Source organism: Hydrogenophaga sp. (assembly GCF_018780385.1).
Classification (GTDB): domain Bacteria; phylum Pseudomonadota; class Gammaproteobacteria; order Burkholderiales; family Burkholderiaceae_C; genus Hydrogenophaga.
The window spans coordinates 55,172-111,485 of the sequence record NZ_JADMJO010000016.1; the positions used below are offsets into that span (position 1 = coordinate 55,172).

A 56,314-nucleotide genomic window follows, 5' to 3' on the forward strand; every position below is an offset into this window, starting at 1 on the left:
TGGTCGAGCTGAACAGGCGCACGTCCTTGCGCACCTTGGCCAGCATCTCGCCGGCGGGCTTGTAGTCGGCCGGGTCGTTGGAGTAGGCGTCCTTGCCGATGTAGTGCAGCGCCACCGGGATGATCTCGGTGGGCGAGTCCAGGTAGGCGATGCCGCAGGACTTGAGCTTGCTCGTGTACTCGGGCTTGAACACCAGGTCCCAGGCGTTCTCGGGCATGGGCATGCCGCCCAGCGCCTTCTCGACCTTGGTCTTGTTGATGCCCACGGTGGTGAAGCCCCAGGCCCAGGGAATCAGGTGCTTGTTCTCGGGATCGGCCTTGACCAGCGTGGCCATGATGGCCGGGTCCATGTTGGCCAGGTTCGGGATCTGGTCCTTCTTCAGCGGCTGCAGCAGACCGCCTTCGATCTGACCCTTGGCGAACACGGTGCCGGGCACCACGATGTCGTAACCGGTGTTGCCCGCCACCAGCTTGGCGTGCAGGGCTTCGTTGGTCTCGAAGGTGTCGTAGTTGACCTTGATGCCGGTTTCCTTCTCGAAGTTGGCAATCATGCCTTCGGGGATGTAGTCCGGCCAGTTGTAGATGTTGAGGACTTTTTCGTCGTCCAGCACCGGGCCGGCGGGCACGGGCGGAGCGGCTGGAGCGGCGGCAACCGGCGCGGGCGCTGCCGGTGCTGCGACCGGCTCTTCTTTCTTGCCACAAGACGCCAGCAGGATCGCCGACATTGCAATGACCAATACGTGTTTCTTCATGGTGGTGCTCGCTCCTGAGAGGGGTTGATCAACGACAAACTGAATCTGAATGGAAGAGAAAGGGTCAGGGAAAAGCTAGCAATTTCCAGACCCGCTGCCCGCCCAACAGCACCTCCGCGGTGCGTTTCGGCCTGCTGCAGAGGGCATTCTATTCACGCATGCTGGCCAGCGGCACGCAACTGGGCCAGGGTGGCGTCCAGACAGGTGCGGATCAACGCCATCATCTCGTCGATCTGCGCGCGCGTCATGACCAGCGGCGGCGCGATGATCATGCGGTCGCCCACGGCGCGCATGATCAGCCCGTTCTTGAAGCAGTGGGCACGGCACATCATGCCCACGCCCAGGTCCGGGTCGAAGGTGGCGCGTGTGGCCTTGTCCTTCACCAGCACCAGCCCGGCCACAAAGCCACAGGTCTCGGCCACGCCCACCAGCGGGTGGTCGTTGAGTTCGGCGAAACGCTCGGCGAGGTAGGGGCCGGTGTCGTCGCGCACCCGGCCCACCAGGTTCTCGCGCTCCATCAGTTCGATGTTGGCCAGCGCGACTGCACAGGCCACCGGGTGGCCGCTGTAGGTGTAGCCGTGGTTGAACTCGCCGCCCTGCTCGATCAACACCTTGGCCACGCGGTCACCCACCATCACACCGCCCAGCGGGATGTAGCCGCTGGTCACGCCCTTGGCGAAGGTGATGAGGTCGGGCCGGATGCCGAACTTCTCGTAGGCGAACCAGTGGCCCAGGCGGCCAAAGGCGCAGATCACTTCGTCGCTGATGAGCAGAATGCCGTGCTTGTCCACGATGCGCTGGATCTCGGGCCAGTAGGTGGCCGGCGGGATGATCACGCCACCGGCGCCCTGCACCGGCTCGGCGATGAAGGCCGCCACCTTGTCGGCGCCGAGTTCGAGGATCTTCTCCTCCAGCCAACCGGCGGCCCGGATGCCGAACGCATCCTGGCTCTCGCCCGGCAGCGCGTTCTCGAAGAAGTAGGGCTGGCCGATGTGGGTGATGTTGGGAATGGGCAGATCGCCCTGCGCGTGCATGCCGCTCATGCCGCCCAGCGAGGCGCCGGCCATGGTGGAGCCGTGGTACGCGTTCATGCGGCTGATGATCACCTTGCGCTGGGGCTGGCCCAGCAGATCCCAGTAGCGGCGCACCATGCGCACGTTGGTGTCGTTGCTCTCCGAGCCGCTGCTGCAGAAGAACACGTGCTCGAAGCTGCGCCCGCCGACCTTGGGCGCGAGGGCCGCCAGCTTGGTGGCCAGCTGCACCGCCGGCACGTTGGTGGTCTGGAAGAAGCTGTTGTAGAACGGCAGTGTCATCATCTGCTGGTAGGCGGCGTCGGCCAACTCCTTGCGGCCATAGCCCGCGTTGACGCACCACAGCCCGCTCATGCCGTCGAGGATCTTGTGGCCCTCGGAATCCCACACGTAGATGTTGTCGGCGCGCGTGATCACACGCGAACCGCGCGTGGCCAGGTCACCGTGGTCGGTGAACGGGTGGATGTAGTGGGCGCTGTCGAGCGCCTGGATGGCTTTCGTGTCCTGCTGTTCGGCGCGGCGAACCAGGGCGGGCGGGGCGATGAGGGTCGAGGTGTTCATGGTCGGTCCTTGCGAGGCTTCATCAGACGTGCAGGAGAAGGTGTTCACGTTCCCACGGCGAAATCACCTTCATGAACTCGTCGAACTCCAGCTCCTTGATCTCGGTGTAGATGGTGATGAATTCCTTGCCCAGCACATCGTGCAGGTCGGTCTCGCGGCGCAGCCAGTCCAGCGCTTCGCCCAGGCTGCGCGGCAGCGCATAGGGCGAGAGGTAGGCGTCGCCCTTCATCTCGGGCTTGGGCTTGATCTTGTTCTTCAGGCCCAGGTAGCCGCAGGCCAGCGTCATCGCCATCGCCACATAGGGGTTGGCGTCGGCACCGATCACGCGGTTCTCCACGCGGCGCGCCTCGGGGCTGGAGATTGGCGAGCGGATGCCCACCGTGCGGTTGTCGTGGCCCCACTCGATGTTGATGGGTGCCGCGGTGTGGCGCGAGAGGCGGCGGTAGCTGTTCACGTACGGCGCCACCAGCACCATGGCGGCCGGGATGTAGCGCTGCAGGCCGCCGATGTAGTGGTAGAACGATTCGGAGGGCGTGCCGTCCTCGTTGCTGAAGATGTTCTTGCCGGTGGCCTTGCTCAGGATGCTCTGGTGCACATGCATCGCCGAGCCCGGCTCGCCGGCGATCGGCTTGGCCATGAAGGTGGCGTACATGTCGTGGCGCAGCGCGGACTCGCGCACCGTGCGCTTGAAGAAGAACACCTCGTCGGCCAGGCCCAGCGGGTGGGCGTGGAAGAAGTTGATCTCCATCTGCCCCGCGCCGGCCTCGTGGATCAGCGTGTCCACGTTGAGCTTCATCTTGTCGCAGTAGTCGTAGATCTCTTCGAACAGCGGGTCGAACTCGTTGACCGCGTCGATGCTGTACGACTGGCGCGAGGTCTCGGCGCGGCCGCTGCGCCCGATCGGCGGTTTCAGCAGTGTGTTCGGGTCGGTGTTGCGCGCGGTCAGGTAGAACTCCAGCTCGGGCGCGACCACCGGGTCCAGGCCCTCGGCGTCGAACAGCTCACAAACGTGGCGCAGCACGCTGCGCGGCGCAAAAGGCACGAGCTTGCCGTCGTGGTCGAAGCAGTCGTGGATCACCTGCGCGGTGGGATCGGTGGCCCAGGGCACGATGCGCGCGGTGGTCGGGTCGGGGCGCAACTGCATGTCGCGGTCGGTCGGTTCGATCACGTCGTAGTACGGCCCGCTGGCCGGAAACTCGCCCGTCACGCCCATCGCCACGATCGCCTGCGGCAAACGCATGCCGCGGTCCTCGGTGAATTTTTCGCGCGGCAGGATCTTGCCGCGCGCCACACCGGTCAGATCGGGCACCAGGCACTCGACCTCGGTCACACGGTTCTGGTTGAGCCAGTTCTCCAGATCGTTGAAGGTCATCTTTGGGGGGGCTGTCATGTGCCATCTCCGTTGTGGTTGTGTGAGGTGATGCCTGCGGTCTCCGAAGGCACCAAGGGTCCGGCTCCGCCGGCCCGAGATGCCGTCCACCCTCCCAGCGCCGAAGGCGCGCCAGAGAGGGGGGAAGCCGCGCAGCGGCGCAGGGGGGTGTTCATGTCATGTGCGTGCGAGGTCGGCCGCCTGCAGGCGCAGGCTGTGGCGCGAGCGGCAGGCGCGGCCAAAGGCCTCGAAGATGGCGGCGTAGAACGGCGTTTCCCAGCAGCGCCATTCGGGGTGGAACTGCACCGCGTAGGCAAAGGTGCGCGCGCCGCGCACGCCAAAGGCCTCCACCACACCGTCGGGCGCATGGGCCAGCGCCTCCAGGCTGTCGGCCAGCCGGTTGATACCCTGGCCGTGCAGCGAGTTCACCTCGGTCTCGGGGCCGCCGGCCCATTCTTCGAACACGCTGCCCGGTGCGAAGCGCACGCTGTGGCGCGGTGCGTACTGTTCGTCGGGCGGTGCGCCCTTGGGCTCGCGGTGGTCCATCAGGCCGGGCACCTCATGCACCCGCTGGTGCAGCGTGCCGCCCAGGGCGACGTTGATCTCCTGGAAACCGCGGCAGATGCCCAGCAGCGGCACGCCTTCAAACACGCAGGCCTTCACCAGCGCGAGCGTGAGCAGGTCGCGGTCGGCGTCCAGCGGCAGGCTGGGGTCGGCCACGTCCTCGGCGAAATGGGAAGGGTGCACGTTGGAGGGCGAACCGGTCAGCATCACGCCGTCCACCAGCGACAGCAGGTCGCTGATCTGGTCGGTGTCGGCCAGCGGAAACATCACCGGCTGGGCCTGTGCCCCCACCTTCACCGCCCGGGCGTATTTGTCGCCCAGCAGCAAAAAGGGCATCTGATGACCGTGGTCACCCATCAGGCGGTGGTCGGCGGGCAGCCAGACCATGCACGGCGGCTTGTTCATGTTCACTCCAGGCAATGGGGCCCATTGTGGGCACCAAATTGGATCACAATCAGAGCCAGTTGAGCCCACTCCGTAGAGCCACTTCGCCCCAAACCACATGCTGTCTGAATTTCTGCTGGCTGAAATGAACCGCCTGGGCACGCAGGACGCGCTGCCCTTGCACCGCCAGCTCTACGAGGCGCTGCGCCGCGCCATGCTCGACGGCAAGCTCGGCGCGGGCGAGCGCCTGCCCTCCAGCCGCGACCTGGCCGAAGACCTCCAGCTCTCGCGCAACACCGTGGTGGCCGCGATCAACCAGCTCAGCGTCGAGGGGTACCTGGCCAGCCGCGTGGGCAGCGGCACCTACGTCAACGACAACGTGCCGCGCGCCGCGCCCAGCCGGGGTGCGCGCAACGGCGGCCAGCCCGCCACGCTGCAGGCCGGGCGGCTGTCCACGCGTGGCATTGCGCTGTCCAGCACCTTTTGCGCCACCGAACTCGAGGTGCAGCCCTTCACCCCCGGCATGGTCGACTTCAGTGCCTTTCCCATCGCGCTGTGGCAACGGCTGCAAAACAAACACTGGCGCATGACCTACCCGGACATGCTCGACTACAACACCTCGGGCGGCTACGCGCCGCTGCGCCGCGCGGTGGCCGACTACCTGCGCGTGTTCCGCAGCGTGCACCTGGAGGCCGACCAGGTCGTGATCACCAGCGGCACGCAGCAGTCGCTCGAACTCTGCGCGCGCCTGCTGGCCGACCACGGCGACACCGTGTGGGTGGAAGACCCGGCCTACTGGGGCGCGGTCAAGGCCTTCATGGCCACGGGTCTGGCCATCCACCCGGTGCCGGTGGATGAGCAGGGCATCAGTCCGAGCGCTGGCGACAGCACCCACCCGCCGCGGCTGATCTACGTGACGCCCTCGCACCAGTACCCCACCGGCGCGGTGATGACGCTGCCCCGGCGCCACCAGCTGCTGGCCACGGCGCGCGCGCACGACGCCTGGGTGCTGGAAGACGACTACGACAGCGAGTACCGCTTCAGCGGCCCGCCCATCTCCAGCCTGGAAGGCCTGGACACCGACGGCCGCGTGCTCTACATGGGCACCTTCTCCAAGGTGCTCTACCCCGGCCTGAAGCTGGGCTACCTGGTGGTGCCCAAACCGCTGGTGGCGGCCTTCAAACAAGCCCACTACGACCTCAACCGACCCGGCCAGATGCCGGTGCAGGCCGCGCTGGCCGAGTTCATCGAGATGGGCCATTTCGCCAGCGCCTTGCGCCGCGCGCGGCAGAACTACGCCGAGCGGCGCCAGTGCCTGCTCGAAGCCCTCAAGCCGGTGCTCACCCCTGGCGGCCCGTACATCAGTGGCGCCGAACAAGGCCTGCACCTGTGCCTGCGCCTGCCCGGCGACATCGACGACAGGGCCCTGGCCCAGCGTGTGGCCCAGCAAGGCATGACGGTGCGCCCGCTCTCGGCCTACTGCCTGCAACGCAAGGACCTCAAGGGCCTGGTGATCGGCTACGGCTACGCGCCGCTGGCCGACATTGCGCGCTGTGGGCCGGTGCTCGCCGGCATGGTTGAACAGGCACTGAGGTAGGCCGCAACGCAGCCCGCTGTGCGGGCTTACAGGCGGACGGAAATCACGCTTCCGGTATCTGTCGGGTAAAGACCTCGCAAACCCGGGGTTTTGCACCACACAGTGGTGCGGCAACGCACAGACCACCCACTGGCCAGCCCCCAATCTCGGCGTCACCCCCACAGGAGACGTTGACATGAAACACTTTTTCGGCCTTTTGCTCACCAGCACCACCCTGGCATTCAGCACGCAAGTCGCTGCCCAGGCCACCCTCTACGCCAACGACAACTTCGCTGGACAGTCGCTGCGCATGACCTCCGCGGTCCCCAGCCTGCACCGACACAAGTTCAACGACCGCGCCTCGTCCATCGTGGTGGTCGGCAACCGCTGGGAAGTCTGTGAAGACGACGGCTTCCGGGGTCGATGCACCGTGCTGCGCCCGGGCCGCTACGACGCGCTCTCCGACATCGGCCTGGAAGACGGCATTTCCTCGGCGCGGATGATCGCCGCCAACGTGCGGATCAACGACGACCGATACGCCCCGCTGCCTGGCGCCACGCAGGCCCCCGTGCAACTCACGTTCTTCGAACGAGACGGCTTCCAGGGTCGCTCCTACAGCACCACCGGACAGATCCCCAACCTGCGCCGCACCGGCTTCAACGAACGGGCCTCCTCGGCTGTGGTCACGGGCGAGCGCTGGGAAGTCTGTGAAGAAAACCGGTACCAAGGTCAATGCATGATCCTGCGGCCCGGCCGTTATCCGTCGCTGGAGGCCATGGGTCTGAACGACGACATCAGCTCGGTGCGGGCACTGCCGCGCAGTGCCCGTGTGGCCGACAACCGCTATGCGCCTCTGCCGGTGGTGTCACAGATCATGTTCTACGAGCGTGAAGGCTTTGCCGGCCGCACGTTCACCACCGAAACTCCACTGGCCAACCTGCAACGCGCCGGCTTCAACGACCGCGCGGCCTCGGTCGTGGTGGCGGGTGAGCGCTGGGAAGTGTGCGCCGACGCGCGCTTCCGTGGCCAATGTGTGGTGCTGCGCCCCGGGCGCTACGCCTCGCTGGCGTCCATGGGTTTGAACGACCGCATTGTGTCGGTGCGGGAAGCCGAGGGCACCACGCGCGCCAGTGACGAGCGCAACTCGCCCGCCCCGATGCCGGTCTACGACAGCCGCCGCCGCGACAACGAACGCCTGTATGAAGCCGACATCACGTCATCCCGCGCCGTGCTGGCCACCTCGGGCCAGCGCTGCTGGGTCGAGAGCACGCAGGTGCCGGCCGAGCGCAGTGGTGCCAACATCCCGGGCGCCGTGGTGGGCGCCCTGCTCGGCGGCATTCTGGGCCACCAGGTCGGCAATGGCACGGGCAAGGACATCGCCACCGTGGGCGGCGCGGTCGCCGGTGGGGCCATCGGCGCACAGGTCGGCCGCGACGGCAAGCCCACCAGCCAGGACGTGCAACGCTGCGAAAACGTGCCCGGTGGCGCACAACCCGCTTACTGGGATGTGACCTACAACTTCCGTGGTGTCGAGCACCGCATCCAGACGGCTTCTGCGCCCGGCAGCCGCATCACGGTCAACGAACAGGGCGAACCGCGCCAGTGATCGTTGGCGCTGTGGGCCTGTTCAGCAGCTCAGAGCGCGTCGCGCAAACGGTGCCAGAGCATGCCCAGCGCCAGGCTGGGCGTGCGCAGCAGCGGCCCGCCGGGAAACCGGTGGTGCTGCAGCCGCGCGAACACATCGAAGCGCCCGGCCTGCCCGGCCACCGCCTCGGCCACCAGCTGGCCCGCGAGGCCCGTGAGCGCCACCCCGTGGCCGCTGAACCCCTGCAGGTAATAGACGTTGTCACCCAGCCGCCCGAAGTCGGGTGCGCGGTTCATGCTGATGTCCACAAACCCACCCCACACGAAGTCGATCGGCACCTGCGCCAGCGCCGGGAACACCTCGCCCATGCGCCGTGCCATCAAGGCCGGCAGGTTCGCCGGCGTGCGTGTGGTGTAGCTCACGCGCCCCCCGAACAACATCCGGTGGTCGGCGCTGAAGCGGAAATAGTCGAGCACGAAGTTGTTGTCGCACACCGCCGCGTTGCGCGGGATCAGGCGCGCGCAGAGGTTGGGGTCCAGTGGCGCCGTGCCCACGATGTAGGTGCCCACCGGCATGATGCGCGGCGCGATCTCGGGCGCCACCGCCGGGCCGTATTCCGCCAGCATGCAGTTGCCCGCCAGCACGCCAAAGCGCGCGGTCACCTGGCCTTGTGCCGTGCGCGCCACCACCGTGGCGCCGCGCTGCAGGCCGGTCACGGGTGAGTGCTCGAAGATGCGCACACCCGCGGCCTGCGCGGCGCGCGCCAGGCCGAGCGCGTACTTCAGCGGGTGCAGGTGGCCCGAGCGCTGCTCGCGCGCGGCGGCCACATAACGCGGGCTGTTGATCAGGCGCGGCAGGTCGGCGCCTTCGGCCCAGTCGACGTTGATGCCGCGCCGCTGCAGACCTTCCATCTCCTCGTGAAGGGCGCGCTGCTTGCGAGCGGAGTCGGCCACGTACACATACCCGTTGACCCGATCACAGTCGATGGCGTGTTGCTCGATGCGCGCATCGATGAGGTCGATCGCCTCCAGCGACATGTCCCAAGCGCGCTGCGCAGCAACCGAACCGAGCTGGTCTTCAAACGGTTCCTGACCGCTGGCAAAACCCACGATGGCCTGACCGCCGTTGCGTCCGCTGGCGCCACTGCCGATGTGGTCGGCCTCCAGCACCACCACCGAGAGGCCGCGCTGCGCGAGTTCGAGCGCGGCACTCAGCCCGCTGAAACCCGCGCCCACCACCACCACGTCCACGTTCAGGGATTCGACCAGCGCCGGGCACGCCGGCGGGCGCTCCACGCTGGCTTCGTAATAACTCTTCTGGTTGAGCTGGGTGTCGGAGCGCACCAGCGAGGCCATGCTCAAACCCACCCCTGTTTCGCGACTTGCCCACTCAGGTAGGTCCACACGAAGGTCGCGGCCGCGTTGCTGGTGAGTTCGGCGTGGTCGTAGGCCGGGGCCACCTCCACGCAGTCCATTCCGATCCAGTTCAGGTCGGCCAGTTCTTCCAGCAGGGTCAGCACCTGCGAGCTCGTCAGGCCACCGGGCTCGGGCGTGCCGGTGCCCGGGGCGAACGCCGGATCCAGGCAGTCGATGTCCAGCGTGAGGTAGGCCGGCCGCTGGCCGATGCGCGCACGGATCGCGTCGATGGTGGGCTGCAGACCCGCGCCGTCCAGCCCGCGCAGCGCGCGCGCCGTGAAGATCTGCCCGCCCTGGTCGGCCACATACTCGCGCGCCGCGCGATCGCCGCTGGAGCGGATGCCGATCTGCACCGTGTGCGCCGCGCTCACCAGGCCTTCCTGCAAGGCTTCACAGGTCCAGGTGCCGTGGCCCGAGGGCTCGCCGAAGTGGTCGCTCCAGGTGTCGCAGTGCGCATCGAAATGCACCAACGCCAACGGCTCGCCCCCGTGCCGGACTTTCGCCGCGCGCAACAGCGAGAGCGTCACCGAATGGTCACCGCCCAGAAACACACAGTGGTGCTGCGCCATCAACGCAGCGGCCTGCGCCTCGATCTGGCGACGCACCTCGGGCAGCGGCGAAGCGTTGGGCAGGCGCATGTCCAGCGCGTCGCCCAGGTGGGCCAGCGGCGAGACGTTGAACACCGGGTGTGTGCCGTCGCACAGCATCAGGCTGGCCGCGCGGATCGCCTGCGGGCCGAAGCGCGCGCCCGGGCGGTTGGTCACCACACCGTCGAACGGCACACCGGCCAGCGCAAACGGCTGGTCGGCCAGTGGCGCGCAGCCCAGGAAACGGTTGCTGTTGTTGGCGTAAGCGAACTGACCCATGGCCATGGCAGGTCCTCGGTGGGGTGGGGCGAAGCGGAGCCAGAAGATACCCCCGAGGGGCTGGGCGCTTGAGTCCAATTCAGCCCCGTGGCCGGCGTCCAGTCACTTGCCGAACAGCCCCTTGATGCCCTCACCGAGGCGGTCGCCCAGGTTGGCGCCCGCGCCCGTGCCCACACCCGGCATGAGCGCGGTGCCGATCGCAGCGCCCAGCAGCGCCGAGCGGCTCAGACTCACCGAGGGGGCGTCCAGCGTGCCGCCCACGACCAGTGGCACACCCACCAGGTCCCCGCCCGCGCCGCGCGTCACGTCCACGCGCACGCGGCCCGACAAGGTCCTGGAGGGCGCCACTGTCACCTCGCCGCTGGCGGCCAGCACGCCCGAGCTGGCCACCAGGTTTGTGAGATCGATCTGCTGCCCGCGCGTGCGCACCTGACCGGCCAGCGTGTCCAGCTCGGTGCTGCCGCCGCGCGACAGGCCCACCGTGGCCACCGCCCTGGCCAGGTCCACGCCGTGGACCACCGCGTTGTTCACCGTGAAGCGGGTCTGGCTGCGCAGTGCGTCGGTCACGCTGGCGGTGCCGGCACGCGGGTTGATGCGGGCCGACAGGGTGGTGCTGGCGTCGAGCCGCCCGGTGAGCGTGCGGCTGGGGGCGGTGAGAGCGGAGACCTCCACACCGCGTGTTTCCAGCGAGGCGTCAAACACCAGGTCGCGCACCTGGGCAGAGGCCTGGGGTGTCGTCATCTTGAGCGGCCCCTGCAGCGTGCCGCCGCCCACGTCCACCTTCAGGGTCCACGCGGTCTGGTTGTCGGTCTCGCGTTTGAGCACCGCCTTCGCGCCCTCCAGCGCGCCGCGGATCACCGCCACCGAGGCGTCGGCAGGCCAGCCGTCCTCGTCCAGGACGAGCTCGGCTTGCACCGTGCTGCTGCGGCCCTGCGCGCCGATCCAGGTCACGTCGTCCAGCACCACGCGACGCGGCAGCCAGCTCAGGTCGGCGGCCTCGTCGTGGGCGCCGGGTGTGACGGGTTGTTTGGCCGGGTCCTGCACGCGCGCGCCCAGCAGCACGATGGTGGCCTGCGGCAACACCGCCTGGCGAACGATGAGGGTGGAGACCGCCAGACGGCCCCGCAGCAGCGCCCACCACACCGGGCGCGCTTCCACGCGCTCCAGCGTGAGGGCCGGTCGGGCCTGGATGTGCAGTCCCTCCAGCGCCACCGCCGGCAACGGAAACACATCCACCGTCACGCGCGACAGAGTCACCGGTACACCGAGCGCCGCCGAAGCTTCGCGCTCCAGGCGCTGGCGAAAACCGTGACTGCCGGTCCACTGGTGCAGGGCGACCACCAGGGCCAGACCCAGCAGCAGGAACAGGGCGGCCAGGATGCCCAAGGGTCGAAGAAAACGTTGCATGGCGGCATTGTGCCGACGCTGTCGACGCGATGCCCCCCGTCAGGCAGGGAAACCACGCCACCGGTAGCATCGGCCCCGACGCCCCACCCGGAGCGTCCACCCCAGGAAGACCACACCATGAAGCTCTACTTCTCCCCCGGCGCCTGCTCGCTGTCCCCCCACATCGCCCTGCACGAAGCCGGCCTGGCCTTCGAGGCCGTGCCCGCGCCCACCAAGACGCACCAGCTGCCCGACGGCACCGACTACTACACCATCAACCCGCTGGGCTACGTGCCGCTGCTCGAGCTCGACGGCGGTGAGCGCCTGCGCGAAGGCCCGGCCATCGTGCAGTACATCGCCGACCAGGTGCCGCAGAAAAACCTGGCCCCGGCCAATGGCACGCTGGAACGCTACCGCCTGCAGGAATGGCTGACCTTCATCGGCACCGAGTTGCACAAGACCTTCTCGCCGCTGTTCAACCCCGCGACGCCCGAAGAATTCAAGACCGTGACCCGGGACAAACTCGCCCAGCGCCTGATATGGGTCGACGGCCAGCTCGCCGGCAAGCAGTACCTCATGGGCGAGGCCTTCAGCGTGGCCGACGGCTACCTCTTCACCGTGACCAACTGGGCGCCGCGCGTCGGCGTGGACATCACCGGCCTGGCCAACCTGGTCGCTTACCGTGCCCGCGTGGGTGCACGTCCCGCCGTGCAAGCCGCGATGAGGGCCGAAGGCCTGATCTAAAGGCTAGAGCGCGCGCTGGCGCCACGCCAGCGCCGCGCCCACCCACAGCGCGACGGCCGAGAACACCAGGCCGCGCGCCAGGCCACCCGGGCCGTCGGCGATGAAGCCCACCACCGTGGGTCCGACGATCTGGCCGGCCGCGAACACGATGGTGAAAGCGCTGATGCCCGCGGCCCACTGCGCAGGCGGCAGGTTGTGCCGCACCAGCGCCGTGGTCGAGGCCACCACCGACAGGAACACACCACCAAACAGCAGGCCCGAGGCCAGCACCAGCGGCCAGCTCGCGGTGAGCGCGGGCACGATGGCCGCCACGCCGAGCAGCGCGTTGAGCCGCGCCAGCGCCTGGCCGTCACGGTGCCGGTCCAAGAGGCCGGCCCAGATGCGCGAGGACGCGATCACCGCCAGGCCCAGCAGCGCATAGAAGCCGGTGATGGCGCCCGACGAGCTGCCCTGCTCGCGCAACAGCGCAATCACGAAGGTCATGTAGCCGATGTAGCCCACGCCAAAACCGGTGTAGCCCGCGAGCGCAAAGCCGAAGTCGCGCGCACGGAACACGCGGGCACTGCCGGTGCCCGTGCTGGCCGCGGGTGCCGGCAGGTTCGCCAGCACGCGCGCGGGCCAGGCCATGAGCGCGGTGGCCAGCAGGCACACCCCCGCCAGCGCCCACCAGGCCCAGGCCCAGCCGTGCGGTTGCGCGGCGGCCGCGAGCACCGGCGGCACGCCCAGTGCCGAGATCACGATGCCCAGGCCGGTGCCGCCGTAGTAGATGCCGAGCAGGAAGCCGCTGCGCTGCGGTTGACGCGCGCCCAGCCGCGCCGCCAGCAGGCCACCCGCGATGAACACCAGCGCACTGGCCACGCCGGCCAGCAGGCGCTGCGCCAGCAAGGGCGCGGCGCTTGTGAAGAAACCGCTCAGGCCCATGAACAGCGAAGCACCCAGCGAGCCGCCGATCAACAGGCCGGTGGGCGTGAAGCGCCGCATCAACCAGGGCGTGGCCAGCGCGCCGATGAGGTAACCCACCGCGTTGAACGTGTTCATGGCGCCGGCCAGCGTGTAGCTCCAACCCAGGTCCTCGCGCATGGGCGGCAACAGCAAGCCGTAGGCAAAACGCGTGATGCCCAGCGACACGGCCGCGCCCAGCGACAAGGCGAGTGCCAGGCGGATGTAGGGCGTGTGGTCGGTGGAGATGTCAAGGCGGTTCATGGCCGGGCCATTGTCGGTGCCAATTTGCCGGGCCAGGGGCCAACCACTGCGCCCGTGGCGAAACCCGGCACCCCTGGCGGCTTAAGCTGCCGGCATGACCCACCTTGGCCCCGACACCCTTCGCGCGATGCAGCTCAACGAGCGCGAGCGCTTCATCACCCGCCACCCGCAATCGATGGCGCTGGCGCTCGCCGCGCAGCAGCACTACCTCTTTGGCGTGCCGCTGCACTGGATGCGCGACTGGCCCAGCCCCGCCACCTTGTTCGTGGCGCAGGCAGAGGGCGCCACCCTCACCTGTGCCGACGGTGTTCGGTACAAAGACTTCTGCCTCGGTGACACCGGCGCCATGTTTGGCCACAGCCCCGCGCCACTGGCCCGCGCCTTGGCCGAGCAGGCCGCACGTGGCCTCACCTGCATGCTGCCGGCCACCAATGCGGTGGCCGTGGGCGAGGCCCTTTCAAATACCTTCGGCCTGCCGATGTGGCAGATGGCCTTGTCGGCCAGCGACGCCAACCGCTTCGTGCTGCGCTGGGCACGCGCCATCACCGGCCGGGCGCAACTGCTGGTGTTCGACGGCTGTTACCACGGCGCGGTGGACGACACGCTGGTCGACCTCGACCCCACCAGCGGCAGCACCTTGCCGCGCGCCTCGGTGCTGGGTCAGGTGCACAACCACGCCGCGTTCACGCGCGTGGTGCCGTTCAACGATCTGCACGCACTGGAAGCCGCCTTGAGAAAAGGCGACGTGGCCTGCCTGCTGGCCGAGCCCGCCCTCACCAACTTCGGCCTGGTGCCACCCGCGCCCGGCTTCTGGGACCAGGCGCGAGCGCTCTGCCGCCAGCACGGCGCGCTCTTCGTGTGCGACGAGACCCACACCATCTCCACGGCTCTGGGCGGCTACGCGCGAGCCCATGGGCTGGAGCCCGATGTCATGGTGGTGGGCAAGGCCGTGGCCGGTGGCCTGCCGTGTGCGGTGTACGGCTTCACGCACGCCGTGGCCGAGCGCATGGTGCAGGCCAAGAACGCCGCCCCCGAAGGCCACAGCGGCATCGGCACCACGCTGGCAGGCAATGCGCTCACCCTGGCCGCGTTGCAGGCGTCGCTGCAACACCTGCACACCGCCGCCAACTACACCTACATGCTGGACCTGGCTGCGACGCTGGAGCGAGGCTTGCGCGAACGCATCGACGCCGCCGGCCAGCGCTGGACCGTCACCCGTCTGGGCGCGCGCATGGAGCTGCAGTTCATGCCGCACACACCGCGCAACGCGCAGGACGTGCGCGACCACGCGCAAGGTGATCTGGAAGCGCTCACCCACCTCTTCATGCTCAACCGCGGCGTGCTGCTCACACCCTTTCACAGCATGATGCTGATCTCACCCGCCACCACGCTCGATGACGTGGCGCGGTTGCTCGATGTGTTCGACGAACTGCTCGCCGCGCTCAGGACTCTCCCAGCCCAACCGGTGCCGGCGCGCGCATCACGATCCGTGTGAACAGCCGGTCGAACTGCGGGTCGCGCGCCCCCTTCTCGTTGAGCGGATCGCGGTGGGTCGCAAACGCGACGTTGAGCGCATGCCAGTCGGCATCCGTCAGGCTCTTTTCGGCTTCGGGCAACAACACCGTTTCTTCCAGCCGCATGTGGTCCAGATAGAACTGCACGTAGCGCGAAGCCTCGCATTCAAACGTCGCGCGTCGCGTCTCGCCCAGGTATTCCCAGGCCAACAAGAGATGCATCAGTTCACGCACCCGCACCTCACCGGTCATGTGCTCGCTCTCCAGCCGCTCGATGGTCGCCATCACGTGCGGCGCCGCGCGTGCCAGACGCGGAAACAGCAGATCCGATTCCTTGGGGTGGTGCAGCTTCTCGGGGAATTCGTCGATGTAGAACAGCATGGCGCGCAGCACGTCGAAGTACTGCTCGGGCGTGTGTTTGCCGTCGGCATCCGGCCCGCGCTTGATCATCTGCAGCATCGACTTCAGCATGGCGGCCAGGCTGGCGTGTTCGTCTCGAATCACGCGCAGGGCAGAGTGGTTCATGGAATGTCTCCTCGGACCTCGTTGGGCTCGCTCAAGCTTCGCTCAACACCGCTGCAACCGCATTGACCTGCATCAACAAGTGGCGTGGCGCGTTCAGCGCTGGGGCGGTTTCCAGCGCTTGAGCAGCAAGGCGTTGCTCACCACGCTCACCGAGCTCAGCGCCATGGCCGCACCCGCCACCACCGGGCTCAGGAAGCCGAGGGCCGCCAGCGGAATGCCCGCCACGTTGTAGGCAAAGGCCCAGAACAGGTTCTGCCGGATCTTGCTCACCGTGCGGCGCGAGATGTCGAGCGCGGCCGCCACCATCAACGGATCGCCCCGCATCAGCGTGATGCCGGCCGCGTGCATGGCCACGTCCGAGCTGCCGCCCTGGGTGTGGCTCATGGCCATGCCGACGTCGGCCGACGCCAACGCCGGCGCGTCGTTCACGCCATCACCCACCATCGCAACGACATGACCACCCTCTTTCAAGCGCCGCACCACCGCCGCCTTGTCACCCGGCAACACCTCGGCCATCACTTCACCCTCACTCGCCCGCAAACCCAGGCGCGCCGCCATGGCCATCGCGGCGCCCTGGTTGTCACCCGACACCAGAACCAGGCGCATGCCGGCCGCGCGCAGCTCGGCGATGGCGGCCGCTGCGCCGGCCTTGGGTTCGTCACCGAACGCCAGCACGGCCAGGGGTGACCACACCGCATTGCCAGGGGCCCGACTGGCCAGCGCCGACACGGTGGATCCCTGTTGTTGCAGAGCCTGCGCACGTTCGGAAAGTGGTCCCAGATTCACACCGAGCTCGTCCATCCAGCGCAGGCTGCCCAGCGACAACAAAGCCCCTTGCACCATGCCCTGGCTGCCCCGGCCCGCCACAGCCTGCACATCGCTCGCCGCATCGGACAACACCACCAGCGAACGCGCCGTCGCCGCCTCGACCACCGCACGCGCCAGCGGGTGTGCGCTCTGCACCTGCAAGGCCGCTGCGGCCTGCAGCACCGCCAGTTCGTCCACACCATCCGCGGCTTCGATCACCAGCAGACGCGGGTGGCCCTCGGTCAGCGTTCCGGTCTTGTCGAAGGCCACGGTGTCCACCTTGTGCGCGATCTCCAGCGCCTGCGCGTCCTTGATCAAGATGCCGTGTTGCGCGGCCACACCCGTGCCCGCCATGATGGCCGCCGGCGTGGCCAGACCCAGCGCGCACGGGCAGGCGATCACCAGCACCGCCACCGCGTGGATCAGGGCCACTTCCATGGCCGCGCCCGTCCACAGCCAGCCCAGCATCGTGGCCAGCGCAATGACCAGCACCACCGGTACGAACACGGCCGCCACCTGGTCGACCATGCGCTGCACCGGCGCCTTGCCGGCCTGCGCGTCCTGCACCAGCGCAATGATCTGCGCCAGCACGCTGTGCGCACCGATCGCGCGCACCTTCACCTCGACCGCGCCTTCGCCGTTGAGCGAACCGCCGGTCACGCCGTCACCCACGGCCTTGGCCACCGGCATGGCTTCACCCGTGAGCATGGATTCGTCGGCCTGCGTGCTGCCTTGCACCACCGTGCCGTCGGCAGCGAAGCGCTCGCCCGGCAACACACGCACCACATCACCCGGCAGCAGTTCGTCCACCGCCACATCGGTGATCTCGGTGCGGCGGATGCCGTCGGGCAACAGGTGGGCGCGGTCGGGCCGCAAGGCGTGCAGCGCGCGGATGGCGGATGTGGTCTGACGCTTGGCACGCGCTTCCAGCCACTTGCCCAGCAGCACCAGCGTGATCACCACCGCCGAGGCTTCAAAGTACAGGTGCAGCATCTCGCCCGGCTCCGAGCGCCACCACAACCAGGTGGACAACGCCCACGCCGCGGTGGTGCCGATGGACACGAGCAGCTCCATGTTGCCGGTGAGTGCCTTGAGCGCATGCCAGCCGGCGCGGTAAAAGCGCGCACCCAGCACAAACTGCACCGGCGTGGCCAGCACGAATTGCATCCAGGCCGACAGCATCCAGTGCTGGCCGAACAGATCACCCACCATGGGCAACACCAGCGGTGCCGACAACACGATGCCGATGAGCACCGGCAAAAAATCAACTGAAACACCCATCCAGCGCGCGTCGGCCACCGCATCCATGGCTTCCATCGTGCGGGGTTCATAACCCGCGTCGCGCACCGCACGCTTGATGCGCGCCAGGGCCTCGTGTGTGTCGCCCTCGGCGATCAGCACCCGCGCCGATTCGGTCGCCAGATTCACCGTGGCTTCCGACACACCGGTTTGTTTCTTCAAGGCCTTCTCCACCCGCAACACGCAGGAAGCGCAGGTCATGCCGCCAATGCCCAGGTCGATCTGGGCGGGCGCAAGGGAAACAGTGGCAGCGGTGATCGTGTTCATGAACACAGCATAGGCTTTACCACCATGGGAAGGTCAAGCACACAACATCCTTGACCTTCACACCGTGTCAAGGATGACAATGGATTTTTCCATTCAACCTTCAAGGAATTTCCATGAGCGAAGTCTTCACCGTGCAGGGCATGACCTGCGGCCATTGCGAAAAATCCGTGACCACCGCCATCAAGCTGGTCGACCCGCAGGCGCAGGTCACCATCGACCGGGTCCAGAACCGCGTCGAGGTGGACAGCACTCAGCCCCGCGACACCTTGGCTGCGGCCATTCGCGAAGAGGGTTATGAGGTGGCGGCGGGAGCGCCATGATGGACAACGAGATCGACCTGCGGACAGCGTGGCCGGTCAACATCGGCAAAGCCGCCGAACTCAGCGGCATCTCACCCAAGATGCTGCGCCACTACGAAACACTCGGGCTGCTGGGTGATGTGGTGCGCACGGACAGCAACTACCGCCAGTACAGCCTGGCCGACGTGCATTCGCTGCGTTTCATCCGCCGCGCACGCGACATGGGCTTCGGCCTGGACGCCATCGCCGAGCTGGTGAGCCTGTGGCACAACCGCAAACGCAGCAGCGCCAGTGTCAAGCGCATCACCCAGAAACACCTGGACGAACTGGCGCAGCGCATTGACGCCCTGCAAGCCATGCAGCGCACGCTGGGCGAATTGATGCACCTGTGCCCGGGCGATGGCCGTCCGGACTGTCCGATCCTGGACGACCTCGCCCACCCAGCCGCGCTGCCGAAAACCGGCACAAAACTTTACAGACCAGCCACATCAGCCCCACCGCGCAGAAACACCCCCCGACCACACTGAAGTCATTCCACAGCCCACCGACCCAAGCTGTGGTGAATCTTCCTCAACGGTCACTAGGAGTGAACATGACATCGATTCCCAAACGCGCCCTGATGGCCGCCGCCCTGGCAGCCGCTTTCGCCGGTCTCTCGGCCACCGCCATCGCCCAAGGCACCACGGCAGCCCCCACGGCACCGACCACCACGCAGGCCCAGGAAGGCGCCAAGGACGACCAGCGCGACGCCAAACGCGCCGAGCGCATGGCCAGGATGCAGAAACGCATGGCCGAGCACCAGGCGGCCCTGAAGGCCGAACTGAAGATCACCGCCGCACAGGAACCCGCCTGGAATGCCTTCGTGGCACGCACCCAGCCAGACGCTCGCCCGGCCCGCCAGGGCCCCCGCGAAGACTGGTCCAAGCTGACCACGCCCCAGCGCCTGGACAAGATGGCGGCCATGAAAGCCGAACGCGATGCCCGCATGAGCCAGCGCCATGACGCCATCAAGAGCTTCTACGCAGCACTCAACGTCGACCAGCAGAAGGTGTTCGACGCGAAACAGATGCAGGGTTTTCAGCGCGCCGGCATGAAAGGCCACGGCAAACACCATCACCACGGTGGTGGTCACCACCGCATGGGCGGCACGATCTGATCGGCTCCCAAGCCGATGGACTTCTCTGCGTCTTGTTCTTATATATTCCTTTAAATACAAGATAGCAGTAGTAGTAGAGGGCGCTGTCCGCTGTGGACAAGCGCCCTTTCTCTTGTCCGATCAAGGACTTGCACCCGCTCAAAGTCTGTGTGAAGGACCCTGGACCCGAACGGGCGAAAAAAGGATAACTGCCAAAAACTGGATGAGCCTGTGGATAAGTGAGGGTTTGTTCAAAAGATATACACAGAGTTGTCATATCGGGCACGGAAACATGCCCTGACACCTGGGCACAAGCGTTTGCCGGTCGTGGGGTCCCCGGCTGTTAAACTGCGCCGCTTCATGCCCGAGCCGATGCAGCGCATCGCCCGCGTCGGCTGCTTTTTTTGTGAGCCTGTTTCGCCCATGTCTGTTGCCCTCGCAGGAAGCGCGCCCACCACCTTCGAAATCAAGAGCGCGCACTTGCCCCTGGTGGCGCTCATGCTCAAGTCGTCCGATCTCGACCGTCTGGCCCAGGAGCTGACCCAGCGGTTCGGCGACATGCCCGACTTCTTCGACAACGATCCGCTGGTCATCGACCTGCATCCGCTCAATGTGGCGGAGGCCAACGCCCTGCCCGATTTCGGCGCCTTGCAAACCCTCTTGCGCCAATACCGGTTGGTGCCGCTGGCCGTGCGAGGCGGCACCATCGAGCAGACCCGCCTGGCCCTGGCCGCCGGTCTCACGAATGCGCCCGACGCATCGGTGCAGCGCGCCGCCCCCGCCGTGGTGCCAACCGAGATCACCAACGCCCCCGAACCCGTGGCGCCATCGGCACCCGCGCCGGCGCCCGGCGCCCTCGTCATCGACAAACCCTTGCGTTCCGGCCAGCAGGTCTATGCGCGTGGACGCGATCTGGTTGTGATGGCCATGGTCAATCCAGGCGCCGAGGTCATTGCGGACGGCCACATCCATGTGTATGCACCGCTGCGCGGCAAGGCCATCGCCGGTGCCCGTGGCAACGCCGATGCACGCATCTTTGCGCTCAGCATGGCGCCCGAGCTGATCTCGATCGCCGGCATTTACCGCACCAGCGAAGTCGCACTGCCCGAGTCGATCCTGGGCAAGCCGGCGCAGGTGCGTCTGGTGCCCGGCCCCGACGGCGACAAGCTGGTGATCGACGCCATCGGCGCCTGATCCGCCCCCATTTTCAGAACAGAAGGACCTTCACCATGACCAAAATCGTTGTCGTCACCTCCGGCAAGGGCGGTGTGGGCAAGACCACCACCAGCGCCAGCTTTGCCTCCGGCCTCGCCCTGCGCGGCCACAAGACCGCCGTGATCGACTTCGACGTCGGCCTGCGCAACCTGGACCTGATCATGGGCTGTGAGCGGCGCGTGGTGTACGACCTGATCAACGTGATCCAGGGCGAAGCCAACCTGAACCAGGCGCTGATCAAGGACAAGCAGTGCGACAACCTGTTCGTGCTGGCCGCCAGCCAGACGCGCGACAAGGACGCGCTGAGCCAGGAAGGCGTGCACAAGGTGCTGACCGACCTCGCCGCCATGGGCTTCGAGTACATCGTGTGCGATTCGCCCGCCGGCATCGAGACCGGTGCGCTCATGGCCATGCACTACGCCGACGAAGCGCTGATCGTGACCAACCCCGAGGTCTCCAGCGTGCGCGACTCCGACCGCATCCTGGGCATGCTGGGCAGCAAGACCCAGCGCGCCATCGACGGCAAGGAACCCATCAAGGAACACCTGCTCATCACACGCTACAACCCCACGCGCGTGGCCGACGGCCAGATGCTCTCACTCGAAGACATCCAGGACATCCTGCGCATCAAGCTGATCGGCGTGATCCCCGAGAGCGAAAACGTGTTGACCGCGTCCAACCAGGGCACGCCGGCCATCCACCTCAAGGGCACCGACGTGGCCGAGGCCTACAGCGACGTGATCGACCGTTTCCTGGGCGCCGACAAGCCGCTGCGCTTCATCGAGGCCAAAAACGCTGGCTTCTTCAAACGCCTGTTCGGGGGGAAATGACGCATGTCGATCTTTTCCTTTCTGCTCGGCGAGAAGAAAAAAACCGCCAGCGTGGCCAAGGAGCGGCTGCAGATCATCCTGGCGCACGAGCGCAATGGCCGCAGCGCCTCCGAGCCCGATTATTTGCCCGCGCTGCAGCGTGAGCTGGTCGCCGTGATCAGCAAATACATCAAGATCAACCCGGACGACATCAAGGTCCAGCTCGACCGCCAGGACAACCTGGACGTGCTCGAAGTCAAGATCGAACTGCCCGATCGCAAGTAACGGCAACGGTGTCTCAGCTGGCTGCCTTGTTCGGCCGGCGCGCGAGCAGCGCCATCAGCGCACATTCGGTGGCACGCAAACCCCGGGTGCCATGCGCTTTGCTGCCGTGTGGTGCGGCCCACCTTTCTTCGAAACAGCGCTGCACGGCGGGATGGATGTAGAACTTGCGGCAAACGGCTTCTGTATTGCCGATCTGTTGCGCAACCTGTCGCACCACCTCGCTCCAGGTGCTGCGTCGGGCGGCATTTCCAGGCCGCTCAGCACCTCGAGCGCGTGCACGCTGGCATGCCAGGTGCGAAAGTCCTTGGCGGTGAAATCCTCACCGCCGACTTCGCGCAGGTAGGCGTTCACGTGATGGGAACTCACCGCCCCGCGTCGGCCTGTCTCATCGATGTACTGAAAGAGGTGCTGACCCGGCAGATCCTGGCAGCGCTGCACGATGCGTGCCGCGTGGCGGTCGGTCAGCCGGGCGCGCTGCTCGATACCGCCTTTGCCGCGGAAAGAGATGACGATCTCGTCCGCGCTTGTTTGAACGTGCCGATCGCGCAGTGTGGTCAGGCCGAACGAGCCGTTGTCCGCCGCGTACTCGGCATTGCCCACCCGCATCGCAGTGCGGTCGAGCAGGCGCACGATGGCGGCCACGACGGTTCTCCGGCGCGGTTCGTCACTGCGCAGGTCGCGCGCAACAGCTCGGCGAATGTGCGGAAGTCGGCGGCCGAATTCGCGCATGCGGCCGAACTTCTTCAGGTCACGCTGGCTGCGCCAGGCCGCGTGGTAGCGGTATTGTTTGCGTCCGCGCGCATCGCGCCCGGTGGCTTGCAGATGGCCGCGTGCACTGGGGCAGATCCAGACATCGGTGTAGGCGGGCGGTATGGCCAGGCGGCGAACGCGTTCAAGTTGGGCGGCGTTGAGCACGGTCTGCCCGGACGCGGTGAGGTATGAAAATCCCCGGCCGCGGCGCACACGGCGCCAGCCAGGCATGCTGTCTTGCACGTAGCGAAGGTCAGAATTCTTCAAGGGGGCTTGTTTCCAATGTTGCTCTGCGCGCAAGGAGCAAACGGTGTGCCGTAGCTTGTCGAAGGAGCCCGATCCAGCACGTTTCGCGATGCCGTGCTATCATGCGTGGTCGCCTTGAGCGACCAGCCGCGCCCGGGTCCACAGCCCAAACGCACCGCCCCCGGCAGAGGGGCTGCTGGTCCAGCCCCTCCAAGGTGCGCCACCCCGCTTTCTCACAGCACCGTGGCCTTTCCCTCCCTGCTTTGCCTGAACACCTGCCGTGGTTCGTGCGCTGGTCTTGGTCGGTTGCTTCCCGCAACGACCGATGACCGGATCAAGCGGTGAGACACCCCGGCGCTGGGGCTGCCAATGGTTTTTGATTTTTGATTCGGGTCTTTCCGACGCTGCGGCGAACGCCGCGCGCCCCGACCCACCGATGTTTTTGATGATTCACACGATTTCCACGATTCCAACCACGAATCCCTCTCCGCTCACCTTGGGCAAGTACCGCATTGCGGCTTTGCCGCGCCCCTTGCCGTGCGGCCAGTTCGCCGCGCAGGTGTCCATCGCCAGCGGCGTCGGCAGTGCCTCGACCGCCCGCGTGATGCGTTTTGACAGCGCCTTCCCCACACACGCCGCCGCGGCCGACTACGGCCTGGCGCAGGGCATCGACTGGGTGCACGACACCACCCGCCTGGCGGCCCGGCCGAACTGACCCGTACACTTCAAGCAAAGGAAACACCATGGCCAAAGAAGAACTGATCGACATGATGGGCATCGTCAACGAGGTGCTGCCCGACACGCGCTTTCGTGTGACGCTGGACAACGGTCACCAGCTGATTGCCTATTCCGCTGGCAAGATGAAGAAGAACCACATCCGCATCCTCGCGGGTGACCGCGTTTCGCTCGAACTCTCGCCTTACGACCTGACCAAGGGCCGCATCAACTTCCGCCACATCGAAGGCCGTGGCCCGATGGTGCCGCGCAAGCCGCGCTGATCCTTCAGTAGAACAAGGCTTCGAGGTCAACGCTGCTGCGTTGGCCCACGTCGGCGTGGTGCGCCGACAGCCACGCGCTGCCGTGCTCACGACCCAGCGCGAACAGCATCTCGAAGAAGCGCATGTTCGCCGCGGCCTTGCTCTCGGCGCTGAGCGCGCCCAGCACTTCGCTGGCTTCAATCACGTGAAAGTGCGTGCCGGCCAGGCGCCGGTCGAGCTCGCCGCGCTGCCACCACGAGCTGCGCGCAGCGCGCTCGCGCAAGTGGGCAAACATGCGCATCTCACGCAGGAACGTGGCGTTGAACGCCAGCTCCATCATCCGGCTCTTGATGTCCACCGCCGACTGCGGTGTGGCGCTGTGCTTCAGTGGGGCCAGCATCACCAGCATGATGTCGCGCGCGCTGCACTCGTGGAACAGCGGAAACACCGCCGGATTCGCCGCATAGCCCCCATCCCAATAGGTTTCCCCATCGATCACCACGCCGCGGTGCATGGTGGGCAGGCAGGCCGAGGCCAGCACTGCGTCGGGCGTGAGCTCTGGCGCGCGGAACAGCCTCAGCTTGCCGGTGTTGACGTTGGTCGCGGCCACGAACAGCTTGACCGGACTCTGCGTGCGAAGGCGCTCGAAATCCACCTGGCTTGAGAGGATTTTGCGCAGCGGATTGAGGTCGAACGGGTTGAGCTGCTCGGGTGAAAAGTAGTGCGTCCATTGCAACATCAGCTGCATCGCCGGTGCCAGCCGCATGTCCTTGCCATCGGCCGTGGGCATGGCCACCTCGAACGGCATGCTGGCCGCCACGGCACTCCAGAACTCGCGCAAGGCGGTGCGCGCACCGTCCCGCCCTCCCGCCATCAGGCCTTGCGCCAGCATCACGGCGTTCATCGCGCCCGCGCTGGTGCCACTCACGCCATCGAAGCGCAGGCGCCCGTCTTCCAGCAGCGCATCGAGCACGCCCCAGGTGAAGGCGCCGTGCGCGCCACCGCCTTGCAGCGCCAGGTTGATGGCCGGCGGGCCGCGCCAGGGCAGGTTCATGGCGCTGCACTGTGCAAGCGCCGCGCGCGCACCGCGGCCGCCAGGCCTTGCAGCACCGGAACCGTCTGCTCGAACGAGATGCAGGCATCGGTCACGCTCACGCCGGTGGTGAGCGGCTGGCCCGGCACGATGTCCTGCCGGCCCTCGTGCAGGTGGCTCTCGATCATCACGCCCACGATGCGGCTGTCGCCCGCCGCCACCTGAGCGGCCACGTCGGCCGCCACCTCGATCTGTTTTCGGTGCTGCTTGCTGCTGTTGGCGTGTGACACGTCCACCATCACCTGCTCGCGCAGGCCCGCCTTTTTCAACAGCGCACAGGCCGCGCTGACGTCGCCTGCGCTGTAGTTGGGCTGCGCGCCGCCGCGCAGGATCACATGGCAGTCGTCGTTGCCGCGCGTCTCGAAGATCGCGGCCTGTCCCATCTTGGTCATGCCCATGAAGGCGTGGGAGGCGCGCGCCGCCTGGATCGCATCGGACGCGACCTTCACCCCGCCGTCGGTGCCGTTCTTGAAACCCACCGGGCACGAGAGGCCGCTGGCCAGCTGGCGGTGGCTCTGGCTCTCGGTGGTGCGCGCGCCGATCGCGCCCCAGCTCACGAGGTCGCTGATGAACTGCGGGCTCAGCAGATCCAGGAACTCGGTGCCCACCGGCAGGCCGAGCGCCAACACGTCGAGCAACAGCGCGCGCGCCATCTCCAGCCCTTCGTTGATCGCGAAGCTGCCATCCAGGTGCGGGTCGTTGATATAGCCCTTCCAGCCTACGGTGGTGCGCGGCTTCTCAAAGTACACGCGCATCACCACCATCAGGTCCTCCTGCAGTGCGTTGGCCTGTTCCTTGAGCAGGCGGGCGTAGTCGATGGCCTGCGCGTGGTCGTGGATGGAGCACGGTCCCACCACCACCACCAGGCGGTCGTCCTGTCCGTGCAGCACGCGGGAGATGGCTTCCCGGCTGTGCTGCACCAGGGCCTGGGCGGCATCCACGGCGGGTTGCCATTCCTGCAGCAGGGCGGGCGTGATCAGCGGGCGCACCGCACCGATGCGCAGGTCGTCGATGCGGGTGGTGTCCAGCGTGGTGGGTGGTGTGGCGTGGGTTTTCATGGAGACAGGAGGGCGGGAAAAGAGGAAGAGCGGCGAAGCCCGCAACTGCGTGGCATTGGGCACCCATTTTGGGGCTTGCCCGATTCAAGAAGCGCCGGGCGACGACCGAAACAAAGAGAAACCGCTGGCTTTAGCGAAACGTGTCCGAGAGGTCTCCATGATGAACACTCCCACCGCCTGCGCCCTGCTGGCTGCAATCACACTCACCGCGCCGGCAGCGCTGGCGGAGTCGTCCACCACGCTGGACCTCTCCCCGGCGTCCAGCTCGCAACTCTGGCTCAACGTGGGCGGCTTCTCGCGGCACTTCAAACGGCAAAACGGCTACAACGAAAACAACCTCGGCCTGGGGCTCGAATACCGCACCAGCCCCGAGATCTCGTACATGGCCGGCAGCTATTACAACAGCGTGCGCGAGAACACGACGTACGCCGCGGTCAATTGGCAACCCTGGTCCCTGGGCGGATTCAAGCTCGGTGCGGCGGTGGGCTTGATGAACGGCTATCCGGCAATGAATCGCGGCGGCAATTTTTTCGCCGCGTTGCCCATGGTCACCTACGAGGGCCAACGCTTCGGCATCAACGTCGGGCTGGTCCCATCGATCAAGAACGTGGACAGCGCGGTGATCGTGCAGTTCAAGGTGCGTGTGAACTGACCGTCACAGGAGATCGCTGTGCGCTGAAGAAGCGCGGCAACTGGTTGCGCGCGCAGCGCTGCAACCCCATCAGGAAACCGTGGTCCGGCCGACCCACGCCGTGCTGCGTGCGCAGATCGTGCTGGATGCGCGCCAGCAGCTCGGCAGCCATTTCGGCGTCGGCCAGGGCGCGGTGAGCCTGGCCCGTGCGCGGCAGACGGAAGAAGTCCACCAGCGAGCCCAGCTTGTGGCTGGGTGCCTGCGGGTAGAGCCGGCGCGAGAGCAGCACCGTGCAGGCAAAGGCGTGCGACGCGGGCTCACCCGCCAGCGCCAGCTCGGCCTGCCAATAACGGCGATCAAAGGACGCGTTGTGCGCGACCATGGGAACCCCACCCACGAAACGCGCCGCGTCGCGCATCACAGCGGCGGCCGGTGGAGCACAGGCCACCATGTCGTTGGTGATGCCGGTGAGTTGCGTGATGAACGACGGGATGCGAACGCCTGCGTTCATGAGACTCTGAAAACGGTCCACCACCCGGCCTTGTTCGGTGATGACGATGGCCACCTCGGTGGCTCGGTCGCCCATGGAGGGCGAGATGCCGGTGGTTTCAAAATCGATGACGGCGATCGGAGAGGGCATGGACGGCGGGTTGAACGGGTGCATCAAAGGGATGCAACGAGCTTAGCGCAGCGCAGGCTCCTGGGTTTCGCACGAATCCCCCCTCGATTTGCGCCCTGCAAGGCAGCTCCGCGACGATGTGCGTGCCCTGCCCGGGACTGCTGTTGATGGTGAGGTGGCCGCCGTGGGACTCCACGCGCACCCGCATGCCGATCAGGCCATGGTGGCGAGCAGGCACGCTGTGGGTATGAAACCCGCAGCCGTTGTCCAGCACGCTCACCCGCACCCAGTCGCCCTTGCCCTCCAGCTCCACCGTCACCTGCCGGGCCCGCGCGTATTTGCTGATGTTGGTGAGCGACTCCTGCACCAGGCGGAAGACGGTGAGCTCGCATTCCTTGTCCAGGCTCACCGTCTCCAGCTGGGCGGTGACGGGAATGCCCAGGCTGCTGGCCACTTCCTGGCACAGCACTTCCAGCGCTGAAGCGAGACCCAGTTGGTCGAGCGATGAGGGCCGCAGGTTTTCGATGATGCGGCGCTTCACGGCAATGCCTTCGTTCAGGCGTTGCTCGATGCCGCTCATGCGCTCCAGCGCGGTGGTGGGCATGTCGGCCACCCGACGCAGACGCGCGAGCTCAAGCTTCATGGCGGTGAACAGGCCGCCCAGCTCGTCGTGCAGTTCGCGCGCCAGCCGGCCGCGCTCGTCTTCGCGGGTGTTGACCAGGTGACCAGCCAGTTCGCGCAGCTCGGCGGTGCGCAGGGCCACCTGCGACGCGAGGTATTCACTCTCGCGCGCCTTCTGTGCGTCGCTGTAGCGCAACTGGCGGGTGAACAGCACCAGACCCAGGACCGACATCAGCACCAGCAGGTGCAGCGCCACCCGGTTGATCATGATGGCGTCCAGCAGCGACCCACGCGCGCGATCCTGGAGCGCAGACGCGCGCCCCAGCACCAGATCGAACTCGCTGCGCAGTTCGGCGTAGCTGGCGCGCCCGCGGTCGCTGCTGGCCAACAGGCGGGCCTGGGTGCGCCGGCCTTGCTCGGCCGTGTCCATCCATTCCTCCATGGCGCTCACACGCGCCTGGATGCGCATGCGCACGGCCTCCACCGACACGGTGCGCTGGGGGTCCACATCGGCGATGAGCTGGAAAGCGCCGCGCTGCGCTTGCGCCAGCGCGGTGATGGATTCGCGATAGGCGTCGCGGTCGGCCGCCTGGCCATTGATGAGGAAGGCACGGGCGGCGAGTTCAGCGTCGGTGAGGTTTTGCAGAATGCGCCCGGCCTGAAGCCGCGCATCGGTCAGCGCGATGCCCTGCGCCAGTGTGGAGCGTGAGTGCTGGAACGCGCCTTCGATGACCACGACGGCGACCACCGCCAGGGCCAGCACCACCGGCATCACGTACCGCGTGCGCGCCACGCGCTCGATCGACGACTTGATCATCCCGGCTCCCGGTGGCTGCGCATGGCGCAAGCCTTGTTGTTTTCAGCTTCTACCGCAACTCACCCGGCCGCGTGGCCGAGCCGTCCGACACCCGGGCGCAGTACGCAATGAGGTCGTCGAGCTCACACGACTTGTCGAACACCCGGTCGGCCCCCAGCGCGGCGCAACGTTTGCGGATGTCGGCGGTGGCGTAATTGGTGAGCACCACGGTCCTGGAGGGCAGTTGCGCATCTTGCGCTGCCTTGAGCACGCCCAGACCCGAGCCGGACATCAGGAATATATCGACGATCAGCAGATCCAGCGAGGTGCCCTCGCTGCGCAACCAGCGCACAGCACTGTACTCGTCGACAGCGTTCCCGACCACTTCAACGTCGGTGAGTTCCTGCAGCGTGGAGACCAGGTTCTCGTAGATGACTTGGTTGTCTTCGACGATGAAGGTTTTCAGCGCAGGCATGGTGTGTGGTGGGTGAAACGAAGCCGGGGCGCCGATGCATCACTGCGTCGTGCGCCCCGTGGAGCGTCGTTGAAAAAGCCCATTGCGTCTGTAGGCGGCGTCCTACAGCGCTCAGGGCGGGGTGGTGGTCAGCGCACCAGGATGTCGTTGCGAACCGCTTGCACACCCGGGGTGGACCGGGCCAGTCGCTCGGCTGCGGAGCGCTCTTCAGCCGACTTGGCGAAACCCGAAAGCTGCACCGTGCCCTTGAGCGTTTCTACGCTGATGGAGGTGGCGCTGACGGTCTTGTCTTCGGCCATGCGGGCCTTCACGCGGGTGGTGAGGGCGGCATCGTCGATGTAGGAGCCCACGGACTGCTGGTCGCGGGCGACCGCGCAGCCGGTGAGTTGAACGAGGGTGAGGGTGGCGGCTGCGGCCAACACGGCGTGTGCGAGTTTCATGGTGTCCTCCGGTGTTTGAATGGGGTGTGAGATGAGCGCTTAGCTGTTCTTTTTCTCGACGGTCAGGCGGTTGTCCACGGTGACCACGCCGTCAACGGCCGCCGCCAGGGTGGTGGCGCGCTGGCGCGAGGCTTCGTCGGGAGCCGTGCCTTTCAGCGCGACGTTGCCTGCTTCGGTGTCGACGTCGATCTTCAGTGAACTGAGCTTGTCGTCGGCGGCCAGAGCAGCGTTCACCTTGGTGGTGATGGCCATGTCGGTGGCGTTTTTGGACACCGTGTCGGCGGCTTTCGAACCAGCCGTCTGTGCGTCGTTGGCGGCGACCTGGGCGTCGTTCTTCAACTCGGTGCCGGCCGATTGCACCGTGGCCGTGGAGTTGTCGATTTTCTGCCCGACGGTGGTGTCGTCAACCTTTTCGCCGCAGGCGGCAATGAGCACGGTGGCTGCGGCGGCGGCGAACAGGGCGGAGTAGCGGTGTGTGGTTTTCATGTCGATTCCTTCAAGAGAAGGCCGGACGCATCCGGCGGATGTCACGGTGGTCAGTTGGGCTCAGACTTTGTCGGTCGGGCGCTTTTTGGGGCTGGCAAACCAGTCGTCGCCGGCGTGGCGCTCCCATGCAGCCACCTGGCGCTCGGCTTCGTCCTTGGCCACGCCATAACGTTCCTGGATCTTGCCGGCGAGCTGATCGCGGCGACCCGCCACGACGTCGAAGTCGTCATCGGTGAGCTTGCCCCACTGCTCGGTCACGCGGCCTTTGAGTTGCTTCCAGTTGCCTTCGATTCGGTCCCAGTTCATGTGCTTTACTCCTGTTGAGGTTTGCTGAGGTCGTTGGGTCGGTGTGTTCGCCGCCCTCGACTCGGTGCTGATGTCAGCGTCAAGCCGTGCCTTCACTGTAGGTGGGGGGGTCTGCCCGGTGTGTCGGGCAGCGTGCCGTCGCCCTGTAGGACAACGCCCATCGTCCGGGCCGCCGCGTGTAGGCGTTGTCTGACGGCGCCCTCGGTCGGGGCCTGTTAGATTTCCGCATCCGCCCAAAGCGCTCACCCTCACCCAGACACCCATGATCAGAATCGGCATCGTCGACGACCACGCCGTCGTGCGCACCGGGCTGCGGCAGTTTCTTGCCGAGCATGTGGACCTGCGCGTCACCGGAGAAGCCAACAACGGACGCGATGCGCTGGAGCTGGCGCGCGGTGGTGAGGTGGATGTGCTGCTGATGGACATCTCCATGCCCGAGCACGGCGGCGTGGATGCACTGCAGGCGATCAAGGCGCGCTTTCCCGACCTGGCGGTGCTCATCCTCAGCGGCTTCCCCGAAGCGCAGTACGCCACCACCCTGCTGCGCTACGGCGCCAGTGGTTACCTCAACAAGGATTGCGCGCCCGAGGACATCGTCAACGCCATCCGCACCGTGGCGCGCGGCCGGCGCTACGTGAGCCCGGCGGTGGCCGAGTTGCTGGCCGATGGCGCGGCCGGGGCGGCAGAACAGGCGCCGCACGAACTGCTGTCGGAGCGCGAACTGCAGGTCTTCCTGCGGCTGGCCCAGGGCGAGACCATCGGCCACATGGCCGAACAGATGTTCCTGAGTGTCAAGACCGTGAGCACCTACCGCTCGCGGGTGATGGAGAAGCTCAAGCTCACCAGCAACAGCGACCTCACTTACTACGCGCTCAAGAACGGCCTGATCCAGTGACCGGGGCCTGAGCGCGTCAGAGGAAGCGCTCCACGATCCGGCTCAGCGTTTCCATCGCGCGGTTGTTCAGACCGCGCCGGCGCCAGGCCTCCAGCGTGATCGGTTTGGAAGCTGCGCGGTCGCGTTCGAACAACGCGTTCATCTCGCCACCAAAGTCGTCGCCCAGCACGATCACGTTGAGTTCGCTGTTCGCCACAAAGCTCAGCCAGTCCAGGTTGCTCGAACCCACGGTGGAGAACACGCCATCGATCACCGCCGTCTTGGCGTGCATCAGGGCGTGCTCCATTTCGTAGATGCGCACCCCGGAGGAGAGCAGGTCGTCGTAGTACGAACGCCCGGCGTGAAACGCCAGCGACGAGTCGCTGCGTCCGGGCAGCACCAGTTCGACCGCCACACCGCGTGTGGCGGCGTTGCGCAAGGCGTTGACAAAATCGGTGCCGGGCGCGAAATACGCCATGGTGAAACGAACGTCGACCTGCGCGGCGTCCACCGCGGCGAGCAGGGCGCTGTAGATGCGGTTCTCCTTGTCGCGCGGATCGCTGGCCAGCACTTTCACCACGCGCTGGCCGGGCTCACCCGCGGCCTTGCTCGTGGCCTTCTGGCCGAGCGAACCCTTGCAGCCCTGCTCCTCCCAGGTGGCCTCGAACACCTGGGCCAGCGCCGGTGCCACGGGTCCGCGCAGTTCAATCTGTGTATCGCGCCAGCCGTCGTCGTCATCGGCGCGGTCACGGGGTTTGCCCCGGCGGCCAAACGAGCTGGAGCCATAGACGCGACTGATGTTGATGCCTCCGGTGAAGGCAACCTCGTCGTCCACCACCAGCAGCTTGCGGTGGTCGCGGTGGGTCAGGCCCCAGTAGCCCGGGCGCTTGGTCGGGTTGATCGGGTTGAAGGCGCAGACCGAGACGCCGCCGTCGACCAGGCGCTTGAAGAAGGCATCGGGCGTGGTGATCGAGCCCACCGCGTCGTAGATCATGGCCACCGTCACACCCTGCGCTGCGCGCGCGATGAGCAGATCGGCCACCTCGGCCGCCACACCCTGGTCTTCGACGATGTAGCTCAGCAGCAGCACGCGGCCCCGTGCCTGCGCGATGGCCGCCTTCATGGCGCCGAAGGTGGCCGGTCCGTCGATCAGCAGGCGCGTGCGGTTGCCGCGGTACAGGTCCGCGTCGCCGCTGGCGGTGAGCGTTTTCAGGTGGTGGATCACGAGGTCCTTCTTGCCCTCGTTGACCAGACCCTGCAGTGCCTTGCGCTCGGCCACGGCCGACACCTGCCCGGCTGCGCCGCTCACCGTCACCGTGCCGGTCTGCCCGTCGGGAATGTCGGCGGTTTTGGGGGGCAGGCTGGAGCAACCCGCCACCAACAGCAGGCCCGTGAGTGCAAGGCCGCACAGCCGGCGCAGGTTTGGGGTCTTCGAGGGACGTGGCGTGTTCATGGATTCAACGGATGGTGGGGAAGACCCCGGTGCGTGGGTATACACGCGAGTGTGGACGCAGCGCTCATCCCGGTGTGTCGGCGGGGGCTCTGCGCGACTGTCGGACACATCTGACAGCACAGGCCTTCCGCGCGCGTTCATGGAGCGGTGGTGATGCGCTGGGCCAGGCGCCAGATGGCCAGGCGGTGGGCGGCGGCCAGCGCGTCAACCGAGCGATCGGGCAGTTCGATCTGGATGTCCGCGGTCTCCATGGTCGGGGCTGTGGTGGGCGTGGCGAGGGTGAACCACCAACGTGCCCGCATGCGCAATGCCTGACGCGCCTCATCGGCCACCAGCGTGTCGATCTCCACCCGCAGGCGGCGCGCCACGCTCACCCCGGGGGGCGCGGGCGACAACCACACCAGACCTTCGCCACGCAGCAGCGCCAGATCGGCCGCGAGCCGCACGGGAATGCTGTCGCGAAGCGGTTCGACCCAGCGATGACCCTCCAGGGGCACCACACCCGCCGCACCGCTGGCGACCACCAGCGTGTCCCGCTCCAGCGTGCCGGGCAGTCGCATGCGCCCCGACAGTTCCCACACCGTCCCGTCACCAGCACGGGCTGCGGGTGAGGCTTCGGGAGGCGCGCTCTTGAGTTCGTACCAGTGCGTGGGCGTTGGCGTCGACGCGCAACCCACCAGCAGCAGGGGCACCAGACCGGCCAGGATCAGCGTGTCGCGGCGCTTCATGGGGTCACCTTGCGGCCGCGCAGCACGGCGTCGGGTTGTTGTTCCAGCGTTTCGGCCAGATCGCGCAAGGCGCGGGCGGCGCGCGCCAGGTCTTCCAGTGCGCGGTCGGCACCGATCCGCAGACTGGAGTCGTCCGCGGTGGCTTCGCGCAGCGAGGCGGCGCTGCGGCCCACCTCGTCGGCGGCGCGCTGCAGGTTCTGCACCAGCGGCGCGTTGGGCGCGAGCAGCTCGGACACCTGATCGGAGGTGTTGTTGACCGAATCGGCCGCGCGGCTCAGGTCGTCCATCGCGGTGCGCGTTGACGAGAGCGAGCGCTGCAGTTCGTTGGCCAGCGGATCGATGCGTTTGTCCAGCCGTGTGGAGACGCGATTGATGGTGGCCGTGATGTCGGCCAGGTCGGCCAGCGCCTGCTTGAGCTCCGGGCCCGAGACCAGGGCGCGGGCAGATGCCGCGATGGCCGAGACGTCTTCGGCGATCTTGCGGAAATCCATGCCTTCGAGCTGGTTCTTCAGGGCCTGGATGGCCGTGGCGGTGGTGGGAATTTCGGTGACGTCGCGGTAGGTGCCGCGCAGCTTGCCCGGGCGCTCGGGCCGCAGGTCCAGGTCCACGTACAGCTGGCCGGTCAGCAGGCTCTGCATGGAGAGCTGGGCGCTCAGGCCGCGCTCCACCAGGGCAGGCAACGCCAGACCCACGCCCTCGGTCCTGCGGCCGTCGAGCCCGCTGACGGCATCACCGTCCAGCGCCACCAGCACCGGGATGGAGAAGTCGTCGGACTTGCGGTCGTAAAAGACCGCAACCGATTCCACGCTGCCCACACGCACGCCGCGAAACACCACCGGCGCGCCCACCTGCAGTCCATAGACCGAGCCACTGAAAAACATGACGGCTTTCTCCTTGCGGGTGAACAGGCTGTTGCCCGCCAGCGCGATGATGGTGGCGGCGATCAACGACAGACCGACCACCACGAAGGTGCCGATCAAGGTGGGGCTCAGCTGGCGCTTCATGCGGGCTGCGCCTCGGGTTGCACAGCGCCACGGCGCAGGAACGCCTGCACGCCGGGCGGGCCATGGTGCAGCAATTCGTCAGGGGGGCCGAGTGCGGTCATGGTCTTGCTTTCTGCGTCGAGAAACAGCACGCGGTCGGCCAGCGCGAAGATGCTGCCCAGCTCGTGGCTGACCATCACCACGGCGGTGCCCAGGTCGTCGCGGAGGTGCCGGATGAGTTCATCGAGGTGGGCTGAGGTGAGGGGGTCGAGGCCGGCCGATGGCTCGTCCAGAAACAGCAGGGGTGGGTCCAGCGCGAGCGCGCGGGCGATGGCGGCGCGCTTGCGCATGCCGCCGCTCAGGCGCGCGGGCTCGGACTCGAAGCTGTCGGCCAGCCCCACCAGCGCGAGCTTGAAGCGCGCCGCCTGCTCGCAGGCCTCCGGGCTCAGGGCGGTGAACAACTGCAGCGGCAGCATCACGTTTTCGCCCACCGTCATGCTGCTCCACAGCGCGCCGGCCTGAAACGCCACGCCAAAACCCTGGCGCAGCACGCCCAGGGTTCTGGCGTCTGCCGTGTACAGGTCTTGCGTGCCGTGCAGCACCTGGCCCTTGGCCGGCGCTTGCAGACCGATGAGGTGGCGCAGCAAGGTGCTCTTGCCACAGCCGCTGCCCCCGGCAATCGCCAGCACTTCACCGGGCAGGATGTCGAAGTTGAGGTCGTGCTGCACGACGACGTCGCCGAAGGCCATCGTCATGTCCTGCACTTGGATCAGAGGAGTGTCCATCGCGTCACCAGCCCAGTTGTTGAAAGACCACGGTGAGCACCGAGGCCACGGCCACGATCCACACGATGGCCTGCACCACCGCCGCGGTGGTGGCATCGCCCACGGCTTGCGCGCTGCGCCCGGCCGACATGCCCTGCAGGCAACCCGACAAGGCCACGAGCACCGAGTAGGTCGTGCCCTTGAGCAGACCCACCAGCACGTGCGGCAAGGTCAAGGACTGGGCGCTGGCGTACACATACTCCAGCGAAGTGACGCCGTAGATGCCCACGGCCACCAGCCAGCCCACCGCCATGCCCACCAGCGCGGCGAACGCCGTGAGCAACGGCCCCACAAACAGCAGGGCCAGCACGCGTGGCAGCACCAGGAAATCGACCGGGTTCACCCCCATGGTGGCCAGTGCGTCCACCTCTTCGTTGGCCCGCATGCTGCCGATCTGCGCCGCGAACGCCGCGCCCACGCGGCCCGCGAGCACGATGCCCACCAGCAGCGCTGCCACTTCCCGCACCACACCCACCGTCACCAGGTCGGCAATGAAATTTTGCGCGCCGAACCGCTGCAACTGGGCCGCACCCATGTAGGCCACGATCAAGCCGACCAGAAAACTCACCAGCGCCACGATGGGCAGGCTGCGCGGCCCGGTCTGCTCGATCTGCCACGCCAGGTCGCTCCAGCGCATACCGCTCTTGCCACGCAGCAGGCGACCCACCGACAACAACACCTCGCCCACGAATGTGAGCGAGCGGCGCCCCTCGGACCACCAGGCCTGGGTGGACGCACCGAGTGCCGCAAGGCGGCCCACATGGGGTTGGGGCACATCGGCTGTCGGTGCATCGGACAGTGCCAGCGACACGATCTCGCGCAGGCCCGCGGGCAGGCCGCGCAGGTCCAGCTGCACCGGCGGGCGGGCCAGCGCGTTCAAGCGTTGCCACAGGTTGGATGCCAGCGCTGCGTCCCACGAGCGCAGTGTGGCGGTGTCGAAGCGGACCTCGCCCTCCACGAGCGAACCCGGCGCATCCGGCAGAGGACCTTGGTGCCCACGCCATTCGCCTCCGATGCCGAGTACCCAGACATCGTCTTGCTGCAACCACTGCGCGCTGGCGGCTTGCGTGGGCTCAGGCCGCACCATGGCATCCGATGCGATCTGAGGGACAGCGTCGGGATGCCGGGCATGCGGACAGCAACTCGTTCATCGCCATATCCTAGTCGCATGCACGTGGCATGGTCCGTTCGTTGTCACACACTCCGCATGAAATATGACCACTCAAAAAAGGGAACACGGCGGGCCTGACAGGTTCCAATGGGGGATGAACGCAAACCCAGTCACGGCCCCTGCTTCACCCCGCCTGACGCGACGCGCGCGTGTCGCGTTGGCGGTGGGCGGCGTGTTGGGCCTCGTGTTGCTGGGCGTGGTGTGGGGTGAGGTCAGTGGCTGGCCCGTGTTGCGCCAACCGATGGAGCGGGCCATGACGCGCAGCGCGGGCGTGCCGGTGCAGCTGGAGGGTGCCGTGAAGCTCCACCTGCTGTGGCGCCCGCGACTGGAAGTGGATCATTTGCGCATTGCGTCCGACGAACGCTTCAAGGTGCCGCACCTGATGGACGCCCAGCGCGTCACGCTGGCGTGGACCTGGGGCGATGTCTGGCGCTGGCGCCAGGGAGACCAGCTGCGGGTGCAGGCCCTGCGCGCCGGTGAACTCGACGCGCACCTGGTGCGCCTCGAGGATGGTGTGGCCAACTGGCAGCTGGGCGCACCCACCGCACCGAAAGACCCCGACGCGCCGCTCGGTCTGCCGCGCTTTGGCTCGCTGATCACGGACCGGGGTCGCATCACCTGGACCGACGCGGTGCAGGACGTGGACCTGAAGGTGGCGGTGCAAGGGCGCGAAGGCGACGCCCTGCAAGGCGCTGCGTCGGGTTATGTGGCCACCTTCAATGGTCGTTACCAGGCCCTGCCCCTGAAGCTGCAGGTGGAGGCCGGCAGCACCTTGCCGCTGCTGCAGGACGCCGACGCCACCACCGCTGCGCCCTGGGTGCCCATGCGCGTGGAAGGCAGCGTGGGTTCGTCGCGCCTGCTGTTCGACGGCCAGGCCGCCGCCTTGCTGGGCACACCGCGCCTGGAGGGCAAGCTGCAGTTCAAGGGGCGCTCGCTCGCCGATGTGGGTGACCCACTGGGTGTCACCCTGCCGCGCACACCGCCCTTCGATCTGCGCGGCACGCTGGCGCACGAAGGCGGCGCCTGGCGCCTGCAGGCCTCCAGCGCCGCCATCGGCAGCAGCCGGCTCGCCGGTGATCTGCTGTTTGATCGTCGCGTGAAACCCGCCAAGCTCAGCGGCCGGCTCACCGGCTCCAAACTGGCGTTTGCCGATCTGGGTCCGGCGATCGGCACCCAGGGATCCACGGCCGCAGAACCGGACACCACCCCGCCCGGACGCGTGTTGCCGCAGCGCCGTTTTGATCTGCCCTCGCTCAAGGTCATGGACGCCGACGTGCAGGTGAACATCGACGTCGTGGATTTCGGCACCCCGGCGATGGCGCCCATGAAGGCCCTGCAAACCCGCTTGCAACTGGACGGCGGCGTGCTGCGCCTGGGCGCGTTGCAAGCTGCGGTGTCCGGGGGATCCATCAAAGGCTCCACCCAGCTCGACGCCAACGCCAGCCCGGCCGCGTGGGCCGCCGAACTCGACTTCACCGGCATCGACATGGCCGGCTGGGTGCCCGGCATGAGCACCAGCGAAGCGTCCGCCACACCCCCCGCGCCCAAGGGTGCGGCCACGCTCAAGCGCGAACGCAACCAGGCTCGCAAGGGGGGTGACCAGGCCGTGAAGTCCTACCTCACCGGGCAACTGTTCGGTCGCGTCAACGTGCGTGGCGCGGGCCGATCCACCGGCGAAATCCTCGCCAGCCTGGACGGCCCGGTGCACCTGTCCTTGCGCGACGGCACGCTGTCCCACCTGGCCACCGAGGCGATGGGCCTGGACGTGGCCGAATCGCTGGGCGTGCTCATCCGGGGCGACCAGCCCCTGCCCCTGCGCTGCGCCCGCTTCGACTTGACGGCCCGAAACGGCGTGCTCACGCCCACGCTGGCGGTGATCGACAGCGCCGACAGCACCATCCGCATCACCGGCCAGGTCAGCCTGCGCGACGAGTCGCTCGCGCTGCGTTTTGTCACCCGTTCCCACGACTGGTCGCCGCTGTCCTTGCGCACGCCGGTCACCGTGGCGGGCACGCTGGGCGATCCGCAAGTGGGCATCGAGGCCAAGGGCCTGGTGGGTCGGGTGCTGGGCGCCGTTGCCCTGGGCGTTGCGGTGGGCCCGGCGGCGGCCTTGCTGCCCCTGGTTGAAAGGGGCTCCACCAACGCGGTGGACCCTTGTACCGTGGCAGCGGCCCCCGCAAAGGCAGCCCCGGCCAAACCCGCCGCCCCGCCCTCGGGTCAGAAGCCCTGAGCGTCGGCGTTTTCCTACAGCCGGTCAGGGCGGCGGCTTGCAGAAGCCGCGGGCGGGCCTGCCTACATTGGAGCCAGCGCAACGGCAGTCGTTGCGACCCAACCCGCCGAGGCGCTCAGCGTCCAGGCACAGCCAGGAGCCCGTCATGCTGCATTACGCCGTCGTCTTTTTCGTCATTGCCCTGATCGCCGCCGTGCTGGGCTTCGGGGGCTTGGCTGCCGGTGCCGCGGGCATCGGCAAGGTGCTCTTCGCCATCTTCATCGTCATGGCCATCGTGACGATCGTGGCCGACCTCGTGCGTCGCCGCTGAGACTGAAGCTTCCAGCATCCGCGATCAGGAAGTGCCGCGAGGAGGAGGCAACAAGGCCTTGGCCGCTTCGACACGCAACGCCAGCGGCGCTGACGCATCGTTCATCACCGACATCAGGAACTGCCTGGGCTCCATCGGCGCATTGCCGGGGGGCTCGGGCGGTTTTGTTTGTGCGGGCGCGTGCGCGGGCTGAGTTGGCGGGATCTCCGCCGTATTCATGCGCCGCAGGGCGTGGGCCCATTCATCGGGCTGGATGCATTTCAGCCGCGACAACAGCTCGGCTTGTGCGTCCAGGCCGGGCGCCATGTCCAGCCACGGGTCTTCGCCAAACACGGCGGGCAGATCCGGGCTGACAAACGCCGACCAGTTGCCGGTGGCTTCCTGGCGCGCCGGCACGGCGGGGGCACGGCGAACCTGCTCTGGTGACGCCACGTCGACGGGTGGCCACCGCTGGATGCGCGCGGGCGCGACGTCGGGCAGGTAACGTTGGCGCAGCTGCTCCAGGAAGCGCCGCGCCTGTTCCAGCGGCACCGGTTGGGCCAGCGAGAACCACAACTGGTAGCTGTCGGTGCCGGAGACCGCGATGGCCGGGGCGGGCAGTTCCAGGTCGGCCTGCACGCCTTGCCAGACAGCGCGCAGCGCGGCCCAGTCGGCGGGCCGGGCCAGGCCCAGCATCAAGGTCCGCGTGTGCCCGTCGGTGGCGTCGGAATAGAGGCGCTGCTGCTCGGTGTCGAGCCGGCTCACAGGAAACGCTCCAGGTAGCGACGCGACACGCGATCCAGCTGGTTGCGGTCGGGGATGTCGAACACCACCCCGTGGGCGCTGGTGATCAGCAGGCGGCGCTGGCCCGGCAGGCGGCGGATGTCTTCCTCCACCTTGAGCACGAGCTCGGTGGGGCCACGGTCGGTGTCGACCTGCCAGGTGCTGGGGGTGCTGAAGGTGCTTACCTCGCGGATGCGCAACACCACCGGCGAGAACTCACGCTCCGACATCGCCTGCACCAGCGCGGCCTGGCGGGGCGCATCGAGCGTGTCGAGCCGTGCCACGAACACCATCTCGTGGCCGTCGGGGCCGACGATGGAGATGGCCTCCGTGGGCGCACTCAGGGGGAACGAACGCACCACCTGCACGCCCACCTGGGGCTCACCATCGGCCACGCGGCACACCCAGCGGCCCAGGGCATCGGGGAAGAGATCGAAGTCGGCCAGGGTTGGGGTGTGGGTGGTCATGGCGGGAGGTTGCCGGTGTGCGCCGAGGGCTGCGGCAGGTGGTGGGCCAACGCGTTGTCGATGTGGTCGGGGTCTTCGGCGGCGGCCTGGCGGGCCTGGGCCTCGTGCAGGCGCCAGTAGTGGCCCTGGCGCGCCATCAGTTCGTCGTGCGGGCCCACCTCCACCACCTCGCCGCGGTCCATCACCACGAGCCGGTCGGCCTTGCGCAGCGTGGACAGGCGGTGCGCAATCGCAATCGTCGTGCGGCCCTGCACCAGGTTGTCCAGCGCCTTCTGGATTTCCTTCTCGGTCTCGGTGTCCACCGCCGAGGTCGCTTCGTCCAGGATCAGGATGCGCGGGTCGATCAGCAGCGCGCGCGCGATGCTGATGCGCTGGCGCTCGCCGCCCGAGAGGCCCTGGCCGCGCTCACCCACCAGCGAGTCGTAGCCATGCGCCAGCCGCAGGATGAAGTCGTGCGCGTGGGCGGCGCGTGCGGCAGCCACGATCTCTTCGCGCGTGGCGCCGGGCTTGCCGTAGGCGATGTTGTCGGCCACGGTGCCGAAGAACAGAAAAGGCTCCTGCAGAACCAGGCCGATGTGGCGACGGTAGTCGGCCACGCGGAAGCGCCGGATATCGGTGCCGTCGAGTTCGATGCGGCCTTCGCTCACGTCGTAGAAGCGGCAGATCAGGTTGACCAGCGTGCTCTTGCCCGATCCGCTGTGGCCGACCAGCCCGATCATTTCGCCGGGGCGGATGTCCAGGTTCAGGTCGCGGATCACCGAGCGGTTGCCGTAGCGGAATGCGATGCCGTGGATGCTCAGACCGCCGCGCACCGTCACGTCCTGCACCGGCTCGGCGGGCTCGGGCACGTTGGACACGTGGTCCAGGATGTCGAAGATGCGCTTGGCCCCGGCAGCGGCCTTCTGCGTCACCGAGACGATGCGGCTCATGGAGTCGAGCCTGCCGTAGAAGCGGCCGATGTAGGCGATGAAGGCGGTGAGCACACCGACCGTGATGTCGCCCTTGGCGATCTGCCAGATGCCGAAGGCCCAGACCACCAGCAAGCCGATGTCGGTGAGCAAGGTGACGGTGGGCGTGAACAGGCTCCAGGTCTTGTTGATGCGGTCGTTGACCACCAGGTTCTGGTCGTTGGCCTCGTGAAAACGGCCCGACTCGCGCCGCTCCTGCGCGAAGGCCTTGACCACGCGGATGCCGGGAATGGTGTCGGCCAGCACGTTGGTCACATCGCCCCACACGCGGTCGATCTTCTCGAAGCCGGTGCGCAGGCGGTCGCGCACGCGGTGGATCATCCAGGCAATGAAGGGCAGCGGCAGCAGCGTGACCAGCGCCAGCCAGGGGTTGATGGAGAACAGGATGGCCGAGGTCATGAGCAGCATCAGCACGTCGGTGGCGAAGTCCAGTGCGTGCAGCGAGAGGAACACCGAGAGCCGGTCGGTTTCGGAGCCGATGCGGGCGATCAGGTCGCCGGTGCGCTTGGCGCCGAAGTAATCCAGCGAGAGGCCCAGCAGGTGGTCGAACGCGCTGGTGCGCAAATCAGCGGCGATGCGCTCGGACACCAGCGCGAGCAACCAGGTGCGCGCCCAGCCCAGCCCCCAGGCCACGAGACCCGCGCCCAGCAAACCCGACAGCAACAAAGCCACATAGCCCGTGTCGATCTGCTGACCGTTCTGGAACGGGATCAGCACGTCGTCCATGAGCGGGATGGTCAGGTAGGGCGGGACCAGCGTGGCGGCGGTGGAGGCCAGCGTGAGCAGGAAGCCCGCCAGCAACTGCCAGCGATAGGGCCGCGCGAATCGCCACAGGCGCAGCAGCACCCAGGTGGAGGGGATGTCGGCCAACTGCCGAGCGCAGACCTCGCACTCCTCGCTGTCGGGGTTCAGGGGCGACTGGCACGACGGGCAGCGCTGGACGGCTTCGGGGGCGGGTGCCGCGCCGCCCTGCAGGCGGGCGATGGCCTGGTCGAACTGGCGCACCAGCCGCAGCGCGGCCGGGTTCTGGGCCAGGGTGAAGCGCCAGCGCGTGCGCAGGCCGCTGGCGTCCAGCAGGTCCAGCGTGGCCACGCCGGCCAGGTCGGTGTGCTGCAGACGCAGCGTGCTCTCCAGGGGCCAGGCCTGCCGGCTGCCGTGGGCGGGCAGCTGCACCAGTTCGCTCGGGGTGAGCAGCAGTTCGCCGGCGGCGAAGTGACCTTGCTCGTCCAGATCGAGGGTCATGCGGGCCAGCACGTCCGTTGGTGGGGTGTCGGCCGACGAGGGGCCGAGGGGGGCGGGACGGGGTGTGGCAGCGGTGGTTTGCATGAACCGGAAATTGTGCGCCAAGTCGCCAGCGTTGCTGGTGTGACATAGAGCCACAATTTGTCGTGCCTGGCTCAGGCGCATGGCCCCGGGACAGCGCAAAATGCGGGAGTCGGGTGCACGGGCACCTGCACCGGGCGGCGCCTCAGGCGTGCGTCCACCGTTGACAGCCGGGCCCACTGCCCGGCTTTTGTGCGTTCAATCCCAGGTTTTATGGATTCAAACCGTTTTGCGTTGACTGTGCTTCGCCATCGTTTTCTGGGTGGACCCAACATCTGGACCTACCGCTCCGCGATGGAGGTCTGGCTGGATCTGGGTGAGCTGGAGCAGCGACCCTCACACACCATCGAGGGCCTCACCGACCGCTTGCTTGCCCTGTTGCCGGGCCTCGCATCGCACCACTGCGGCGTGGGTGAGCCCGGTGGGTTCCTGCAGCGGCTGCGTGAAGGCACCTGGGCCGGCCATGTGCTGGAGCACTGCGTGATCGAGTTGCTCAACCTCTCCGGCATGCCCACCGGTTTCGGCCAGACGCGCAGCACCAGCCAGCCGGGTGTGTACCGCATGGTGTTTCGCGCCCGCAACCGCGCCATTGCCGAGGGGGCCCTGAGCCACGGACATGCGCTGCTGCAGGCGGCGATGAACAACGAACCCTTTGACGTGGCGGGCGCGGTGAAGGCCCTGCACGACGTGGTCGACGCGACCTGGCTTGGCCCCTCCACCTGGGCCATCGTGAGCGCGGCCACCGAGCGCGGCATCCCGCACCTGCGCCTGACCGACGGCAATCTGGTGCAACTCGGCCAGGGCGCGCGCCAGCGCCGCATCTGGACGGCAGAGACCGAGCTCACCAGCGCGATCGCCGAGAACATCGCCGGCGACAAGGACCTCACCAAATCGCTGCTGCTGAGCTGCGGCGTGCCGGTGCCCGAGGGCCAGATCGTGGCCAATGCCGCCGAGGCCTGGGAAGCGGCACAAGACATCGGTCTGCCGGTGGTGGTCAAGCCCAGTGACGCCAACCACGGGCGCGGTGTCTCGCTCGAACTCAGCGAGCAGGCCGACATCGAGCGCGCCTTCGCCATTGCCGATGCCGAAGGCAGTGACGTCATCGTCGAGCGTTACATCCTGGGCAACGAGCACCGCGTGCTGGTGGTGGGCGGGCGCGTGGTGGCGGCCAACCGGGGCGAGAGCCTGTGGGTCACCGGCGACGGCGTGGCCGACGTGAAGACCCTCATCGACCTGCAGCTCAACAGCGACCCGCGCCGTGGCGAGGCAGAAGAATTTCCGCTGGAGACGATCCGGCTGGAGCGCGAGCCGGCCATGGCCCTGCTGCTGGAGCGCCAGGGCCTGGGGCCCGACGCCGTGCCCGCCGCGGATCAGCGCGTGCTGGTGCAGCGCAACGGCAACATGGCCTACGACTGCACCGACGAGGTCCACCCCGAGGTGGCCTACATGGCGAGCCTGGCGGCCCGCGCCGTGGGCCTGGACATCGCGGGCATCGACATGGTCACGCAGGACATTGGCCGCCCCTTGCACGAGGTGGGCGGCGCCATCGTGGAAGTCAACGCCGGCCCCGGGTTGCTCATGCACCTGCGCCCGGCCATCGGCCAGCCGCGCCCGGTGGGTGAAGCCATCGTGGCGCAGTTGTTCGATCCGGCCACGCCCATGGCCGGGCGCGTGCCCCTCATCGGTGTGAGTGGCACCCGGGGCACCGCTCTGCTGGCCCGCGCCGCGGCCTTCCTGCTGGATCTCGCCGGGGCACCGGCCGGCCTCGCCTCGAGCGAAGGCATCCACATCGGGCGCCGTCGCATCGAGCGCGCCGGTGCCGACTACTGGGAGCAGTGCCAGCGCCTGCTCATGAACCGCGAGATCCAGGGGCTGGCGGTGGAGACCGCGCCCTCGCTCATCCTCGACCACGGCCTGCCCTACGACCGTTGCCTGGTGGGCGTGGTCACCGACCTCGGTGGCTGGGAAGGCCTGACGCACCACGACATCTTTGACGCCTCGGGCATGCCGCGGGTGCTGCGCACCCAGGTCGATGTGGTGCTGGAGCAAGGTGCCTGCGTGCTCAACCTGGACGAGCCCGGCGTGGCCGATCTGGCACGCCACTGCGACGGGAGCAGCCTGGGGTATGGCGCCGGCCCGGTGCCGGCCGATGTGGCGATGCCGCGCACCGTGCGCTGGCAAGGCCAGGCGGTGTGCCTCATCGACAACGGCGAGGTGATCGCCCGCGCGCCGCTGACAGGCATCGCCGACGCCTCGACTGCCCACATTCTGTGCGGTGCGGCCGCAGCAGCCTGGGCCGCCGGCATGAGCCCGGTGCTGGTGGCCGCCGGCCTGCAGCGCTTTGACACGCTGCCGCGCGCCTGAAGCGTCCCTGCCCGACCGTTTCCCGACCGAACTCCAACCGAATTCCGCCCTCCCCATGGACATTTCCCGCATCCGTGCCTTGCGTGGTCCCAACCTCTGGACCCGCCAGACCGCCATTGAAGCCATCGTCCACTGCCCGCCCGAGGAGCGCTCCCTGAGCTCCCTGCCCGGCTTCGAGGCTGCGCTGCGCGAGCGCTTCCCGCAGCTCGGTCGCTGGCCGCGCCCGGCCAGCGACCTCTCACTGGCCAACGTGCTCAAGCTGGTGGCGCTCGCCCTGCAGGCCCAGGCCGGCTGTCCGGTGAGTTTTTCGCGCTGCACCGAAACCGTGGTGCAGGGCACCTACCAGGTGGTGGTGGAGTACACCGAGGAGGCCGTGGGGCGCGAGGCCCTCAAGGCGGCCGAGCAACTCATCGCGATCGTGCGTGGTCTGAAGGACGAGGCCTTCGATGTGGAGGCCGTCATTGCCCGCCTGCGCGAGCTGGACGAAGACGTGCGCCTGGGCCCGTCCACCGGCGCCATCGTCAACGCGGCGGTGGCCCGCGGCATCCCCTACCGCCGCCTCACGCAGGGCTCGCTGGTGCAGTTCGGCTGGGGCTCGCACCAACGCCGCATCTGGGCCGCCGAGGTCGACACGACCAGCGCGGTGTCGGAGAGCATCGCGCAGGACAAGGACCTCACCAAGAACCTGCTGCGCGCCGCTGGCGTGCCGGTGCCCCTGGGCCGCCCCGTGGACAGCGCCGAGGAAGCCTGGACCGTGGCGCAGTACATCGGCCTGCCGGTGGTGGTGAAGCCGCGCGACGGCAACCAGGGCAAGGGCGTGACGGTGAACATCGTTTCGCGCGAACACCTCGAGCTGGCCTACCGCGCGGCTGTCGAATACGGCCAACCGATGGTGGAGAAGTACCTGCCCGGCAGCGACTACCGCCTGCTGGTGGTGGGTGACAGGCTGGTGGCCGCGGCGCGGCGCGACCCGCCGCAGGTGACGGGCGACGGCGTGCACACCGTGGCCCAGTTGGTGGACGCGGTCAACGCCGATCCCCAGCGCGGCGATGGCCACGCCACCTCGCTCACGCGCATGCGCATCGACGACATCGCCCTGGCCCGCCTGCAGATTCAGGGGCACACCCCCGATACCGTGCCCGGCAAAGGTCAGCGCGTGGTGCTGCGCAACAACGCCAACCTCTCCACCGGTGGCACCGCCACCGACGTGACCGACGACGTGCACCCCGAGGTGGCGGCGCGCGCCGTGGCCGCGGCCCGCATGGTGGGGCTGGACGTGTGCGGCGTGGACGTGGTGTGCGAGACCGTGCTCACACCGCTGGAAGACCAGAGCGGCGGTGTGGTGGAAGTGAACGCGGCCCCCGGCCTGCGCATGCACCTGAGCCCCTCGTACGGCAAGGGCCGCGCCGTGGGCGAGGCCATCGTCGACCACCTGTTTCCGCCCAACCAGAACGGCCGTGTGCCGGTGGTGGCCGTGACCGGCACCAACGGCAAGACCACCACCGCGCGCCTGATCGCGCACCTGTTGCACACCCAGGGCATGCGCGTGGGCATGACCAACACCGATGGCGTGTACGTGAACGGCCGCCAGACCGACAGCGGCGACTGTGCGGGTCCACGCAGCGCGCGCAACGTGCTCATGCACCCCGAGGTGGATGCGGCGGTGTTCGAGACCGCGCGCGGCGGTGTGCTGCGCGAAGGGCTGGGCTTTGACCGCTGCCAGGTGGCCGTGGTCACCAACATCGGCTCGGGCGATCACCTGGGCCTCAACTACATCACCACCGTGGAAGACATCGCGGTGCTCAAGCGCGTGGTCATCCAGAACGTGGCGCCCACCGGCTACGGCGTGCTCAACGCGGCCGATCCGCACTGCGTGCGCATGGCCGAGGTCTGCACGGGCAAGGTGATCTTTTTCTGCAGCGACGCCCACAACCCGGTGCTGGCCACGCACCGGGCGCAGGGGCGCCGCGCGGTCTGGGTGGAGGGAGAACACATCGTCGCCACCCAGGGCGAACGCCGCCACCAGGTGGCCCTGGCCGACATCCCCATGACCATGGGCGGTCGCATCGGTTTCCAGGTGGACAACGCCATGGCCGCCCTGGCCGCGGCCTGGGGCCTGGGCATTCCGTGGGCCCGAATCCGGCAAGGACTGGCCACGTTCCAGAGCGACGCGGGCAGCGTGCCTGGCCGCTTCAACCTGATGAGCCTGCGCGGCGCCACCGTGATCGCCGACTACGGTCACAACCCGGACGCCATGCGCGCCCTGGTCGCGGCCGCCGAGGCCATGCCGGCCCAGCGCCGCATCGTGGTGATCAGTGGCGCGGGCGACCGGCGCGACGAGGACATCCGCGAGCAGACACGGATATTGGGCGCGGCCTTCGACGAAGTGATCCTGTACGAGGACGCCTGCCAGCGCGGCCGCACCGAAGGCGAGGTCACGGGACTGCTGCGCCAGGGACTCGAAGGCGCCACGCGCACCCACCGCATCGACACCATCCAGGGCGAGTTCGTGGCCATCGACACGGCGCTGGAGCGCCTGCAACCCGGCGACCTGTGCCTGGTGCTGATCGACCAGGTGGAGGCCTCGCTGCGCCACCTGCGCGAGCGGTGCGCAGAAGGCAACACCACCGCCTGAGCCGGCTCAGCGGGCTGGCGCGGCCCGGCCCAGCTGGCCCACGCGTTGCTCCACCCCATGGTGGAACGCCGCGCCGGCCAGGTTGCACGCCAGCCAGGCCACCAGCACCCCGAGCGTTTGCACCCAGGCGTCGGGGCTGGCGTAGCGCGTGAACCAGGCGTTCACCACCAGCGCCACCGGAAAGTTCAACAGGAACACCCCGTACGAGATGCGGCCCAGATAGCTCAGCGCGCGGCTGCGTGGCCAGGTGAAGAGCCAGCCGCTGCGGTGCGCCCAGGCCAGGGCCAGCGCCACGCACAGCGCCAGCGCGATGCGGGTGCGCCAGTCCAGGGCGAGCGCCAGGGCGGTGAGCAACACCATGCCCACCAGCCACGCCGGCGCGCGCCGCCCGGAATCTGCGCGGCTCACCCAGTACGCCAGCGCCCCCAGGCCGTAGGCGCCGAAAAAGTAGATCGCCCAGTTGTCCCAGTCGCTGTCGCGGTTGAAGTGAAAGAGCGATGCCAGCACCATGGCCACCACCAGCAGCGGCGCCAACGCGCCCGACCGCCGAGTCGCCCGTTGTTCCAGCCACAGCAGACCGAGCAGCAGCGCATAGAGCTGCACGTCGATGGCCACATACCAGACGCCCGCCGACAGCGAGTCCACACCGAGCACGCTGTGGATCAACAGGGCGTGTGCCACAAACTGCCACAGCGTGGGTGGAGCGGGTAGCGAGTCGTGCGTCATCCAGTACCGTGCGATCTCGGTGCACACCATGGCCAGCAGCAGGGCCGCCATCAGCGGCAGGCTCACGCGCAAGAAGCGTTGCCACAGCAAGGCCAGCGGGCGCTCGGTGCGCAAGCGCCCGCCAGGCGCCAGGCTGCGCGCGGCCAGGAAGCCCGCCACCACCAGGAAGATCTGCACCGCGATGCGCGCGTGCTGGCTGAACCAGCCCACCAGGCCCGGGGCGAGCTGGTGCGTCCAGTCCGACATGGGGCCGTAGAACGCCAGGTGGTGCAGCACGATGAGCTGTGAACCGACAGCTTTGAGCGCGTCGATGAAGGGCATGCGCTCGCTGGTGGCGGCGGGGCGGTGGGAGGTGGGCATGGTGGGGATTGCAGAGGAGATCAGGTCGGCATCATCGCCGCTGCGTGCTCCGCCGCTTCCCGCATGGCATGCAGCGCAGAAACGAAGGGCCCGAGAAGGCCGGGGATGGCGTGGCAGTTCGGGTCTTCCGCGCGTTTTCAGAAGCACACACTGTGAAGCTTCTCCCCCAGGCGCAAACCCCATGACCTCCCCCACAAAAAGAAGCAGGCGCCTCAAGCAACTGGAGCGGTTGGCGGTATCTGCCACGCCCCGTCTGAGCATCGTTGCGGCCGCGGTGATGCTGTGCGGTTCGGGACTGGCGCAGGCCCAGCAGACCATCTCTTCCAGCACCACCTCGACCGTCACCGCCACTGGCGGGGACATCGTGGTCAACGCCGGCGTCACCGTGGGCAGTGGTTCTGGCGTCGTCACGCCCATCGTGGTTGACGGCGTCGATGTCGGCAACCTGACCAACCACGGCAACCTGCTCAGCAGCACGAGTGGTGGAACGGGGCTGTATTTCAACAGCACCGCCAGCCTGGCGAACATCGTCAACAACGGACAGCTGACCAGCAAGGGCGGCATCCAGCTGCGCTCGGCGGCATCGATCGTCAACAACGGGGCCATCCTGGGCACCGACCGCGGCATCACGGTCTACGCGACCGCCACCGGTTCGAGCATCACCAACAACGCCTACCTCAATGCCTTCACCCAGAGCTTCTCGGCGATTGCGAATCAGGCGGGCAGCACGCTGGTCTCGGTCACCAATGGCGCCAGCGGCCTGATCAGCGGGCTGTACGCGGTGGAGAACCACGGCGTGATCACGACCTTGACCAACCACGGCTCCATGTGGTCCCGGCACTGGGTGCCCCTCGCCGCCATCGGTGGCGGCGGCAGCATCACCACGTTGATCAACCACGGCAGCATTTCTGGCGCCGGCTCGGCGGCGGCCATCGACCACACCGTGGTCAACCTGGTGAACGCGCAAGGGGGCGGTTCGCCCCTGAGCATCACCATCCAGCCCACCAACTATTCCATCGTCATCCAGTCACCGACGGCGTACGGCAAGTTGTCGGTGCGCAGCGCCAACGGCGCGATGAACTTCGGCATCCACACGGGCTCCTCGGTCACCTCGGGCTACTACTACGGCGCCGTTCTGAGCGGTGTCACGGGCAGCTACCTGGCCAACACCTCGGGAACCTACGGCAGCACCGCCTGGAACCTGAGCCTGGCCTCGGGCAGTGACAACATCTGGAACCTGTGCTTCGGCGGCGGGGCCTGCTCCTACACGCTTTCCAGTGACATCCTGCCGGGGCAGACCTACCCTTCCTCCGGTCTGGGAACGTCGGTGAACAGCAGCTTCGATGGCGGCACGCTGGAGATGTCCAGCGCCTCCACCGTCACCCAGAATTTCACCATCAGCGCGAACGACGGCACCATCGACCAGCAGGCCCTGGACTCGACCTTCACGGGGAATTTTTCCGATGCCTCCGTGGGCGCGGCCGGCAAACTGATCATCAGCAACAGCGGCACCGCGCGCCAGGGCTCGATCACCCTGTCCGGCATCAACACCCACACCGGCGGCATCGAGGTGCAGGCCGGCGCGATGCTGGTGATCTCGGCCCCCTCGGCACTGGGCACCGGCACGCTGGCCCTGGTCGGTTCGGCCACGGTGCCCGCCGCCCTGGGCACCACGCAGACGATGACCATCACCAACGCCATCACCGTGGCCGGTGACCCGGTCTTCAACGTGGCCCCCGGCACGACGCTGACGGTGAGCAGCCCCATTGCCGACGGTGCCACGCCGGGCGACATCGAGATCGCGGGCGGAGGCACGCTGTTGCTGACCGCGGCCAACACCTACACCGGCCCAACCCTCATCGACGTCGGCTCGACGCTGGCGCTGGCGGGCGCAGGATCGATCACCCCCACATCGGCCGTGAGCAACAACGGAACTTTCAACGTATCCGCCGCCAGCCAGACGGTCAGCCTGGGCGGCAGCCTGGTCCAGTCCGCGACCGGCAACCTGGTCGTGCGCGCCGAGCCCACCAGCTTCCAGCGGATCGACGTGGCCAGCACGGCCACGCTCGCCGGAACCCTGACGCTCAACGCCACCGCCGGCACGTACCGGATGGGTCGCTATACCCTGCTCACCGCCAACGGCGTGGGCGGCCGCTTCACCACGCTGTCGACCAACCTGGGCTCGGTCACACCGCTGGGCTATTTCCTGAGCTACGGCGCCAACGACGTGTACCTCACCCTCGCGCCCTCCGCTGCCCACACGCTGCAGGACATCCAGGACAACGCCCGCCAGATGGCCACGCTCTACAGCCTGCAAGGGGCGGCGCTGCAGGCCGGCCTGTCGTACGACTGCAGCAGCTACGACCGACACGGCATTTGCGTGGGCCTCGGTGGCCGCCGCAGCCAGACCAATGGCAGCCAGGGGCGCCATGTGCAGGCGGCCCAGGTGGTCGTCGCTTACCGCGCGGCCCCGGGCCTGCAGGTGGGCGCATTCGCCGACTGGTCCGTCAGCGCCAAACTGTCCGATCAGATCCGTCTGCGTGGCACCCGCCCCATGGTCGGCTTGTTTGGTCAGTGGAACCACAACGCCGACAGCAGCGGCTGGGCCGTGCGGGCATCGGCCGCCTTCTCCGACAACGCGCTGGCCATTGACCGCAGCGGCGGTGATTTCAGCGAAGCCGGACAAGGCCGCACGCGCGTCAATGCGCAGGCTTACCAGCTGATGGCGAGTTACACGCACGCACTCGCAGACCGCGTGACGGCCGCTCCCTACCTCGGCGTGCGCCATTCCCGCATCCACACCCGCGGCTACACCGAGGCCGCCAGCAACGATGTCGCCAGCCCCCTGAGCTTCGACGCACAGCGCCAGCGTGCCGTCGTCGCCCTGGTCGGCGTGGGTGTGCGGGCACAGATGGCCGAACAGCTCACTGGCAACGTCACGGTGGGTGTTCAACACGACCTGAGCCGCTCGATGGGCCACTACGCGGGCAGCAGCGAGATCCCCGGCCTGAGCAATTTCAGCGTTGCAATGCCGGACGCACAACGGACCCGGGTCACGGCCTCGGCCGGCCTGGACTACCGGTTCAAGAAGAACGAGCGCCTGGGCGTGAACCTGGTCTGGCAGGAGCAACCCATCGGCAAAAGCGTGCTCACGGTCTTCACGGGCTACACCCTGGGCTTCTGAGTTCGTGTGGGCTGCTTTCAGGCAAACCTACCGCTTCACCAGCCGCTGCAACCAGTCCAGCAACACGGTCGGCAGCGCGCCCGGCGTCGACAGGAGGGCGTGTTGGTGAGCACCGAACACGGCGGGCAGGTAGCTGGCGGCCTGCCGGTCCACCGCCAGGCAAAACGGCGAGATGCCCTGCAATCTGGCTTCGGTCACGGCCTGGCGGGTGTCTTCGATGCCGTAGCGGCCTTCATAGACGTCGCAGTCGTTGGGTTTGCCGTCGGACAACAGCAGCAGCAGCCTGTGGGTGGCGTCTTCGCGCATGAGCGTGGCGCTGGCATGGCGCAAGGCGGCGCCTGTGCGCGTGTACTGATCGGGTTCGAGCGCCGCGATGCGCAGCGCCACGGTGGGGCTGTAAGGCTCATCGAAGCGCTTGATGTCCCACAGGCTCACCGCGGCGGGCCCATTGCCGGAGAAGGCCTGCACCGCGAAAGGTTCGCCCATCACGCCCAGGGCAATGCACACCAGCAGCAAGGCTTCGCGTTCGACGTCGATGACGCGGCGGCTGTTCGAGATCCAGCCATCGGTTGAACCACTCACGTCGATGAGGATCAGGATGGCCATGTCGCGGCGGGCGCGCTGTTGCGAGCAATACAGGTCGTCGGCCATGGGCCAGCCGGCGCGCATGTTCACCATGCCTTCAACGCAGGCTTCCAGATCGATGTCATCGCCGTCTGTCTGGCGGCGTCGCAGCGTGCGCCGAGGGCGCAGTGCCGCGAAGCGCTGACGTATGGCGCCGAGCAACGAGCGGTGTTCGGCCAGGGTGTCGTCCACCCACTGTTGGGTGCCGATGGGTGCCGCCAGCAGCCGAACTGTGGCGCCGGGGTGGCGGTAAGCCTCGATCCGGCCATCCCACTCGGGGTAGCAGAACGCTTGCGGTGCGTCTGCAGCGGCGGCGTTCGTGTGTCTGGGCTGCACTGCAGGCGGGTCGTCGGACAGCAGCACCTCGGGGGCCTGGCCCGGGGTCCAGACCAGCCGCGCCTGTGCGAGCTCGGAGACGAGGTCGGCGAACTCGTCGGCACCCGCAGACTGGTCGCGATCGGTGGGCCGCTGCATCCCGAACGGATCCTCGGCCTGTTCGTGGGGCACGTCGGGCGGGATCATCCACGCGCCCTGCGTCTTCTCGTCTTCCTGCTCGGCGCCCTCGCGCACCTCGGGGCGGCGCGTCAGGCGTGCGCTGCGCGGCGCGCAGGTGGTGGCGTTGTCGGCCGCGTCATTGCCCGCCAGCGCTGAGCCCGTGGCCGCGCCGGGCGGGCGCAGATCGCCGGTCCAGCTGTCGCGGAACAGGGGCGATGGGCCCAGGCGCCCAGCGCTGGGTAAGTCGCGGACCATTTCGGCCGCGAGGAGGTGTGCGATGTAGGCCGATTCTTCCGGCGACGTATGGGTGGGTGCGTGCACATTCGGCCCCTCGCAAGGCTGCGCGATCAATTCGCGCACCCAGGCTTCCAGCGGGCGGCGCGACGCGGTGAACTGCGACAAAGGAGGGCGGGCCGCGAGCGCGGCGCTGCGCAGGCTGTTCAAGGCCCTCGCCATGCCGGGCAACAGCCGCGCCAGCGCCGCGTCGGCCGCCACCGCCTCGATCAACAGGTAGAGGTCGAGCACCAGCGGTGAGGCACAGCGGTCCAGGCCTGCGGCACTGCCTCGGCTCGCTCGCATGGCCTGCACCAGGGCCATGGTGCGAAAGCGGTCCATGGACAACTCGGTATCGGCGAGGCCGGTATCCGACGGTAACCAGATGCACTGGCCATCGGTGGCGGGCAGCGCGACGGTCGCCTGCGGGAACGCATGGCGCTGGAACGTGTGGGCGAGCAAGGTGGGGCGTGCCGGCGCTTGCGCCGTGCGCAAGCGGTAGGAGGTACCGAACACCGCCTCGATCAGCAGGTCCAGGCGTGGCGCCACATCCGACAGCAGGGTCACCGGCCGGGACGGCGCCTTGGCCCGGTGCCGCTGCCACAGGGTCTGTGTGAAGACCGTCGCGTGCCGGGCCACGTCGGTGATCACGTCCTCGGCTTCGGCCATCGGGCAGTGCCTCGATCAGACAAAGGTCGCGTCGACCAGATCGTGCATCGCACCCACCAGCGCTTCGTCGTCCGACAGCGGCGACACCACGGCGCTCCGGCAAGCCTGCCGTATCGGTATGCCGCTGACCACCAGCGCGGCCGCCGCGATCAACAGGCGGGTGCTCGGTACCTCGGCCAGACCGCGGTCGCGCAGCGCGCGCAAGCGTTGCCCGAGCGACACCAGCGCCATGGCGGTGCCATGGTCGGCTCCGGCCTCGCTCTCGATGATCGCCGCCTCACGCAAGGCCGGTGGAAAGTCGAAGTCGAGTGCCACGAAGCGCTGCCGCGTGCTGGGCTTGAGGTCCTTGAGCATGCGCTGGTAGCCCGGGTTGTAGGAGATGACCAGCTGAAAACCGGGTGCTGCCACCAGCGTCTCGCCCGTCTTGTCGATCGGCAAGATGCGGCGGTGGTCGGTCAATGAATGCAAGACCACCATGGTGTCTTGCCGGGCTTCGACGACTTCGTCGAGGTAGCAGATGGCGCCCTCGCGCACGGCGCGGGTGAGTGGCCCGTCCTGCCAGGCGGTGCCGTCGTGCCGGATCAAAAAACGGCCGATCAGATCACTCGCGCTCAGGTCGTCGTGGCAGGAGATCGTGATCAGAGGGCGCCGCAGCTTCCAGGCCATGTGCTCGACAAAACGCGTCTTGCCGCAACCGGTGGGGCCTTTGAGCATCACGGCCAGCCGCAGGGCGTGGCAGTGCTCGAAGACGGCCACTTCCGAACCCGAGGACAGGTAATACGGCTCGCTGGCGGGCAACCGCTCGGGCCCGTCCAGCGGGCCAACGGTGTGGAGCAGCGCAGCAGCCAAGGGGTTGCTCACGAGGTGGACAAGACCGGCTCGGTGGCAGAGCGTGGCGCAGTGGTGTCCGCCACGACATCAAAGCGGGGCGCATGGCGGAAGAAGTCGTAGATGAACAGTCCCACGCCGATCGCGAACAGCGACCCGGTGGCGATCAACATCACGAAGTGCACCTGTATCTTCAACTGCGCGTCGAGATAGCCCATGCCCATGATGCGCTCCAGGTAGACCTGCGCGATGCCGGCGGTGGCGAACGACAACGTCATGCCGAACATACCGCCAATCTGCATCCAGAACGCCCAGTAACCCAGGCTGCTGCCTTGCTCGCTGCGCCCCGGCGCCATCGCCGGCAGCGCATAGGTGATCATCGCCAGCACGATCATGGCGTAGGCCCCGTAGAAGGCCGCGTGTCCGTGCATCGCGGTGATCAGCGTGCCGTGGGTCCACTTGTTGACGTCGGGGAACGTGTGGGCCAGACCCAGCAGACCGGCGCCGAACAAGGTGAACAGCGCGCTGCCGATGGTCCAGTGCAGGGCCAGCGTGTTGGGGTGCGAAAAGCCCGCTCGGCGCATGGCCGAATACGCGAACATCGCCATGCCAACGAGCGCCGCTGGCTCCAGTGCGCTGAAGATGCCGCCGATGGGCAACCAGTACGAAGGAACGCCGACCCAGTAGTAGTGGTGCGCCGTGCCCAGAATGCCGGCGATGAAGACCAGGCCCACGATCACGTACAGCCACTTCTCCATGACCTCCCGGTCAGCGCCGGACAGGCGGATCAGCAGGTAGGCCAGGAAGCCGCCCTGGATCATCACCCACACGCCCTCGACCCAGAGGTGGATCGTCCACCAGCGGTAGTAGATGGACACGGTGTAGTTCTCGTACTCCAGCAGCGCGGGCAGGTACAGCAACGCGGCCAGACCGAGGCCGAGCACCAGCACGCCTTCGGTGGTGGTGAAGCGCTTGGAGCGCCAGATCGTCATGCCGATGTTGTAGAGAAAGATCAGCATGCAGATCACGATCACGATCTTGTGCGGCAGGGGCTGTTCCAGCAGCTTGTTGCCGGTGCCGTAGCGAAACAGATAGCCCACCACGGCGGTCACGCCCATCAAGGTCCACAGGACCAGTTGCACGTAGGCGAGCTTGGTGCTGTAGAGCTCGGTGCGCGATTCGTCGGGCACCATCCAGTAGGTCGCGCCCATGAAGCCGGTCAGCACCCACACGATCAGCAGGTTGGTGTGGATCACCTTGGTCACATCGAACGGCAGGATGTTCAGCAGCGGATCGGGGCCGAGGTACTTGGTGGCCGACAGCAGCCCGAACACCAGCTGCAGCCCGAACAACACCATGGCCACGGCGAAATACCAGTAGGCAACCGATTGAGACCTGTAGCGCATGTCGAAACTCCTTCAGGGGTGGCGGCGGTGGCCCGCTGCCTGTGTGGGCTGGACGGCTTCGAAGCCCGTTACTTGAAGGTCGCCAGGTAGGCCGCGAGGTGGCCGACCTGCTCGGGTGTCAGGTCCTTTTCGTAGGTGTTCGGCATGAACGAGACCCCGTTGGCCGAGTACATCGCGCCCGCGACCAGGTGCGCGCTGGGTCGGGTGATGGATTCCCGGATGAAGGTCTCCAGATCGGTGGCGGAGCCCTTGTAGCCCGGAGACGCCAACGTCTGTTGCGTGCGTGTGGCGATGCCGGCCAGCGATGGGCCCGCCATGTCGGCGCCGGCCGTGAGGGAATGGCAGGCGGTGCAGGCGGGTGCGGCGGTCCGGAACACGCGCTCCCCGAGGATCACCGGATCTTTGTCGGACACCGCTGCGGTGGATGTCGCTGCGGCTGCGGGCACCGGGGCGTTCCCTGCCGTTGCGCCCAGGCCGGTGACCATGATCGGCCGCGGTGGCCAGCCCTGGTTGTCCACCTTGCTCACCCAGTCCAGAAACGCGATCAGACCGTCAATGTCGGCATCGCT

General features: G+C 67.6%; 51 protein-coding genes (2 of these 51 cut by a window edge). 19 read left to right on the forward strand and 32 right to left on the reverse strand.

What is annotated here, in order from left to right; genetic code table 11:
• The 4 genes from IV113_RS08455 to IV113_RS08470 form a co-directional block, all read right to left on the reverse strand.
• Positions 1-751, reverse strand: the 5' portion of a protein-coding gene (locus tag IV113_RS08455) for an extracellular solute-binding protein (RefSeq protein WP_291083035.1). Its footprint begins 428 nt before the window's first position; only the first 751 of its 1,179 coding nucleotides appear in the window; the start codon lies at positions 749-751; its stop codon lies beyond the left edge, outside the window.
• 152 nt (positions 752-903) lie between these two features.
• The gene (locus IV113_RS08460) at positions 904-2,343 is read right to left on the reverse strand and encodes an aspartate aminotransferase family protein (RefSeq protein ID WP_291083038.1); all 1,440 of its coding nucleotides are present in this window, start codon (positions 2,341-2,343) and stop codon (positions 904-906) included.
• Positions 2,344-2,365: 22 nt separating this feature from the next.
• Entirely contained in the window at positions 2,366-3,733 is a 1,368-nt protein-coding gene (locus tag IV113_RS08465) for a glutamine synthetase family protein (protein WP_291083041.1), read from the reverse strand.
• 156 nt (positions 3,734-3,889) lie between these two features.
• On the reverse strand, positions 3,890-4,681 hold the full coding sequence (locus tag IV113_RS08470) for a gamma-glutamyl-gamma-aminobutyrate hydrolase family protein (RefSeq protein ID WP_291083044.1): 792 nt from the start codon (positions 4,679-4,681) through the stop codon (positions 3,890-3,892).
• Positions 4,682-4,778: 97 nt separating this feature from the next.
• On the opposite strand from IV113_RS08470, the gene IV113_RS08475 reads away from it, so the two are divergent.
• Together IV113_RS08475 and IV113_RS08480 are read left to right on the forward strand one after the other, a co-directional pair.
• Positions 4,779-6,257: a PLP-dependent aminotransferase family protein gene (locus tag IV113_RS08475; RefSeq protein ID WP_291083047.1), complete on the forward strand. Its 1,479-nt coding sequence runs from the start codon at positions 4,779-4,781 to the stop codon at positions 6,255-6,257.
• A gap of 175 nt (positions 6,258-6,432) precedes the next feature.
• Positions 6,433-7,842 (forward strand): beta/gamma crystallin-related protein, encoded by a 1,410-nt coding sequence (locus IV113_RS08480; RefSeq protein ID WP_291083049.1) that lies wholly within the window; start codon positions 6,433-6,435, stop codon positions 7,840-7,842.
• A 29-nt stretch (positions 7,843-7,871) separates the two neighbouring features.
• Here IV113_RS08480 and IV113_RS08485 read toward each other — a convergent pair whose 3' ends face one another.
• The 3 genes from IV113_RS08485 to IV113_RS08495 form a co-directional block, all read right to left on the reverse strand.
• On the reverse strand, positions 7,872-9,176 hold the full coding sequence (locus IV113_RS08485) for an FAD-binding oxidoreductase (protein WP_291083052.1): 1,305 nt from the start codon (positions 9,174-9,176) through the stop codon (positions 7,872-7,874).
• A 2-nt stretch (positions 9,177-9,178) separates the two neighbouring features.
• Positions 9,179-10,108: an agmatinase gene (speB, locus tag IV113_RS08490; protein ID WP_291083054.1), complete on the reverse strand. Its 930-nt coding sequence runs from the start codon at positions 10,106-10,108 to the stop codon at positions 9,179-9,181.
• A 96-nt stretch (positions 10,109-10,204) separates the two neighbouring features.
• Entirely contained in the window at positions 10,205-11,509 is a 1,305-nt protein-coding gene (locus tag IV113_RS08495) for a hypothetical protein (RefSeq protein ID WP_291083057.1), read from the reverse strand.
• Positions 11,510-11,626: 117 nt separating this feature from the next.
• Here IV113_RS08495 and gstA point away from each other — a divergent pair, with 117 nt between their 5' ends.
• Positions 11,627-12,232 carry a glutathione transferase GstA gene (gene gstA, locus IV113_RS08500; protein WP_291083060.1) on the forward strand — a complete coding sequence of 202 codons (606 nt, stop codon included), beginning with the start codon at positions 11,627-11,629 and terminating at the stop codon, positions 12,230-12,232.
• 3 nt (positions 12,233-12,235) lie between these two features.
• On the opposite strand, the gene IV113_RS08505 is transcribed toward gstA, so the two are convergent.
• Positions 12,236-13,435 (reverse strand): YbfB/YjiJ family MFS transporter, encoded by a 1,200-nt coding sequence (locus tag IV113_RS08505; RefSeq protein ID WP_291083063.1) that lies wholly within the window; start codon positions 13,433-13,435, stop codon positions 12,236-12,238.
• 94 nt (positions 13,436-13,529) lie between these two features.
• On the opposite strand from IV113_RS08505, the gene IV113_RS08510 reads away from it, so the two are divergent.
• Positions 13,530-14,930, forward strand: a complete 1,401-nt coding sequence (locus IV113_RS08510; RefSeq protein ID WP_291083066.1) for an aspartate aminotransferase family protein — start codon at positions 13,530-13,532, stop codon at positions 14,928-14,930.
• On the opposite strand, the gene IV113_RS08515 is transcribed toward IV113_RS08510, so the two are convergent.
• Positions 14,878-15,474 (reverse strand): hemerythrin domain-containing protein, encoded by a 597-nt coding sequence (locus tag IV113_RS08515; protein WP_291083070.1) that lies wholly within the window; start codon positions 15,472-15,474, stop codon positions 14,878-14,880. The genes IV113_RS08510 and IV113_RS08515 overlap by 53 nt on opposite strands.
• A gap of 93 nt (positions 15,475-15,567) precedes the next feature.
• Positions 15,568-17,847, reverse strand: a complete 2,280-nt coding sequence (locus IV113_RS08520) for a heavy metal translocating P-type ATPase (RefSeq protein WP_291083073.1) — start codon at positions 17,845-17,847, stop codon at positions 15,568-15,570.
• A 113-nt stretch (positions 17,848-17,960) separates the two neighbouring features.
• Here IV113_RS08520 and IV113_RS08525 point away from each other — a divergent pair, with 113 nt between their 5' ends.
• From IV113_RS08525 to minE, 6 genes are all read left to right on the forward strand, one after another.
• On the forward strand, positions 17,961-18,167 hold the full coding sequence (locus IV113_RS08525) for a cation transporter (protein ID WP_291083076.1): 207 nt from the start codon (positions 17,961-17,963) through the stop codon (positions 18,165-18,167).
• Positions 18,167-18,673: a Cu(I)-responsive transcriptional regulator gene (gene cueR / locus IV113_RS08530; protein WP_291083079.1), complete on the forward strand. Its 507-nt coding sequence runs from the start codon at positions 18,167-18,169 to the stop codon at positions 18,671-18,673. The genes IV113_RS08525 and cueR overlap by 1 nt, the downstream gene beginning before the upstream one ends.
• Before the next feature lie 65 nt (positions 18,674-18,738).
• Complete coding sequence (locus IV113_RS08535) at positions 18,739-19,302, forward strand: Spy/CpxP family protein refolding chaperone (RefSeq protein ID WP_291083082.1); 564 nt, start codon at positions 18,739-18,741, stop codon at positions 19,300-19,302.
• Between the two features lie 402 nt (positions 19,303-19,704).
• A complete protein-coding gene (gene minC, locus IV113_RS08540; RefSeq protein ID WP_291083083.1) occupies positions 19,705-20,475 on the forward strand; it encodes a septum site-determining protein MinC in 771 nt (256 codons plus the stop codon).
• Positions 20,476-20,510: 35 nt separating this feature from the next.
• Positions 20,511-21,326: a septum site-determining protein MinD gene (minD, locus tag IV113_RS08545; protein WP_291083086.1), complete on the forward strand. Its 816-nt coding sequence runs from the start codon at positions 20,511-20,513 to the stop codon at positions 21,324-21,326.
• A gap of 3 nt (positions 21,327-21,329) precedes the next feature.
• Positions 21,330-21,590 carry a cell division topological specificity factor MinE gene (gene minE, locus IV113_RS08550; protein WP_056265121.1) on the forward strand — a complete coding sequence of 87 codons (261 nt, stop codon included), beginning with the start codon at positions 21,330-21,332 and terminating at the stop codon, positions 21,588-21,590.
• A 54-nt stretch (positions 21,591-21,644) separates the two neighbouring features.
• Here the strand turns inward: minE and IV113_RS08555 are convergent, their stop codons facing one another.
• Positions 21,645-22,607, reverse strand: a complete 963-nt coding sequence (locus tag IV113_RS08555; RefSeq protein ID WP_363318591.1) for a DNA topoisomerase IB — start codon at positions 22,605-22,607, stop codon at positions 21,645-21,647.
• 424 nt (positions 22,608-23,031) lie between these two features.
• Between IV113_RS08555 and IV113_RS08560 the strand changes: the two genes are divergently transcribed.
• Positions 23,032-23,301: a hypothetical protein gene (locus IV113_RS08560; RefSeq protein ID WP_291083091.1), complete on the forward strand. Its 270-nt coding sequence runs from the start codon at positions 23,032-23,034 to the stop codon at positions 23,299-23,301.
• A 28-nt stretch (positions 23,302-23,329) separates the two neighbouring features.
• Entirely contained in the window at positions 23,330-23,584 is a 255-nt protein-coding gene (gene infA / locus IV113_RS08565) for a translation initiation factor IF-1 (RefSeq protein ID WP_056265133.1), read from the forward strand.
• Positions 23,585-23,588: 4 nt separating this feature from the next.
• Here the strand turns inward: infA and IV113_RS08570 are convergent, their stop codons facing one another.
• Both IV113_RS08570 and IV113_RS08575 read right to left on the reverse strand, forming a co-directional pair.
• The gene (locus IV113_RS08570; protein ID WP_291083095.1) at positions 23,589-24,617 is read right to left on the reverse strand and encodes a patatin-like phospholipase family protein; all 1,029 of its coding nucleotides are present in this window, start codon (positions 24,615-24,617) and stop codon (positions 23,589-23,591) included.
• A complete protein-coding gene (locus IV113_RS08575) occupies positions 24,614-25,714 on the reverse strand; it encodes a 3-deoxy-7-phosphoheptulonate synthase (RefSeq protein WP_291083098.1) in 1,101 nt (366 codons plus the stop codon). The genes IV113_RS08570 and IV113_RS08575 overlap by 4 nt, the downstream gene beginning before the upstream one ends.
• A gap of 160 nt (positions 25,715-25,874) precedes the next feature.
• Between IV113_RS08575 and IV113_RS08580 the strand changes: the two genes are divergently transcribed.
• Positions 25,875-26,366 (forward strand): hypothetical protein, encoded by a 492-nt coding sequence (locus IV113_RS08580; RefSeq protein WP_291083101.1) that lies wholly within the window; start codon positions 25,875-25,877, stop codon positions 26,364-26,366.
• Here the strand turns inward: IV113_RS08580 and IV113_RS08585 are convergent.
• The 6 genes from IV113_RS08585 to IV113_RS08610 all read right to left on the reverse strand — a co-directional run bounded on the left by IV113_RS08585 (position 26,347) and on the right by IV113_RS08610 (position 30,088).
• Positions 26,347-26,985 carry a 3'-5' exonuclease gene (locus IV113_RS08585; protein ID WP_291083104.1) on the reverse strand — a complete coding sequence of 213 codons (639 nt, stop codon included), beginning with the start codon at positions 26,983-26,985 and terminating at the stop codon, positions 26,347-26,349. The two genes, IV113_RS08580 and IV113_RS08585, sit on opposite strands and share 20 nt — an antisense overlap.
• A complete protein-coding gene (locus IV113_RS08590) occupies positions 26,954-28,402 on the reverse strand; it encodes an ATP-binding protein (RefSeq protein ID WP_291083107.1) in 1,449 nt (482 codons plus the stop codon). The genes IV113_RS08585 and IV113_RS08590 overlap by 32 nt, the downstream gene beginning before the upstream one ends.
• Before the next feature lie 49 nt (positions 28,403-28,451).
• A complete protein-coding gene (locus tag IV113_RS08595) occupies positions 28,452-28,856 on the reverse strand; it encodes a response regulator (protein WP_291083110.1) in 405 nt (134 codons plus the stop codon).
• A 128-nt stretch (positions 28,857-28,984) separates the two neighbouring features.
• The gene (locus IV113_RS08600; protein ID WP_291083113.1) at positions 28,985-29,296 is read right to left on the reverse strand and encodes a BON domain-containing protein; all 312 of its coding nucleotides are present in this window, start codon (positions 29,294-29,296) and stop codon (positions 28,985-28,987) included.
• A gap of 39 nt (positions 29,297-29,335) precedes the next feature.
• Positions 29,336-29,782: a BON domain-containing protein gene (locus tag IV113_RS08605; protein ID WP_291083116.1), complete on the reverse strand. Its 447-nt coding sequence runs from the start codon at positions 29,780-29,782 to the stop codon at positions 29,336-29,338.
• 60 nt (positions 29,783-29,842) lie between these two features.
• A complete protein-coding gene (locus IV113_RS08610) occupies positions 29,843-30,088 on the reverse strand; it encodes a CsbD family protein (protein ID WP_291083119.1) in 246 nt (81 codons plus the stop codon).
• Positions 30,089-30,350: 262 nt separating this feature from the next.
• Between IV113_RS08610 and IV113_RS08615 the strand changes: the two genes are divergently transcribed.
• Positions 30,351-30,983: a response regulator transcription factor gene (locus tag IV113_RS08615; protein WP_291083122.1), complete on the forward strand. Its 633-nt coding sequence runs from the start codon at positions 30,351-30,353 to the stop codon at positions 30,981-30,983.
• A gap of 16 nt (positions 30,984-30,999) precedes the next feature.
• On the opposite strand, the gene IV113_RS08620 is transcribed toward IV113_RS08615, so the two are convergent.
• The 5 genes from IV113_RS08620 to IV113_RS08640 form a co-directional block, all read right to left on the reverse strand.
• Entirely contained in the window at positions 31,000-32,415 is a 1,416-nt protein-coding gene (locus tag IV113_RS08620; protein WP_291083125.1) for a phospholipase D-like domain-containing protein, read from the reverse strand.
• 137 nt (positions 32,416-32,552) lie between these two features.
• The gene (locus IV113_RS08625; RefSeq protein WP_291083128.1) at positions 32,553-33,143 is read right to left on the reverse strand and encodes an ABC-type transport auxiliary lipoprotein family protein; all 591 of its coding nucleotides are present in this window, start codon (positions 33,141-33,143) and stop codon (positions 32,553-32,555) included.
• Positions 33,140-34,147, reverse strand: coding sequence for an MlaD family protein (locus tag IV113_RS08630; RefSeq protein ID WP_291083131.1), 1,008 nt, complete (start codon positions 34,145-34,147; stop codon positions 33,140-33,142). The genes IV113_RS08625 and IV113_RS08630 overlap by 4 nt, the downstream gene beginning before the upstream one ends.
• Positions 34,144-34,911 carry an ATP-binding cassette domain-containing protein gene (locus IV113_RS08635; RefSeq protein ID WP_291083133.1) on the reverse strand — a complete coding sequence of 256 codons (768 nt, stop codon included), beginning with the start codon at positions 34,909-34,911 and terminating at the stop codon, positions 34,144-34,146. The genes IV113_RS08630 and IV113_RS08635 overlap by 4 nt, the downstream gene beginning before the upstream one ends.
• 4 nt (positions 34,912-34,915) lie before the next feature.
• Positions 34,916-36,037: an ABC transporter permease gene (locus tag IV113_RS08640; protein WP_291083136.1), complete on the reverse strand. Its 1,122-nt coding sequence runs from the start codon at positions 36,035-36,037 to the stop codon at positions 34,916-34,918.
• Between the two features lie 178 nt (positions 36,038-36,215).
• On the opposite strand from IV113_RS08640, the gene IV113_RS08645 reads away from it, so the two are divergent.
• Together IV113_RS08645 and IV113_RS08650 are read left to right on the forward strand one after the other, a co-directional pair.
• The gene (locus IV113_RS08645) at positions 36,216-38,351 is read left to right on the forward strand and encodes an AsmA family protein (protein ID WP_291083139.1); all 2,136 of its coding nucleotides are present in this window, start codon (positions 36,216-36,218) and stop codon (positions 38,349-38,351) included.
• A gap of 145 nt (positions 38,352-38,496) precedes the next feature.
• Positions 38,497-38,661: a DUF1328 family protein gene (locus tag IV113_RS08650; RefSeq protein ID WP_291083142.1), complete on the forward strand. Its 165-nt coding sequence runs from the start codon at positions 38,497-38,499 to the stop codon at positions 38,659-38,661.
• Between the two features lie 24 nt (positions 38,662-38,685).
• On the opposite strand, the gene IV113_RS08655 is transcribed toward IV113_RS08650, so the two are convergent.
• The 3 genes from IV113_RS08655 to IV113_RS08665 are packed head-to-tail and all read right to left on the reverse strand — an operon-like array spanning position 38,686 to position 42,100.
• Positions 38,686-39,405 carry a hypothetical protein gene (locus tag IV113_RS08655; RefSeq protein WP_291083144.1) on the reverse strand — a complete coding sequence of 240 codons (720 nt, stop codon included), beginning with the start codon at positions 39,403-39,405 and terminating at the stop codon, positions 38,686-38,688.
• Complete coding sequence (locus IV113_RS08660; RefSeq protein WP_291083147.1) at positions 39,402-39,890, reverse strand: DUF1854 domain-containing protein; 489 nt, start codon at positions 39,888-39,890, stop codon at positions 39,402-39,404. Before IV113_RS08660 ends, IV113_RS08655 begins: the two co-directional genes overlap by 4 nt.
• Positions 39,887-42,100 carry an ABC transporter ATP-binding protein gene (locus IV113_RS08665; protein ID WP_291083223.1) on the reverse strand — a complete coding sequence of 738 codons (2,214 nt, stop codon included), beginning with the start codon at positions 42,098-42,100 and terminating at the stop codon, positions 39,887-39,889. Before IV113_RS08665 ends, IV113_RS08660 begins: the two co-directional genes overlap by 4 nt.
• Positions 42,101-42,394: 294 nt before the next feature.
• Here IV113_RS08665 and IV113_RS08670 point away from each other — a divergent pair, with 294 nt between their 5' ends.
• Both IV113_RS08670 and cphA read left to right on the forward strand, forming a co-directional pair.
• The gene (locus IV113_RS08670; protein ID WP_291083150.1) at positions 42,395-44,545 is read left to right on the forward strand and encodes an ATP-grasp domain-containing protein; all 2,151 of its coding nucleotides are present in this window, start codon (positions 42,395-42,397) and stop codon (positions 44,543-44,545) included.
• Between the two features lie 55 nt (positions 44,546-44,600).
• The gene (gene cphA, locus IV113_RS08675; protein ID WP_291083153.1) at positions 44,601-47,180 is read left to right on the forward strand and encodes a cyanophycin synthetase; all 2,580 of its coding nucleotides are present in this window, start codon (positions 44,601-44,603) and stop codon (positions 47,178-47,180) included.
• Positions 47,181-47,186: 6 nt separating this feature from the next.
• Here the strand turns inward: cphA and IV113_RS08680 are convergent, their stop codons facing one another.
• On the reverse strand, positions 47,187-48,266 hold the full coding sequence (locus IV113_RS08680) for an acyltransferase family protein (RefSeq protein WP_291083156.1): 1,080 nt from the start codon (positions 48,264-48,266) through the stop codon (positions 47,187-47,189).
• Between the two features lie 181 nt (positions 48,267-48,447).
• Between IV113_RS08680 and IV113_RS08685 the strand changes: the two genes are divergently transcribed.
• Positions 48,448-51,450 (forward strand): autotransporter domain-containing protein, encoded by a 3,003-nt coding sequence (locus IV113_RS08685; protein ID WP_291083158.1) that lies wholly within the window; start codon positions 48,448-48,450, stop codon positions 51,448-51,450.
• Between the two features lie 27 nt (positions 51,451-51,477).
• Here the strand turns inward: IV113_RS08685 and IV113_RS08690 are convergent, their stop codons facing one another.
• The 4 genes from IV113_RS08690 to IV113_RS08705 form a co-directional block, all read right to left on the reverse strand.
• Positions 51,478-53,511, reverse strand: a complete 2,034-nt coding sequence (locus tag IV113_RS08690) for a VWA domain-containing protein (protein WP_291083161.1) — start codon at positions 53,509-53,511, stop codon at positions 51,478-51,480.
• Positions 53,512-53,526: 15 nt separating this feature from the next.
• Complete coding sequence (locus IV113_RS08695; RefSeq protein WP_291083226.1) at positions 53,527-54,327, reverse strand: CbbQ/NirQ/NorQ/GpvN family protein; 801 nt, start codon at positions 54,325-54,327, stop codon at positions 53,527-53,529.
• Positions 54,328-54,368: 41 nt separating this feature from the next.
• The gene (locus tag IV113_RS08700; protein WP_291083164.1) at positions 54,369-55,745 is read right to left on the reverse strand and encodes a cbb3-type cytochrome c oxidase subunit I; all 1,377 of its coding nucleotides are present in this window, start codon (positions 55,743-55,745) and stop codon (positions 54,369-54,371) included.
• 68 nt (positions 55,746-55,813) lie between these two features.
• Positions 55,814-56,314, reverse strand: partial view of a c-type cytochrome gene (locus IV113_RS08705; RefSeq protein ID WP_291083167.1) — the 3' portion only. It continues 333 nt past the right edge of the window; the window shows 501 of its 834 coding nt (coding positions 334-834); its start codon lies beyond the right edge, outside the window; it ends in the stop codon at positions 55,814-55,816.

Coding starts and splice junctions, on each gene's coding strand:
- IV113_RS08625 (WP_291083128.1), bottom strand. CDS start 33,143: ATGAAGCGCCGCGACACGCTGATCCTGGCCGGTCTGGTGCCCCTGCTG.
- IV113_RS08600 (WP_291083113.1), bottom strand. CDS start 29,296: ATGAAACTCGCACACGCCGTGTTGGCCGCAGCCGCCACCCTCACCCTC.
- IV113_RS08650 (WP_291083142.1), top strand. CDS start 38,497: ATGCTGCATTACGCCGTCGTCTTTTTCGTCATTGCCCTGATCGCCGCC.
- IV113_RS08575 (WP_291083098.1), bottom strand. CDS start 25,714: ATGAAAACCCACGCCACACCACCCACCACGCTGGACACCACCCGCATC.
- IV113_RS08630 (WP_291083131.1), bottom strand. CDS start 34,147: ATGAAGCGCCAGCTGAGCCCCACCTTGATCGGCACCTTCGTGGTGGTC.
- minE (WP_056265121.1), top strand. CDS start 21,330: ATGTCGATCTTTTCCTTTCTGCTCGGCGAGAAGAAAAAAACCGCCAGC.
- IV113_RS08645 (WP_291083139.1), top strand. CDS start 36,216: ATGAACGCAAACCCAGTCACGGCCCCTGCTTCACCCCGCCTGACGCGA.
- IV113_RS08615 (WP_291083122.1), top strand. CDS start 30,351: ATGATCAGAATCGGCATCGTCGACGACCACGCCGTCGTGCGCACCGGG.
- IV113_RS08635 (WP_291083133.1), bottom strand. CDS start 34,911: ATGGACACTCCTCTGATCCAAGTGCAGGACATGACGATGGCCTTCGGC.
- infA (WP_056265133.1), top strand. CDS start 23,330: ATGGCCAAAGAAGAACTGATCGACATGATGGGCATCGTCAACGAGGTG.
- IV113_RS08460 (WP_291083038.1), bottom strand. CDS start 2,343: ATGAACACCTCGACCCTCATCGCCCCGCCCGCCCTGGTTCGCCGCGCC.
- IV113_RS08595 (WP_291083110.1), bottom strand. CDS start 28,856: ATGCCTGCGCTGAAAACCTTCATCGTCGAAGACAACCAAGTCATCTAC.
- IV113_RS08590 (WP_291083107.1), bottom strand. CDS start 28,402: ATGATCAAGTCGTCGATCGAGCGCGTGGCGCGCACGCGGTACGTGATG.
- gstA (WP_291083060.1), top strand. CDS start 11,627: ATGAAGCTCTACTTCTCCCCCGGCGCCTGCTCGCTGTCCCCCCACATC.
- IV113_RS08480 (WP_291083049.1), top strand. CDS start 6,433: ATGAAACACTTTTTCGGCCTTTTGCTCACCAGCACCACCCTGGCATTC.
- IV113_RS08525 (WP_291083076.1), top strand. CDS start 17,961: ATGAGCGAAGTCTTCACCGTGCAGGGCATGACCTGCGGCCATTGCGAA.
- IV113_RS08700 (WP_291083164.1), bottom strand. CDS start 55,745: ATGCGCTACAGGTCTCAATCGGTTGCCTACTGGTATTTCGCCGTGGCC.
- IV113_RS08620 (WP_291083125.1), bottom strand. CDS start 32,415: ATGAACACGCCACGTCCCTCGAAGACCCCAAACCTGCGCCGGCTGTGC.
- IV113_RS08515 (WP_291083070.1), bottom strand. CDS start 15,474: ATGAACCACTCTGCCCTGCGCGTGATTCGAGACGAACACGCCAGCCTG.
- IV113_RS08640 (WP_291083136.1), bottom strand. CDS start 36,037: ATGGTGCGGCCTGAGCCCACGCAAGCCGCCAGCGCGCAGTGGTTGCAG.
- IV113_RS08665 (WP_291083223.1), bottom strand. CDS start 42,100: ATGACCCTCGATCTGGACGAGCAAGGTCACTTCGCCGCCGGCGAACTG.
- cphA (WP_291083153.1), top strand. CDS start 44,601: ATGGACATTTCCCGCATCCGTGCCTTGCGTGGTCCCAACCTCTGGACC.
- IV113_RS08560 (WP_291083091.1), top strand. CDS start 23,032: ATGATTCACACGATTTCCACGATTCCAACCACGAATCCCTCTCCGCTC.
- IV113_RS08660 (WP_291083147.1), bottom strand. CDS start 39,890: ATGACCACCCACACCCCAACCCTGGCCGACTTCGATCTCTTCCCCGAT.
- IV113_RS08605 (WP_291083116.1), bottom strand. CDS start 29,782: ATGAAAACCACACACCGCTACTCCGCCCTGTTCGCCGCCGCCGCAGCC.
- minD (WP_291083086.1), top strand. CDS start 20,511: ATGACCAAAATCGTTGTCGTCACCTCCGGCAAGGGCGGTGTGGGCAAG.
- IV113_RS08495 (WP_291083057.1), bottom strand. CDS start 11,509: ATGCAACGTTTTCTTCGACCCTTGGGCATCCTGGCCGCCCTGTTCCTG.
- IV113_RS08610 (WP_291083119.1), bottom strand. CDS start 30,088: ATGAACTGGGACCGAATCGAAGGCAACTGGAAGCAACTCAAAGGCCGC.
- IV113_RS08690 (WP_291083161.1), bottom strand. CDS start 53,511: ATGGCCGAAGCCGAGGACGTGATCACCGACGTGGCCCGGCACGCGACG.
- IV113_RS08505 (WP_291083063.1), bottom strand. CDS start 13,435: ATGAACCGCCTTGACATCTCCACCGACCACACGCCCTACATCCGCCTG.
- IV113_RS08585 (WP_291083104.1), bottom strand. CDS start 26,985: ATGCCCTCTCCGATCGCCGTCATCGATTTTGAAACCACCGGCATCTCG.
- IV113_RS08520 (WP_291083073.1), bottom strand. CDS start 17,847: ATGAACACGATCACCGCTGCCACTGTTTCCCTTGCGCCCGCCCAGATC.
- speB (WP_291083054.1), bottom strand. CDS start 10,108: ATGGCCATGGGTCAGTTCGCTTACGCCAACAACAGCAACCGTTTCCTG.
- IV113_RS08485 (WP_291083052.1), bottom strand. CDS start 9,176: ATGGCCTCGCTGGTGCGCTCCGACACCCAGCTCAACCAGAAGAGTTAT.
- minC (WP_291083083.1), top strand. CDS start 19,705: ATGTCTGTTGCCCTCGCAGGAAGCGCGCCCACCACCTTCGAAATCAAG.
- cueR (WP_291083079.1), top strand. CDS start 18,167: ATGGACAACGAGATCGACCTGCGGACAGCGTGGCCGGTCAACATCGGC.
- IV113_RS08465 (WP_291083041.1), bottom strand. CDS start 3,733: ATGACAGCCCCCCCAAAGATGACCTTCAACGATCTGGAGAACTGGCTC.
- IV113_RS08535 (WP_291083082.1), top strand. CDS start 18,739: ATGACATCGATTCCCAAACGCGCCCTGATGGCCGCCGCCCTGGCAGCC.
- IV113_RS08670 (WP_291083150.1), top strand. CDS start 42,395: ATGGATTCAAACCGTTTTGCGTTGACTGTGCTTCGCCATCGTTTTCTG.
- IV113_RS08680 (WP_291083156.1), bottom strand. CDS start 48,266: ATGCCCACCTCCCACCGCCCCGCCGCCACCAGCGAGCGCATGCCCTTC.
- IV113_RS08685 (WP_291083158.1), top strand. CDS start 48,448: ATGACCTCCCCCACAAAAAGAAGCAGGCGCCTCAAGCAACTGGAGCGG.
- IV113_RS08470 (WP_291083044.1), bottom strand. CDS start 4,681: ATGAACAAGCCGCCGTGCATGGTCTGGCTGCCCGCCGACCACCGCCTG.
- IV113_RS08510 (WP_291083066.1), top strand. CDS start 13,530: ATGACCCACCTTGGCCCCGACACCCTTCGCGCGATGCAGCTCAACGAG.
- IV113_RS08475 (WP_291083047.1), top strand. CDS start 4,779: ATGCTGTCTGAATTTCTGCTGGCTGAAATGAACCGCCTGGGCACGCAG.
- IV113_RS08570 (WP_291083095.1), bottom strand. CDS start 24,617: ATGAACCTGCCCTGGCGCGGCCCGCCGGCCATCAACCTGGCGCTGCAA.
- IV113_RS08580 (WP_291083101.1), top strand. CDS start 25,875: ATGAACACTCCCACCGCCTGCGCCCTGCTGGCTGCAATCACACTCACC.